Genomic DNA, 40,696 nt, shown 5'->3' with positions numbered 1-40,696 from the left:
GCAGGCCCATGTGCGCGGCCTCCAGCATGTCGGCGCTGCCGCCGCTGTACCAGGGGTCCAGCACGCAGTCATGGCCGAACGCGACGGTGAGGCCCGCAGCCATCAGCTCGGGCACGCGGGTCATGCCCCGGCGCTTGGGGTAGGTGTCGTGGCGGCCTTGCAGCGTGATGTTGATGAGCGGGTTGGCCACCACGCCCAGGTCGGCCTCGGCCATCAGCGCCATCAGCTTGCTCACGTAGTAGTTGTCCATGCTGTGCATGGAGGTGAGGTGCGAGCCCGTCACGCGGCCCTGCAGGCCCAGGCGCTGGGTTTCGTACGCCAAGGTTTCCACGTGGCGCGAGTGCGGGTCGTCGGATTCGTCGCAGTGCATGTCCACGCGTTTGCCCCGTTCGGCCGCCAGTTCGCAAAGGATCTTCACGCTCTCGGCCCCTTGGGCCATGGTGCGCTCGAAGTGCGGAATGCCGCCCACCACGTCCACACCCATGTCCAGCGCGCGTTTCAGGTTGTCGAGCCCACCCGGCGCACGCAGCACGCCGTCTTGGGGGAAGGCCACCAGCTGCAAATCCAGGTAGGGCGCCACGCGCTGTTTCACATCCAGCAGCGCCTGCACCGGCAGCAGGCTGGGGTGGCTGGTGTCCACATGGCTGCGAATGGCCAGCAGCCCGCGCGCCACGGCCATGTCGCAGTACTGCAGCGCGCGCTGCACGATGGCGTCATGGGTCAGCGTGGGCTTGAGCTCGCTCCACAGCGCAATGCCTTCGAGCAGCGTGCCGCTCTCGTTCACGCGCGGCTGGCCGTAGCTCAGGGTCGAGTCCATGTGGAAATGCGCGTCCACAAACGGCGGGCTGACCAGCAGGCCACCGGCATCCACCGTCTCATGCGCGGGGGCTTGCAGGCCCTCGGTCACTTCGGTGATGCGGCCGCCTTGCACGGCGATCGACATGTTCTGGCGCCCGTCGGGCAGGGTGGCGTGGGTGATGAGCAGGTCGAGCATGGTGGGGGAGTGTAGATATTCGTCGGGACGCGCTGGCACACTGCGGGGTTTCAAGAAAAAAGGGTCATCCGATGAACGCACATGAAAAGCTGAACTACGTCGAATTTGCGGCGCGCGATTTGCCCGCCACCAAGTCGTTCTTTGAAAAGGCCTTTGCGTGGGCCTTTGTGGACTACGGCCCGGAGTACACGGCCTTCTCGGGCCAGGGGCTGGACGGCGGCTTTTTCCAAGCCAGCCTGTGTTCCTCCCCAGCCACTGGCGGCGCCTTGCTGGTGTTCTACAGCGCAGACCTCGAAGCCACATTGGCCAAGGTGGAGGCGGCGGGTGGCCATGTGGTCAAGCCGGTATTCGACTTTCCGGGAGGACGGCGCTTTCATTTCACAGAGCCCAGCGGCAACGAGTTTGCGGTGTGGTCCGATCACCGCTCCCCCTTGCGGTAGGGCTTCATCAGCGCCTGCGGATACGCTGCCTTGCGTGCCACCAGCACCAGCGCCAGGATGGACAGCAGGTAGGGCAGCATCAGATACACCTGGTACGGCAGCCACGCATCGCCCGCCTGCTGCAGCCGCAGCTGCAGCGCGTCAAAGAAGGCAAACAGCAGCGCACCCAGCAGCGCCTTGCCGGGCCGCCACGAGGCAAACACCACCAGCGCGACGCAGATCCAGCCGCGCCCGTTGATCATGTTGAAGAAAAAGGCGTTGAACGCCGACAGCGTGAGGAACGACCCCGCCACGCCCATCAGCGCCGACCCCGCCACGATGGCGCCGGTGCGCATGGCCGCCACCGAAATGCCCTGGCCCTCGGCCGCCTGCGGGTTCTCGCCCACCATGCGCACCGCCAGGCCCAGGGGGGTGCGCATCAGCACCCAGGCCAATAGCGGAACCAGCAGCAGGGCCAGCAGCGTGAGTGGGGTTTGTGCCGACAGGATAGGAATGCCCAGCCACTCCATCGGTGCAAAGGGCTCGATGGTGGGTGGCGTGTTGACCTTGGGAAAGCTCACCCGGTAGCCGTAGTAGCTGAGCGCTGTGGCCAGCAGCGTGATGCCCAGGCCCGACACATGCTGAGACAGCGCCAGCCCTACGGTGAGCCAGGCATGCAGCAAGCCAAACACCGCCCCCGTGAGCGCAGCCACCAGCACCCCGGTCCACAGCCCATGGCCCGCGTACACGGCAAGCCAGCCGGTGAAGGCGCCAGCCACCATGATCCCTTCAATGCCCAGGTTGAGCACGCCTGCGCGTTCGCACAGCAAAACCCCCATCGTGCCCAGAATGAGCGGGGTGGCCACGCGCAGGGTGGCGATCCAGAACGCGGGGTTGGCGAGGATATCGAGCAGTTCGGTCATGCGGCTGCTCCAGAGCTGATTGCTTCTATTTTGATAGCTGTCAGCGCAATATTCACTAGCGCTATATGCTTTTTTGGCGTGTATTTTCGGTGCGCACAGGTTGTCATGGCTGCCTCACTTCCAGCGCACGCGGTACTGCGTCAGCAGCCCGGCCACCAGCACCGCAATCAGCGAAGTCGCCACGATCACATCCGCAATGTAGGTGGGCACACCCACCGCGCGGCTCATGCTGTCGGCCCCCACCAGCACGCCCGCCACAAAGGTGCCCGCTGCGATCACGCCCAGCGGGTGCAGCCCAGCCAGCATGGCGATCACGATGCCGCTGTAGCCGTAGCCGGGCGACATGTCGAGCGTCACATAACCAGTGCGACCCGCCACTTCGATGGCGCCGGCCAAGCCTGCAAGCCCGCCGGAGAGCAGGGCGACCAGCACCACCGTGCGGGTGATAGGCACGCCCGCAAAGGCAGCAGCGCGTGCATTGGCCCCCGCAGCACGAATGTCAAACCCTGGCACTGTGCGTTCCAGCAGCGCCCACAGCATCACGGCCAGCGACACGGCCCACAGCAGGCCCGTGTGCAGCCGCGTCTGAGGCACCAGCTTGGAGAGTTCCAGGTCGCCCTGCAGTGCCACGCTCTGCGGCCAGCCCATGGAGAGCGGGTCTTTCATCGGCCCATCGAGCAGGGCCGACACCAGCAGCAGCATGATGAAGTTGAGCAGCAGTGTGGTGACCACCTCGTCCACGCCCAGCCGCGCCTTCATCAGCGCCGGGCCCAGCAGCAGCGCTGCGCCCGCCAGCGCGGCCGCCAGCATCATCAGCGGAAAGAGCACATAGGGCGACCACTCCAGCCCCGTGCCCCCGTGCATGCCGCCCACGGCCACGGCGGCCAGCGCCCCGGCGTAGAGCTGTCCCTCGGCCCCGATGTTGAACAGCCGCGCGCGGAAGGCCACGGCCGCTGCCAGCCCGGTCAGGATCAGTGGCGTGGCGCGGGTGAGGGTTTCGGTCAGCGCAAACACCGAGCCGAACGCGCCTTGCAGCAGCAGCGCATAGGTCTGGCCCACGGGCGCCCCGGCCCACAGCACCAGCAGGGCGCTGACGATCAGTGTGAACACCACGGCGCCCACCGGCGCCAGCACGTAGGCGGCTGGGGAGGTGTGGTTGCGTTTTTCAAGTCTCATGCTGGGTTGTTCTTGTTGTTGTCGCTCAATGGGCAGCGCCCGCCATGGCCAGGCCGATGGCTTCGCGTGTCCAGTCTTCGGCGCGTCGCGCCTCGCTCAGTTGTCCGTCGTGCATGACGGCCACACGGTCACCCAGCGCCAGCACTTCGTCCAGATCGTCCGAGATCAGCAGCACGGCCGCTCCCGCATCGCGCGCGTTGATGAGCTGCTGCTGCACAAACATCACCGCGCCAATGTCCAGCCCCCAAGTAGGCTGGTGCGCCACGATGAGCTGGGGCGCAGGCGCGGTGTAGCCTGCTGCGTCCTTCGGCGGCATCAGCGCCCGGCCCAGGATGAGCTTTTGCATGTTGCCGCCCGACAGCGACCGGGCGGGCGCGTCGGCACCGCCGCCGCGCACGTCAAAGGTCTCGGCCACGCGCTGCGCGTGCTGGCGCGCGGCGCGGCGTTTGACCCAGAAGGCGCGGAACCACGGGTGCGCAAACCAGGGCCCGCGCAGGCGTTCGGCCACCGCGTTCTCCCACATGGGCAGGTCGCCCACCACGCCCACGGCGTGGCGGTCTTCGGGGATGCGGGCCACGCCCTGGCCGACCAGCCACGCGGGCCGTGCTTGCAGCGGTGCGCCACGCAGCGTGACTTGGCCGGAGGAGGCGCTGCGCACGCCGCACAACACATCGGCCAGTGCCACTTGGCCGTTGCCGCTCACGCCCGCAATCGCCACGATCTCGCCAGCGCGCAGGGTGAGGGAGACCTCGTGCAACCGATCGCGCCCGGTGGGGGCGGTGCTGACGTTGCTCAGGGTGCAGATGGGCTCGCCCACGCTCCGCGCGGGGCGGCGCTCGGCCGCCTCAATCGCATGGCCCACCATCCATTGCGCCAGTTGCCCCTGCGTGGTGCCCTGTGCAGGCGCCTCGGCCACCAGCTTGCCTTGGCGCAGCACGGCTACGCGGTGTGAGACGCGCAGCACCTCGCCCAGTTTGTGGCTGATGAAGATGATGGACAGGCCCTGCGCCACCATCTGCGCCAGGGTGTCGAACAGCGCCTCGCTCTCTTGCGGGGTGAGCACGGCGGTGGGTTCGTCCAGGATGAGGATGCGGGCGCCCCGGTAGAGTGCCTTCAGGATTTCGACGCGCTGGCGCTCGCCCACCGAGAGGCTGCCGACCTTCGCATCGGGGCTCACTGGCAGGCCAAACTGCTGCGACACCGCCAGCAGCTTTGCGCGGGCATCGCTGCGGCGCGAGAAGGGCTGCCACAGCGGCTCGCTGCCCAGCAGCACGTTATCCAGCACCGTGAGGTTGTCGGCCAGCGTGAAGTGCTGGTGCACCATGCCAATGCCCGCCGCCAGCGCTGCACGCGGCTGGCCGGGCGGCAGGGGCTGGCCAAAGGCTTCGATACTGCCTTCGTCAGCCACGTAGTGCCCGAACAGGATGGACATCAGCGTGGACTTGCCTGCGCCGTTTTCGCCCAGCAGGGCCAGCACTTCGCCGCGTGCCAGGGTCAGGCTGATGGCGTCGTTGGCGACGAGCTTGCCGAAACGCTTGGTGATGCCGGTCAGGCGCAGGACGGGGGGCATGTCAGCACGCATGGAGTCGTGCTCCGTCAGCGGTACACAAAACTGGCGCGGCCCAGGCCAGTGGGCGCCGCGCAAGGGCCGCCCCGCCGCGCTGGCGTCGTCCCACTGCCCGCTGTGCGCAGCACTGCGAGAGCGGGGGGAAGCGGCGTAGCCGCTCAGGGGGGTGTTTCTGCTTCACTTCCACGCCGCCAGAAACGCGCGCAACACCTTGGCCGAATTGGCGGCCGCCAGGCCCATGAAGGTGCCCATTTCGTTCTCGCCATCACCACCACCGGCGAGATCGCTCAGCGACCGGAAGGCGATGTAGGGCACGCCGTTGCTGTGGGCGACCATGGCGGTGGCGGCGGTTTCCATGTCGAGCACGTTGGCCTCGAAGGTCTTGAAGGCGTATTCGCGGAAGGCCTTGTTGTCCACAAAGGCTTGGCCCGATACGCCGTTGCCGCCTACCACCAGTTGTGGGCGCTGCTTGAGGCAGGTGGCGGCCAGGCAGTGCTCCAGGCCCACGTTCTGCAGGCTGCGGGCGGTGGCCAGCATCTTCGGGTCGGCTTCGAACCAGAACTTCTTGCTGAGCTGGGGGTTGGCAGTCGATCGCACCTCCACCGGGCGCGGGTGCATCATGCCGAAGGCGGGCATCGTCAGCTCGCTTTTCATCCACGCGGGGGCGCTGTACTGGCCGGGTTTGTCTTCACGCGCCATCAGCCATTCCATGTACTGGCCCCACTGTGCGGGCACCGTCACGTCGCCAATGTGCAGGCTAGGGTTCACGCCGCCCGCAATGCCGCTGAAGACCACGTGGCTCACGTGGAAGCGGTCCAGCACCAGCTGGGTGTTCATGGCCGCGTTGGTCATGCTGATGCCCGACAGGAACACCACCACAGGTTTGCCCTCCAGCGTGCCGGTGGTGAACTCCACGCCGTTGATGCTGTGCTTGGCGGGCTGCTGCACCTGGGGCAGCAGCACGGTCAGCTCAGGGGCAAAAGCGGAGATGACGGCGATGCGGGGCGTGTCGTCCAGCCGCACGGCTGTTTTGCCAGGCGAGGTGGCGGCACAGCCCGCGACCACGGCGGCCAGGGCCAGGGCGCCCAGCAGGCGGGTGCACCGGGTTGTCAGAGTCGGCTTGGTGGTGTGGTGCGAAAACATGGTGGGTGAGCCAATAGCGGTGAGCATCAAAACAAACAGGCCACCGCTTTGCTGGGGTGGCCTGTGCACAGAAGTTGAGGACGCGGGCACGGCGCCCGCTGCATCCGGTGCTTACTTGGCCGTGGACTTGGGCTGGCTGTCGTCCACCTTCACGGTGAACTTGCCCGCCAGGATGTCGGCCTCCTTGGCCTTGACCTTGGCGACGATGTCGGCAGGCACCTTCTTCTCGAACGTACCCAGTGGGGCCAGCTCAGAGCCCTTGTGCTTCATCATCGAATACGGGCCGTAGTCCTCGGGTGTGAACTTGCCTTCCTTCACCAGTTTCAGCGCGCGGTCGATGCTGGGCTCCATGTGCCAGATGGCCGACGCGACCACGGTATCGGGGTACTGCTCTTGCGTGTTGATCACGTTGCCGATGGCGAGCTTGCCTTTTTCTTTGGCGGCGTCGCTCACGCCAAAGCGCTCGGCATACAGCACGTCGGCGCCCTTGTCGATCATGGCGAAGGTGGCTTCCTTGGCCTTGGGTGGGTCAAACCAGCTGTTGATGAAGGTGATGGTGAACTCGACCTTGGGATTGGTCTCCTTGGCGCCCGCCATGAAGGCATGCATCAGGCGGTTGACCTCGGGGATGGGGAAGCCGCCCACCATGCCGATCTTGTTGGTCTTGGTCATGCCGCCAGCCACCATGCCGCTGAGGTACGCGGGCTCCTGGATGTAGTTGTCGAACACGCTGAAATTGGGCGCCTGCGGCTTGCCGGAGGAGCCGAGCAGGAACGAAGTCTTGGGGAAGTCCTTGGCCACCTTGCGGGCGGCGGCTTCTACCGCAAAGGCCTCGCCCACGATGAGCTGGTTGCCGCCGGTGGCGTACTCGCGCATCACGCGCTCGTAGTCGGCGTTGCTCACGTTTTCGCTGGCCTTGTATTCGATTTCGCCACGTGCCTCGGCGGCCTTCAGCGCCTTGTGGATGCGGCTGACCCATTGCTGTTCAAAAGGCACCGTGTAGATCGCCGCGACCTTGATCTTGGACTGCGCGAAGGCCAAAGAGGGCGCCATCGCCATGGCGGCCGAGAGGGCCATGGAGGTGCAGAGCAGGCGTCCGGTGAAGATGCGGCGAGTGGTCATGGTGGGGGTCCTTCAGACAAGCGAACAAAGGGTTGGAGGTGCCTTTGTCCTAGCAAGGAGCGCGCCAGTAGGCCCCCCGGACTGCGGCAAACCGCTGGCAAGTCTGCCAGAGGAAAGCCACCAAGTGGTAAAAATTTGCGGACGTGGGTGCGCAGCCATGAAAAAAGCCACCGCCGGGCACAAAGGCCCTCCTGCGGTGGCTGGTGCATGACCAGGCGGCTGTGCGCTTATTTGGTGCCAAAGATACGGTCACCCGCATCGCCCAGGCCCGGCAGGATATAGCCGTGGTCGTTCAGCTCGCGATCGATGGCGGCGGTGAAGATCGGCACATCGGGATGCGCCTTTTGCAGCGTGGCCACACCTTCGGGCGCAGCCAGCAGGCAGACGAACTTGATGGAGCGGGGGTTGAGCTTTTTCAGGCGGTCCACACAAGCGGCCGCGGAGTTGCCGGTGGCCAGCATCGGGTCCACCACGATGATGTCGCGCTCGTCCATTTCGGATGGCATCTTGAAGTAGTACTCCACCGGCTGTAGCGTGGCCGGGTCGCGGTACAGGCCGATGTGGCCCACGCGCGCGCCGGGCACCACGTTGAGCATGCCGTCCAGAAACCCGTTGCCCGCACGCAGGATGGACACCAGCACCAGTTTCTTGCCGTCGATCATCTTGCCGGTCATGGTCTCCAGCGGGGTTTCGATCTGGACATCCTGCAGCGGCATGTCGCGGGTCACTTCGTACGCCATCAGCGTGGAGAGTTCTCCGAGCAGGCGGCGAAAGCTGTTGGTGCTGGCGTCCTTCTTGCGCATCAGCGTGAGCTTGTGCTGGACGAGGGGGTGGGTGATGACGGTGACGTTGCTCATGGGGAACCTGAAAGGAGAAGGGCAGAGGCCTCAGTGCCGGTGCACAGGCACGCTCTGCCACACAGTGGGTAAAAAAGTGGGGGCTAGTCTGCCAGAAACCGTGCCAGGCGCGACAAATCGACGTTGCCGCCACTGATGAGGATGCCGACACGCGCGCCATGGATGTCCACGTTGCCGTGCTGGGCCCCGGCGAACGCGAGGGCGCCCGTGGGTTCGACCACGATCTTCATGCGCTCGGCAAAAAAGCGCAGGGACTCCACCAGTTGCTCGTCGGTGGCAGTGACCATGTCGTCGGCCAGGCGCTGGATGATGGGGAAGGTGAGCTGGCCCAGGGCCTGGGTCTGTGCGCCGTCGGCAATGGTGTGGGGCGTGGGGATCTGCACCACGTGTCCGGCTTTGAACGACTGCTGGCCGTCGTTGCCCGCCGCAGGCTCTACGCCCACCACCCGGCATTGCGGCGCCAGGGCCTCGGCTGCGAGCAGGCTGCCGGCCAGCAGGCCACCGCCGCCCACGCAGACGAAGAGGTAGTCCAGGTCGGGCACTTCTTCAAAAAGCTCTTTGGCGGCCGTGCCCTGGCCAGCGATGACATGGGGGTGGTCGAACGGGGGTACCAGCGTCATGCCGCGCTCCAGCGCCAGGCGGCGGCTGATGGCCTCGCGGTCTTCGGTGTAGCGGTTGTAGGTGACGACCTGGGCGCCGTAGTCGCGCGTGGCGGCCATCTTGGAGGCGGGGGCGTCCTCGGGCATGACGATGGCGGCGGGCATGTCCAGCAGCCGGGCTGACAGCGCAATCGCCTGGGCGTGGTTGCCAGCAGAGAAGGCGAGCACGCCGCGCTCGCGCTGCTCGTCGGTGAACTGGGCCAGGGTGTTGAACGCACCCCGGAACTTGAAGGCGCCGGTGCGCTGCAGGTTCTCGCACTTGAAGAACAGCTGCGCGCCCAGCCGCTCATCGGCGGTGCTGGAGCGCAGCACGGGCGTGCGGTGGGCCATGCCCTTGAGCCGGTGCGCGGCAGCGGCCACATCGTCGTAGGTGGGCGGGGTCAGGCTGGGCAGCGTCATGGTGGCGGCATCCTTGTGGACAGGGCTGGAAGACGGCCAAACCCCGTAAAGCCTGATGATAGCCCTTTACCTCTTTACTTCAAGCAAAAGGGCCTGCGAGCGCTAGTGCTGTATGCCTGGGCAGCTATACATTTTGATGTGGCACATGCCTGTGAGCCCAATACCACGGGCCGCATGGCGCGGCCCGGTGGCGGTCAGCCCAGCTCGCTGAACCGCTGCAACGGCGTGAGTGCCGGGAACTCGCCCACGCGTTTTTGCTTCATGGCTATGACCGATTCGCGCACATGCTGGTTGCTCCAGATGGCGCCTTGCAGCCAGCCCATCTGGCGCAGGCTGTCTTCCACGCTGTGGTCGCGCGCGTAGTTAACGGCCTGCTTGGTGCCCCAAATGGCCACCGGAGGCTTGGACGCGATCTCCTTGGCGCACTGCAGCGCGGCGGCCAGCATGGCTTCCTGGGTGTCGAAGACCTCGTTGACCAGGCCGTAGCCCAGGGCCTTGGCGGCGCTCAAGCGGCGGCCGGTGTAGGCCAGTTCTTTCACCACGCCGAGAGGGATGAGCTTGGGCAGGCGTTGCAGCGTGCCCACGTCGGCCACCATGCCGATGTTGATCTCCTGGATGCAGAAGAACGCGTCGGCCGTGGCATAGCGGATGCAGCCTGCGGTGACCATGTCCACCGCTCCGCCGATGCAGCCGCCGTGGATGGCCATGATGACGGGGATGCGCAGGTTGTCGATGCGGGTGAAGGTGGCCTGCATGTCCGTCAGCAGGTCAAAGATGGCGGCACGGCCCTCGGGGCTCTGGTCGTCCATCGTGATGGCGCCGCCAAAGGTTTCCAGCGCCATGCCCGCGCTGAAATGTTTGCCGGTGCTGCTGATGACCAGCGCCCGCGCCGCGCCCGCCTGGTGCAGCTGGGCCAGCACCGCGTCCAGCTCGCGCCAGAAGGTGGGGTGCATGGTATTCATGGCCTCGGGTTTGTTCAGAACCAGATGGGCCACATGGTCAGTGATGCTGAGGGAAAAGCAGGTGAGGGTGTTCATGGGGTGCCACTGTAGACCGGTGTGCGCAGGCCCGGTCGTCGCCTGGGTGACTGGACTTGATTTCAGGCAATTTGGGCTGCAGGTGCTAGTACATCATGCCCGGGTAGCTATCAAAAAGAGAGTGATTGGGGCTGGCGTTGTGTCGCCAACGGGGTCGGTGGTTCAGGCGCTCAGTCCCCGCCACCACCACAACCGCCGCCGTCTCCCCCGCCATCCCCGCCGCCGTCACTGCCTGCATCCGAACTCTCGGCACCGCCAAAATCGCCCGAGCTGCCGCTGTAGCTGCCGTCCGAAAAACTGGTGCCGCAGTAGCTGTCGCCGCCGCTGCCACCCGCGTCGCTTTTGCGGGCGATGTCGGAGCAGTCGGGCACGTAGCTGAAGCCTCCGGCAATCGCGAACTTGGCGTCCAGCGCAAACAGCAGGGGCAGGCGGCTGGGCGCCTTGGGGTCGATGGATTCTTCCTTGCACACCCAGTACCAGCAGCGGCGCAGGCCGTCGTTGTGGCGCGCCTTGTGGCCCAGCGCCTCGGCGGGTGTGTGGTGCAAGAAGAAGCCCAGTGCGTTCTGGCACCACAGCTTGTACGCCTGCGTGTGCAGGATGAATTCGTGCCACAGCGCATCGACCGCCTTGGAGGGCATGGCCACAAACTGCTGGTTGCTGCGCAGGCAGGCCATGAAGAACTGGCGCAGGCCGCGTTCGACCAGCTCACAGTCGCGGGTGCTCAGATGGGGGTAGGTCTCGCGCAGCTTGCGCTGCAGAAAGCGGGGCAGGGGAGCCTCGCGGATGTAGCGCTGGCGCACCGCGTTGGTCCACTGGATCACCAGCGCCGTGATGATGACGGTGGCAATGAAGTACAGGACCCAGGGCCAGCGCAGGCGCCAGGCGCCTGCAAAGATGCCGAGGATGGCTGCCACCCACACCCCAATGGCCAGCAGCATGACCTTGCCGCCCCAGCGCAGCAGAACGTTTTCAATGCGTGTCATCGTCCCTCCTTCTTTTTGTTTTTGTGTATGGCGATTTCACGGCGGCCATGTGACTGATTTGTGACGAATCGCGGGGTGTCGTCAAAAGGTCACAGGCGCCATGTTGTGCGCTTTCACAGGGAGGCGAGCCAATGGCGGGAGGGGCGCCGCCGGTCTATGACGCCGGGCGCCGTCCCAACGGCGTCAGCGGCGCTTGCTGCCGCCGCCAAAGATACCGCCGAGCACGCCCCGCAAAATCTCCTTGCCGATCGTGGTGCCCATGGTGCGCACGGCGGACTTGGCCATGGTCTGCGCCAGGCCGTCGCGTTTGCCGCCGCGCGGACCGGTGCTGCCAAACAGCACGTCGTTCAGCCCACCCAGCAGGCCGCCGCCTTCTTCGGTGGGCGCACCGGTGGCCACCTTGCCGTTGCCCCCGCCCGCTGCGTTACCCGCCTGCCCGCTGGCTTCGGCGGCGCGACCCTTGAGCTTTTCGTAGGCCGACTCGCGGTCCACCACCTTTTCATACACGCCCGCGACCAGAGAACCGGCCATCAGGGCCTGGCGCTGCTGTGGTGTGATGGGGCCCAACTGGCTGCCCGGAGGCAATACAAAAACGCGTTCGGTCACGCTGGGGCGGCCCTTGGTGTCCAGAAAGCTCACCAGCGCCTCGCCCACGGCCAGCTCGGTGATGGCGGTTTCAATGTCCAGCCCCGGTTTTTGCCGCATGGTGGTGGCCGTCGCTTTGACGGCCTTCTGGTCGCGCGGGGTGAAGGCGCGCAGCGCGTGCTGCACGCGGTTGCCCAGTTGGGCCAGCACGCTATCGGGGATGTCGAGCGGATTCTGGGTGACGAAGTAAACCCCCACGCCCTTGGAGCGCACCAGTCGCACCACCAGCTCGATGCGCTCGATGAGCACCTTGGGCGCCTCGTTGAACAGCAGGTGGGCCTCGTCGAAGAAGAACACCAGCTTCGGAATCTCGGGGTCGCCGATCTCAGGTAGCTGCTCGAACAGCTCAGACAGCATCCACAAGAGGAAGGTGGCATACAGGCGCGGCGAGTTCATGAGCTTGTCGGCCGCCAGGATGTTGACCACGCCATGGCCGTCCACGGTCTGCATGAAGTCCTGGATGTTTAGCATGGGCTCGCCAAAGAACTGCGTGCCGCCCTGCTGCTCGATCTGCAGCAGCCCGCGCTGGATGGCGCCTACGCTGGCGGCGCTGACGTTGCCGTATTCGGTCGTGAACTCCTTGGCGTTGTCTCCCACGTACTGCAGCATGGCGCGCAGGTCCTTCAGGTCCAGCAGCAGCATGCCGTTGTCGTCGGCAATCTTGAACACCAGGTTGAGCACACCCAGCTGGGTCTCGTTCAGGTTGAGCATGCGGCCCAGCAGCAGCGGCCCCATGTCCGATACCGTGGCGCGCACCGGGTGGCCCTGTTCGCCAAACACGTCCCACAGCGTGGTGGGGCAGGCCAGGGGGACGGGTAGCTGAAGGCCCCGCTCCTTGAGCACGCCGGCCAGCTTGTCGCCAATCTTGCCCGGCTGGCTGGCGCCGGTGAGGTCTCCCTTCACGTCGGCCATGAACACCGGAACGCCAATGCGCGAGAAGTTTTCGGCCAGGGTCTGCAGGGTCACCGTCTTGCCGGTGCCGGTGGCACCGGTGATGAGCCCGTGGCGGTTGGCCAGGCCGGGCAGCAGGTGGCATTCAATCGTGTCGTGCTTGGCAATCAGCAGGGGTTCGGCCATTTCGGGTTTCCTCGGGGGTACGGGTTCGGCAAAAAGTAAAATCCACCGACTAGATTAAATCAATACAAAAGGACTTCCCGTGGCAGGACACAGTAAATGGGCGAATATCCAGCACCGCAAAGGGCGCCAGGATGAAAAACGCGGCAAGATCTGGACCCGCATCATTCGTGAAATCACTGTGGCCGCCCGCGCCGGTGGCGGTGACCTGTCAGCCAACCCCCGCCTGCGCCTGGCGGTGGACAAGGCCAAGGCGGCCAACATGCCCGCCGACCGCATCAAGTACAACATCGACAAGGCCACGGGCAACGCCGAAGGCCTGACCTACGAAGAAATCCGCTACGAAGGCTACGGCATTGGTGGCGCCGCCATCATGATCGACACCATGACCGACAACCGCGTGCGCACCGTGGCCGAAGTGCGCCACGCGTTCAGCAAGCATGGAGGCAACATGGGCACCGAAGGCTCGGTGGTGTTCCAGTTCAAGCACTGCGGCCAGCTGATTTTTGCCCCCGGTACCAGCGAAGACAAGGTGATGGAAGTGGCGCTGGAGGCAGGCGCCGAAGACGTGGTGACCGACGAAGACGGCGCGGTGGAGGTGCTGACCGCCCCAGCCGACTTTGAAGCGGTAAAGAACGCGCTGGAGGCCGCAGGCCTGACGGCCGAGGTGGCGGGCGTGACCATGCGGCCCGAAAACACCATCGAGCTGACCGGCGAAGACGCCGCCAAGATGCAAAAACTGCTGGATGTGCTGGAAGACCTGGACGACACCCAAGAGGTCTACCACAACGCGGCGCTGTGACCCTGCAACTGTAGATCGCCGCTTTTTTCTTGCCCTGACTTGTTTTCCGACTGATATTTCCCCGAATCCCGCCCAGCAGTGCAGCGCTGCGGGCCGGGTTCACCAAAGGTTCCTATGAAAGTACTTGTGATTGGTGGCGGCGGCCGTGAACACGCAATGGCGTGGAAACTGAGCCAGTCCCCCAAGGTGACCAAGGTGTTTGTGGCGCCAGGTAACGGTGGCACGGCCTTGAACCCCAAGCTCGAAAACGTGGCCATTTCCGACGTGCGCGAGCTGCGCACCTGGGCCCAGGCCGAGAAGATCGCGCTGACGGTGGTGGGCCCCGAGGCGCCTCTGGCGGCCGGTGTGGTCGATGAGTTCCGCGCCAATGGCCTGCGCATCTTCGGCCCCACCAAGGCCGCCGCCCAGCTCGAAAGCTCCAAGGCGTTTTCCAAGGCCTTCATGCGCCGCCATGGCATCCCCACGGCCGACTACGACACCTTCACCGAACCGGCTGCGGCCCACGCCTTTGTGGACCGGCTGGGTGCCCCCATCGTCATCAAGGCCGACGGTCTGGCGGCTGGCAAGGGCGTGGTGGTGGCCATGACGCTGCAGGAAGCCCACGATGCGGTGGACTTCATGCTGGTGGACAACAAATACGGCGTGACCCACAACGAAGGTGGCGCGCGCGTGGTGATCGAGGAGTTCCTCGAAGGCGAAGAAGCCTCCTTCATCGTGTTGTGCGACGGCAAGAACGTGCTGGCCCTGGCCACCAGCCAGGACCACAAGCGCCTCAAAGACGGCGATGAAGGCCCCAACACCGGCGGCATGGGCGCGTATTCGCCCGCGCCTGTGGTCACGGCCGATGTGCATGCCCGCGCCATGCGCGAGATCATCCTGCCCACCATCCGTGGCATGGAAAAGGACGGCATTCCCTACACCGGCTTCCTCTATGCGGGCCTGATGATCGACGCCAAGGGCCAGCCCAAGACGCTCGAATTCAACTGCCGCATGGGCGACCCCGAGACGCAGCCCATCCTGATGCGCCTGAAAAGCGACTTCAGCGACGTGATGGCCGCTGCCGCCGACGGCAAGCTCGATCAAGTAGAGCTGCAGTGGGACCGCCGCACCGCGCTGGGTGTGGTCATGGCCGCCCATGGCTACCCGGAGAGCCCGCGCAAGGGTGACCCCATCACCGGACTGCCCACGGAGGCAGACGATGCCGTGGTGTTCCACGCGGGCACGCAGCTCAAAGATGGCGTGGTCAGCGTGACCGGTGGCCGCGTGTTGTGCGTGACGGTGCTGGCCGACAGCGTCAAGCAGGCTCAGCAGCGCGCGTATGACGTGGCACGTGGCATCCAGTTTGATGGCGCGCAGTACCGCCGCGACATTGGCTTCCGAGCCCTGAAAAGCTGATGGCAGACGCTCAAACCTTGAACCCGGCCGACACGGTGACCCGTGTGCGTGGCTACCTGGTGGGACTGCAGGCGCGCATCACCGATGCACTGGAAGCCGTGGAAGGCGAGGGCGGTGCACGTTTTCTGGCCGATGCCTGGAGCAAGCCGCCTGGTGAGCCGTTGCAGGGCGATGGCATCACCAAGATCATGGAAGGCGGCCGGGTGTTTGAACGCGCAGGCTGCGGCTTCAGCCATGTGCGTGGCCCGCAACTGCCGCCTTCGGCCACGCAGCACCGGCCCGAGCTGGCGGGTGCGCCGTTCGAGGCCATGGGCGTTTCGCTGGTGTTCCACCCGCGCAACCCGTATGTGCCCACGGTGCACATGAATGTGCGCATGATCGCCGCCGGGCACCCCGGTCAGGCGCCCACCTGCTGGTTTGGCGGTGGCATGGACCTCACGCCATACTACGGCTTCGAAGAGGATGCGGTGCACTTTCACCGCACCTGCCGCGATGCGCTCAGCGCCTTTGGCGACGACAAGTACCCGCGCTTCAAGCAGTGGTGCGACGAGTATTTCTTCCTCAAGCACCGCAACGAGCAGCGCGGCGTGGGCGGCGTGTTCTATGACGACTTCTCGGAGCTGGGCTTTGAGCAGAGCCTGGCGATGACGCAGTCGGTGGGCGACGCCTTTTTGAAGGCCTACCTGCCCATCGTGGAAAAGCGCCAGGGCACGCCCTACGGCGAGCGCGAGCGGGACTTCCAGCTCTACCGCCGCGGCCGTTATGTGGAGTTCAACCTGGTCTGGGACCGGGGTACTCACTTTGGCCTGCAGTCGGGTGGGCGCACCGAGTCCATTTTGCTGTCCATGCCGCCGATGGTGGCCTGGTCTTACCAGCGCTCGGACGCTGCCGATTCGGCCGAGGCAGCGCTGTTGCAGCGCTTTCTGGTGCGACGCGACTGGCTGGCTGGCGAGGCTGCTGCAATGGGTTGAAAGTGTTGAAAAGCGCAAAAGCTATAATTTCAATAGCTGCCCGCGCTTTTCACATGAGCGCAAGAGGCCAAAAACACCTCATATTGCTGCAGCGCCTCAGCACAACACCCGCGCAACACCCAAGGCTCAGCCCGCTGGCTGTGCGCTGCGTTGCACGCTATATTGATTCCATTCCCTTTCAAATCACCGCCTGATGACCACCTCCACCAAATCGGAAACCGCCGCCAAAAAAGACGTCACCAAACTCCAGCGCGCCATCGTCGATGGCCTGGAGGACGTCAAGGCGCAAGACATCCAGGTCTTCAACACCGAGCATCTCTCGCCGCTGTTTGAACGGGTGATCGTGGCATCGGGTACCTCCAACCGCCAGACCAAGGCCCTGGCCGCCAGCGTGCGCGACGCGGTCAAGGAAGCCGGGTTTTCCAAGCCCCGCATCGAAGGCGAAGACAACGGCGAATGGATCATCGTGGACTGCGGCGCGGCTGTGGCGCACATCATGCAACCGGCCATCCGCCAGTACTACCGTCTGGAAGAGCTGTGGGGCGACACCCCAGTGCGCCTGAAGCTCGGCGCGGCCAAGCCGGTTTCCAGCGCTGCCACCGAATTGGCCGAGAAGAAGTCGGCCCAGAAGGCTGCCAAGTCGGACGCCAAGGCCGCAGGCAAGGCGCCCGCCAAAAAGGCTGCGACCTCCACCGTAGCCGCCCGTTCGGGCAAGGCCACCGTCAAGGCGGTCGCCAAGACCGCTGCGAAGACTGCTGCCAAAACAGCCCCCAAGCCCGCTGCAAAAACCGCCGCCAAGGCAGCACCTGCCAAATCGGCTGCCAAGACAAGCACCGCCAAGCCAGCCAGCAAGACCACTGGCGCAGTTGCCACCAAGAAGCCCGCAGCCACCAAGACCCCTGTCAAGACGGTGGTGGTCAAGCCCGGTGGCGCCAAGAAGCCTGCGGCCAAGAAGTCGCCAGCTGCCAAGTCCCCTGCGCGCGCAGCTGCCAAGCCAGCCTCCGCATCGGGCTCCAAGCCCGCGGCCAAGAAGGCACCTGCTCGCAGCAAGGGCTGATCCGTTTCAGCTGCTGCGCGCTCCATCGCTTGCGCGCGGCAGCGGTGACTCCCTCACGCATCCAGGTTGATCCATGAAGCTGCTGATAGTGGCGGTCGGTCAGCGGGTGCCCGACTGGGCGCAGACCGCGTACGACGATTACGCCAAACGTTTTCCACCTGAACTCAAGGTCGAGCTCAAGGCCGTCAAGACCGAGCCGCGCGGCTCCAAGACGCTGGAGACGCTCTACGCCGCCGAGCGCGAGCGCATCGAAGCCGCCATTCCGCGTGGCACGCGCGTGGTGGCACTGGACGAGCGCGGTACCAACCTCACCACCAAGGCCCTGGCCGAACGGCTCAAGGGCTGGCAACTGGGCGGTGACGATGTGGCATTGGTCATCGGTGGCCCCGACGGGCTGGACCCTGCCTTTCGCCAGGCCGCGCACGAACGCATTCGCCTGTCCGACCTGACCCTTCCCCACGCCATGGTGCGGGTGTTGCTCATCGAGCAGCTGTACCGCGCCTGGTCGGTGAACGCCGGGCATCCTTACCATCGTGAATGAAGCAGACCCTTTGCGATGATGGTCTGTGATACTCCTGTTTTCATAGCTGCTAGCGCTTGATGAATAAGCGCTAGAGCCGATTTTTGTTCAAAATCCGTTCATGCCCGACTTCATCTACCTCGCCTCCCAAAGCCCGCGCCGCCGCCAGTTGCTTGAACAGCTGGGCGTGCGCCACGAGCTGCTGCTGCCCAATGTGGAGGGTGACGAGGCAGAGGACGCCGAAGCCATCGAGGTGGTGCTGCCCGGCGAAGTGCCCACAGCGTATGTAGAGCGCGTGACGGCCCTCAAGCTTGACGCGGCCGTGGCCCGGCGTGCGCGGCGCCAGTTACCGGATGCGCCCATCCTGTGTTCCGACACCACCGTGGCCCTGGGCCGCACCATCTATGGCAAGCCCGACGATGCCGCGCATGCGGCACGCATGCTGGCTGAACTGGCAGGGCACGAGCACCGCGTGCTGACCGCTGTGGCTCTGCAGGTAGGCACCAAACGGCTGACGGCCCTGTCGGTATCGCGCGTCACTTTCGCGCCCATGGCACCTGCGCAGATTGAGGCGTATGTGGCTACGGGCGAGCCGCTGGGCAAGGCAGGCGCCTACGGCATCCAGGGCCGGGCGGCGGCGTATGTGGAGCACCTGGCGGGCAGCTATTCGGGCATCATGGGGCTGCCGATGTACGAGACCGCGCAGCTGCTGCGCGCCGCGGAATTTGCGATCTAAGTTGCGATCCGAGCGACGCGAACAATAGACAACCACCACCAAGCCATGCAACAAGACATCCTGATCAATTGGTCCCCCCAGGAAACCCGGGTGGCCGTGGTGGAGCACGGCGCCGTGCAGGAGCTGCACATCGAGCGCACGCTGGAGCGCGGCCTGGTCGGCAATGTCTATCTGGGCAAGGTCTCGCGCGTGCTGCCAGGCATGCAGTCGGCCTTTATCGACATCGGGCTGGAGCGTGCGGCCTTCTTGCACGTGGCCGATGTGTGGCAGCGCCAGCCCGATGGCGAGCCGCCCGCATTTGCCCGCAAGAACGAGCCGCAGGTACCGATTGAAAAACAGGTGTTCGAGGGGCAGGCGCTCATGGTGCAGGTCATCAAGGACCCGATTGGCACCAAGGGTGCGCGGTTGTCCACGCAGATCAGCATTGCCGGTCGCCTGCTGGTGTTTTTGCCGCAGGATGACCATGTGGGCGTGTCGCAGAAGATCCCGCCCGCCGAGCGCGATGCGCTGCGTGCGCGGCTGCAGGCGCTGGTGGGCGACAAATCCACGGGCGGTGGTGGTGGCTTCATCCTGCGCACCAACGGCGAAGATTCCACCGATGCCGAGCTGGCCGAAGACATCGCCTACCTGCGCAAGACCTGGGCGCGCATCAAGGAGGCATCGCTCAAGCTGCCCGCCATGTCGCTCTTGCACCAGGACCTGGACCTGCTGCAGCGCGTGCTGCGCGACCTGGTGGGCGACCACACGCAGACCATCCGCCTGGATTCGATGGAGCAGTTCCAGCGCCTGCGTGCGTTCGGGCAAGAGTTCATGCCCGCAGCCGCTGGCAAGCTGCAGCACTACAAGGGCGAGCGGCCCATTTTTGACCTGTACTCCATTGACGAAGAGGTGGCCAAGGCCCTGGGCCGCCGGGTCGATTTGAAATCGGGCGGCTACCTCATCGTGGACCAGACGGAGGCGCTCACCACCATCGACGTGAACACCGGTGGCTATGTGGGCGCGCGCAATTTCGACGACACCATCTTCAAGACCAACCTGGAGGCCGCCCAGGCCATTGCCCGCCAGCTGCGTCTGCGCAACCTGGGCGGCATCATCATCGTGGACTTCATCGACATGGTGCGGGACGACCACCAGCAGGCCGTGCTGTCGGAGTTCAAGAAGCAGCTCGCGCGCGACCGGGTCAAGACCATGTCGTCCGGCACGTTCTCGCAACTGGGCCTGGTGGAGATGACGCGCAAGCGCACCCGCGAATCACTGGCGCACATGCTGTGCGAGCCCTGCGAGGTGTGCCAGGGCAAGGGCAGCGTGAAGACCGCGCGCAGCGTGTGCTACGACATCCTGCGCGAGATCCTTCGCGAAGCCCGCCAGTTCAACCCGCGCGAGTTCCGCGTAGTGGCGTCCGCGCGGGTAGTCGAGTTGTTCCTGGATGAAGAAAGCCAGCACCTGGCCGGTCTCTCGGACTTCATCAAGAAGCCGATCTCGCTGCAATCGGAAAGCGCGATGGGGCAGGAGCAGTACGACATCGTGCTTCTATAAACAGGTACTTATCCCCGGGACTCAAAGTACAAACCGATAACCTACCCCCGCCTCGGTCCGCAAATGTCGGGGCATCGATGCGTTGTTCTCCACTTTCTTGCGCAGGTTGGCCATGTGCACACGCACGTAGTGCGTGTCTTCGGCGTGGCCTGGGCCCCACACGGCCTTGAGCAGCTGGGCGTGGGTGATGACCCGATCAGGTTGGGATGCAAGATGGGTGAGCAGCTTGTATTCGATGGGCGTGAGATGCAGGGCCTCGCTGCCATCGTCTGCCGTGCGGCGCTCTACCGTGCGGCGGGCCAGGTCCACGGTGATGGGGCCGAACTGGATGACGGGTGTGGCTTCGGCGCCGGATGCGCGCTGGCTGCGGCGCAGCTGGGCACGCACGCGGGCCATCAGCTCGCCCGAGCCAAAGGGCTTGACCAGATAGTCGTCGGCCCCGGCGTCCAGCGCCGCGATCTTGCTCGATTCGGCGCTGCGGGCCGAGAGCACGATGATGGGCATGGCCGACCAGGTGCGCAGGTCGCGTATCAAATCGACGCCGTCGCCATCGGGCAGGCCCAGGTCCAGCACCACCAGGTCGGGGCGGCGGGTGCCGGCCTCGATCAGGCCGCGCTGCAGGGTGGCGGCCTCGTGCACGGTGTGGCCCTCACTCTCCAGCGTCAGGCGCACAAAGCGGCGGATATCGGCTTCGTCTTCAACGATGAGGATGTGGGTGGGCAGATCGGTCATGGCATGAATGCTAGGGTGTCATTCCGTTTCCAAATCATCCGTGTCGTTGTTGCTTCGCCTTGCCGTGCTAAGGCACTGTCTGCGGCTTCACGCCTAGACACGAATGATTTGGAAACGGAATCAGGCGTCGGCATCATCGCCCAGGTCGGTGGGCGGTGTGCCGCGTGGCAGCAGCAGCGTAAAGCGCGCTCCGGCTGGCTGGCCCTGGGCGTTGAGGATGGTATCGCCCCAAATGCTGCCACCATGCGCCTGCACGATGGCGCGGCAGATGGCCAGCCCCAGGCCCACGCCGGGCGTGGCGCTTTCGCGGGCGCCGCGCTCGAACTTTTCAAACAGCAGCTCTTCGCGGCCTTTGGGCAGGCCCGGGCCTTCGTCGGTGATGCTCAAGGCCACCGCATCGCTTTGCGCCTGGGCGCTGATACGGATGGCAGTGCTGGCGGGCGTGTACTTGGCGGCGTTTTCCAGCAGGTTGACCAGCACGCGCTCCATCAGCACGGCGTCGATCTGTAGCAGGGGCAGGTCGCCCGGCAGGTTCACTTCGATGCGGTGCGCTGCGATGGCGGGGGCGCTGGCGGCCAGGGCACTGCCCACCACTTCTTCCAGCAGCTGCCAGGCCTTGTTGAGCTGCACGGCACCGGCCTCCAGGCGGGCCATGTCCAGCAGGTTGTTGACCAGTGCGCTCATGCGCTGGGCCGATTGCTGGATGGCGCCGGTCAGCTCTTGTTGGTGGGCAGGCAGGGGCGGATGCACCATGGCCAGCGATTCGGCCAGGCCGACCAGCGAGGCCAGCGGCGTACGCAAATCGTGCGAGATGGCCGAGAGCAGCGAGTTGCGCAGCCGCTCGGACTCGATCTGCACGGTGCTCTTTTGCGCCACGTCGATGTAGTGGATGCGTTCGAGCGAAATGGCCAGCAGCGATGCGCAGGTCTGCAGCAGGCGGCGCGGTTCCACGCCCGGCACTTGGTCGTGTGGCATGGCCACCACCAGCACACCACGGATGCGCATGGGCGCCTTCAGGGGCAGCACCAGCGTGGGGCTGGAGTGCAAGGTGTCTGTGCCCCGGCCCGCAGGCTCGCCGCGCTCAAACGCCCATTGCGCCACGGCCATGTCCACCGGGGCCGTGCCACCGGGCAGCACCTGCAGGCGGTTGTCATCGTCGGCCACCACTAGGGTGCTGCCCGCGCTGAATTCACCGGTGATGAAGCGCCCTCCAATCTCGGCCACCTGTTCGGGCAGCAGCGCGGCAGACAAATCACGCGCCATGTCGTACAGGCTGCGCACGCGGTGCTCACGGTCGGTGGCGGCCTCGGCCTGCACCTTGAGCCCGGCGGTGAGCTGGCCCACCACCAGGGCCACCACCAGCATCACGGCGAAGGTGACGACGTACTGCGCGTCGCTCACCGCAAAGTTGAAGCGGGGCGGCACAAAGAAGAAGTCAAAGAACCCCACGCCCAGGAACGCCGCCATGATGGCCGGGCCGCGACCAAAGCGCAGCGCCACGCCCACCACCACCAGTAAAAACAGCATGACGATATTGGTCAGCTCCAGCACATTGGCCAGCGGCGTGGCGATGACGGCTGCAATGCAGCAGGCCAGGGCTGCGGCTATATAGCCAGGCCAGAAGGGCGGACGCGTGGTGGCCGGAGGGATGCGGGGGGCGGCTCTGGTGCTGTTGGTGCTGCCTCTGCGGCCCGCCGGCGTGCCGACCTGCAGCAGGTCCAGGTCGCTGGCACTTTGCCCGATCTGCTCTGCCAGCGTGGCCTGCCAGGGCCAGCGGCGGGCGCTGCGGCCCATCACCACGCGCACCAGGTTGTGTTCGCGCGCATAGCGCACCAGGGCCGGGGCGCGCTGGGCGGCGGGCAGCACGGCGCAGGCGGTGGCTCCCAGTTGCTGGGCGATCTTCAGCGTGCGTTCCACCTGCGGGTGCAGGTTGGCCGACTGGCCTTGCTGCTCGGGCGTTTCCACGTGCACGGCGTGCCAAGGCAGGTCGAGCTGGGCGGCCAGGCGGGCGCAGCTGCGCACCACTTTTTCGGTGTTGTCGCCGGTGCCCACGCAGGCCAGCAGGGCCTCGCGGTTGGGCCACACGGCCTCGGCGGTGGTGGTGCTGGCGCGGCGGTAGGCGCGCATTTCGTCGTCCACCCGGTCGGCGGTGCGGCGCAGGGCCAGCTCGCGCAGGGCCAGCAGGTTGCCTTTGCGAAAGAAATTGGCGGCGGCGCGCTCGGCCTGCTGGGGCAAGTAGACCTTGCCGGCTTTCAGGCGCGCCAGCAGCTCGTCGGGCGGCAGGTCGACCACCACCACTTCGTCGGCAGCGTCAAAAAACTGGTCGGGCACCGTCTCCCACACGCGGATGCCGGTGATGCCGCTGACGATGTCGTTCAGGCTCTCCAGGTGCTGCACGTTCATGGTGGACCACACGTCGATGCCTGCGGCCAGCAGTTCCTCGGCGTCTTGCCAGCGTTTGGGGTGGCGCGATCCGGCCACATTGCTGTGGGCCAGCTCGTCCAGCAGCACCAGGCCCTCGGGGTTCGCAGCGCCCCAGGCCAGGGCGGCGTCCAGGTCAAACTCGGGCAGGGTGCGGTCTTTGTAGGGCAGGGCGCGCAGCGGCAGGCGCGGCAGGTGTGCGGTCAGCGCCTCGGTGTCGGTGCGGCCATGCGTTTCGACCACGCCGATGGTGACGGGCAGGCCCTGCGCCTGTGCCGCCCGGGCGGCGGACAGCATGGCAAAGGTCTTGCCCACCCCGGCGCAGGCGCCAAAAAACACCTTGAGCCGCCCGCGCTGCTGCTGGGCCTGCTCTTGCTGGATGCGCTGCAGCAGCGCGTCGGGGTCGGGGCGGTCCTGCATGGGCACAGTGTATCCACCAATTTGATGTCGAATAGGCCTCAAGCGCTAGTATCAATTGCGCTGATAGCTATTTATTTGATAGCGAATCGAGTGCCAGATTCAAGGCCAAAACGTTCACACGCGGCTCACCCAGCAGGCCCAGCCAGGGGGTGTCGGTGTGCTGCTGCACCAAGGCTTGCACTTGTCCCACGGGCAGGCCTCTGGCACGGGCCACGCGTTCGCTCTGGTAGGCGGCGGCTGCCGGGCTGATGTGTGGGTCCAGCCCGCTGGCCGACGCGGTGACCAAGTCCACAGGCACGGGTTGGGTGTTGCCGGGGTCGGCAGCGCGCAGGGCCTCGATGCGGGCCTTGACGGCATCTGTCAGCGCCGGGTTCGTGGGGCCCAGGTTGGAGCCGCCCGAGGCCGATGCGTTGTAGGGCATGGGCGCGGTGGCCGAGGGGCGGCCCCAGAAGTGGCCGGGCTCGGTGAACGACTGGCCGATCAGCTCGGAGCCCACGGCTTTGCCACCCTTGGTGATCAAGCTGCCGTTGGCCTGGTGTGGGAAGGCCGTTTGCGCCACGCCCGTCACGGCCAGCGGGTACAGCAGGCCGGTGACGATGGACAGCACGACAAACAGCGTGAGGGCAGGGCGCAGCAGGCCGCCTGGGCTTGCGGGCACGTCGTCGCGGGGGATACGGATAGGCATACGATTTTCCTTTCAATGAAATTCCGGGAGCTGCGCATCAGACTGGCGCGGCTCAGGCGAGGGGACACCGAGCAAGGGCCGCCCCGCAGCGAGGGTGTCGTCCCCCTCCCCGCGTAGCGCAGCGAAGCGAGAGGAGGGGGAAGGCGCGAAGCGACACAGGGGGAGGTCCTTGTTCAAGTCAGACCGGCTGCCGCCAGCACCATGTCAATCAACTTGATGCCGATGAACGGCACCACCATGCCCCCCAGCCCATAAATGGCCAGGTTGCGGCGCAGCAGCGCGGCGGCACCCACGGCGCGATAGGGCACGCCCTTCAGGGCCAGCGGGATCAAAAAGATGATGATCAGCGCGTTGAACACCACGGCGGACAGGATGGCCGACGAGGGGCTGGCCAGGTGCATGAAGTTCAGCGCCGACAGCTGCGGGTAGGTGGTGACAAACGCCGCCGGGATGATCGCGAAGTACTTGGCAATGTCGTTGGCGATGCTGAAGGTGGTGAGCGAGCCGCGCGTCATCAGCATCTGCTTGCCGGTCTCCACAATCTCGATGAGCTTGGTGGGGTTGCTGTCTAGGTCCACCATGTTGCCCGCCTCCTTGGCGGCCTGGGTGCCGGTGTTCATGGCCACGGCCACGTCGGCCTGTGCGAGGGCGGGCGCGTCGTTGGTGCCGTCGCCGGTCATGGCCACCAACTGGCCTGCGGCTTGATAGCTGCGGATGAGCTGCAGCTTGGCCTCGGGCGTGGCCTCGGCCAGGAAGTCGTCCACACCCGCCTCGGCCGCAATCGCGGCGGCCGTCAGGCGGTTGTCGCCCGTCACCATCACGGTCTTGATGCCCATGCGGCGCAGCTCGGCAAAGCGTTCCTTGATACCTCCCTTCACCACGTCTTTGAGCTCCACCACGCCCAGCACATGGGCACCATCGGCCACCACCAGCGGGGTGCTGCCACGGCGCGACACATCGTCTACTGCGGTCTGCACCGCGGTGGGAAAGCGACCGCCCAGGGCCTCCACATGCTTGCGAATGGCATCTGCCGCGCCCTTGCGCAGCAGGCGTGGGCCGGGCAAGTCCACCCCGCTCATGCGGGTTTGCGCCGTGAACGGCACAAACACCGCGTGCAGGCTGGAAAGGTCACGTTCGCGCAGGTTGAACTTCTGCTTGGCCAGCACCACGATGCTGCGGCCTTCGGGGGTTTCGTCGGCCAGCGATGCAAGCTGGGCGGCGTCTGCCAATGCCGCATCGGTCACGCCGGGCGCAGACACGAACTGGCTGGCCTGGCGGTTGCCCAGGGTGATGGTGCCGGTCTTGTCCAGCAGCAGCACGTCCACATCGCCCGCAGCCTCCACCGCGCGGCCCGAGGTGGCGATCACATTGGCCTGCATCATGCGGCTCATGCCCGCCACGCCAATGGCGCTGAGCAAGCCTGCAATGGTGGTGGGGATCAGGCACACCAGCAGGGCCACCAGCACCACCAGGCTCACAGGCTCGCCCGCGCCGCTGGCCTGCACGCTGAACAGCGAGAACGGCAGCAGCGTAACCACCACGCCCAGGAACACGATGGTCAGCGCCACCAGCAGGATGGTCAGTGCAATCTCGTTGGGGGTCTTGTGGCGCTTGGCGTTCTCCACCATGGCGATCATGCGGTCGACAAAGGTCTCGCCAGGGTTCACGGCCACGCGCACCACGATCCAGTCCGACAGCACGCGGGTGCCGCCCGTCACGGCCGAGAAGTCGCCGCCCGATTCGCGGATCACCGGGGCCGATTCGCCCGTGATGGCGCTTTCGTCCACCGAGGCCACGCCGTCGATCACCTCGCCATCGGCGGGAATGGTGTCACCGGCTTCCACCAGCACCACATCGCCCTTGCGCAGGTGGGCGGCCTCCAGCGGCAGCCAGGTCATGGCCGTGCGCGGGGTGGCTCGGTCAAACTGGCCGTCCAGCTTTTTCGCCCAGGTCTGCTTTTTCAGGCCGCGCAGCGAGGCCGCCTGGGCCTTGCTGCGGCCTTCGGCCATGGCCTCGGCAAAGTTGGCAAACAGCACGGTGAACCACAGCCACAGCGCCACGGCAGCGGTGAAGCCCTCGGGCTTGCTGGCGGCCAGCGCGGTGGTGAAGGCGCTGCCCACGTACACCACAAACATCACCGGGTTGCGCCATTGCACGCGCGGGTCCAGCTTCTTGAAAGCCTCCAGCAGCGCGGGGCGTACCAGGGCGGGGTCAAACAGGGTCAATGTTTTGCGGGTCATCACAATCTCCCAGCCATTTCTTAACGGGGTGTGAGCACGAGATGCTCTACCACCGGGCCCAGCGCGAGGGCGGGCACATAGTTCAGCAACCCCACCAGCAGCACCACGCCCGCCAGCAGCGCCACAAACAGCGGGCCGTGGGTGGGCAAGGTGCCATCGGTGGCGGTGGCGCGCTTCTTGGCGGCCAGCGACCCGGCCATGGCCAGCACCGGCACGATCACGCCAAAGCGGCCCAGCCACATGGCTACGGCCAGCAGCACGTTGTAGAAGGGGGTGTTGGCCGACAGGCCCGCGAAGGCGCTGCCGTTGTTGTTGGCGGCGGAAGACAGCGCATACAGCACCTGGCTGAAGCCGTGCGCGCCGGGGTTCGAAAGGCCCGCGCGGCCAGCCTCGCTCATCACCGCCACGGCGGTGCCCAGCAGCACCAGCAGGGGCGTGACGAGGATGGCGATGGAGACGAGCTTCATCTCATGCGTCTCGATCTTCTTGCCCAGGTACTCTGGCGTGCGGCCAATCATCAGCCCGGCGATGAACACCGCCATGATGGCGAACACCAGCATGCCGTACAGGCCCGAGCCGACACCGCCAAACACCACCTCGCCCATCTGCATCAGCACGAGGGGCACCATGCCGCCGAGGGGGGTGAAGCTGTCGTGCATCGCAATTACCGCGCCGCAGCTGGCCGCCGTGGTGATGACGGCGAACAGGGCCGAGGTGGCGATGCCAAAGCGCGTTTCCTTGCCTTCCATATTGCCGCCTGCCTGCAGGGCGCTGGCGGCCTGGTCCACACCCAGCGATGAAAGCAGCGGGTTGCCCTGCTGCTCGAAGGCGGTGGCTGCTACTACTGCGACCACGAAGAGCAGACTCATCGTTGCCAGAATCGTCCAGCCCTGGCGCTCATCGCGCACCATGCGGCCAAACACCAGGCACAGCGCGGCGGGGATCAGGAAGATCGCCAGCATCTGCAACAGGTTGCTCGCGGCCGAGGGGTTCTCGAACGGGTGGGCCGAGTTGGCGTTGAAGAAGCCGCCACCGTTGGTGCCCAGCATCTTGATGGCCAACTGCGAGGCCACGGGGCCCATGGCCAGCGTCTGGGTGGTTTGTGTGGCGGGCTCGGTGACCTGAGCGCCTTGTGCGTCGAGCACGGGATGGCCTGCGCTATCGAGCTTGGGGGCGTCGTAGTGCACGGGCTCCAGCGTCTGTACCTCGGTATAGGACGACAGGTTCTGAATCACGCCCTGGCCTGCAAACACCACGGCCAGCACCAGCGACAGGGGCAGGAGCACCCACAGTGTGGCACGGGTCAGGTCAGTCCACACATTGCCAATGCTCTGCGCTGAATGCTGCGCGAACCCGCGCACCAGTGCAATGACGACGACCAGGCCCGTGGCGGCAGACAGAAAGTTCTGCACCGTCAGCGCCAGCATCTGCGTGAGGTAGCTCATGGTGCTCTCGCCGCCATAGCCTTGCCAGTTGGTGTTGGTGACAAAGCTGATGGCGGTGTTGAAGGCCGAATCGGGTGCCACCGCAGCCATGCCCTGAGGGTTGAGTGGCAGCACGGCTTGCCAGCGCTGCAGCGCATACACCGCCAGCACGCCCAGGCCATTGAACACCAGCAGGCCCAGCGCGTAGCGCAGCCAGCCGGTTTCTTCATCGGGCCGCACGCCTGCCAGTCGGAACAGCGGGCCTTCCAGCCTCCGTCCCAGCGCAAAGCGGCCCGCCATCACGGTGTCGATATAACGCGCCAGCGGCCAAGCCAGCGCCAGCAGCAGTGCCAAAAACACCGCCAATTGCAGCCAGGCACCGGTGCTCATGAAAAGTCCTCCGGCCGCAGCAGTACGGCGATCAGGTACACCAAAAGCGCAGCGGCGAGCACGGCCGCCAGAATCATCCAGCCGCTGGTCATGACCGCCCCCCTTGTGCTTGGCGTTGCAGCAGCGCGCAACCCTTGGCCAAGCCATAGACGGCCAGCCAGAGCAGGCCTCCCACCGCCATCAATATCCAGTCCATAGCGTCCTCCTTGAGACATGGACCGATGCTAGGAACGGCCGCATCAAGATGGGCGCAAGAGTGCGGTGTGGGGTATCAAGATCGCATCAAGATGCGCGGGCGCCAGGCCTGGCTGGCAGAAAGATGTATGGCAATTTGCTATTGAATTTATAGCTGTATGCGCATGATATTCAAGCGCTACAGACCGTTTCTATTCAAAGTTTTGCCTTGAAGCGCGGGTTTACTGGTTCTCGCACCGGTTTCGGGCGTCAGCACGCCCGGCAGGTGTGGCGCACCTGGAGGTCTGTCCGTTCTCCCAATGGTTCATAAGAGAACGCTAGCATCGGCCTGAAGCAATGGCGTGTGCAAGGTGCGATCATCCCCACCCTGCATCACGCTTCTGTTCTCCATGACCCAGGCCACACCGCTCCGTCCCAGCGCTTCCAGTCCGCTCGATTCCCTCGTCCCTCTGCTGTTTGTGGCGCTCTGGAGCACCGGCTTTATCGGCGCCAAGCTGGGGCTGCCGTATGTGGAGCCGCTGACCTTTCTGGCGCTGCGGTTTGCCATTGTCATCGTGCTCATGCTCGCGGTGGTCGCCGTAGCGCGTGCGCCGTGGCCGCCTTCGGGCAGGGCCTGGCTGCACATTGGGGTGTCGGGCCTGCTGGTGCACGGTGTGTACCTGGGCGGGGTGTTCATGGCCATCGGGCACGGGCTGCCATCGGGCATTACAGCGCTGGTGGTGGGGTTGCAGCCGCTGCTGACAGCCCTGGTGGCCGGGGCTTTGCTGGGCGAGAAGGTGCGGCCTGCCCAATGGGCGGGCCTGGCCCTGGGCTTCACCGGCGTGGCGCTGGTGGTGGCCGGCAAGGTGGCTACCGTGCCGGCCGGTGCTTTGCTGGGCATGCTGCTGCCCGCTGTGGTCGCGCTGCTGGGCATCACGGCCGGCACCCTGTACCAGAAGCGGTTCTGCCCCTCGTTCGACTTGCGCACGGGCTCGGTGATTCAGTACCTACCCTGTGCCGTGGCCATGGCCGCCGTCGCCTACGCCACCGAATCCATGGCCATATCGTGGACCGGCGAATTTGTGTTTGCGCTGGGCTGGCTGGTGCTGGTGCTCTCGCTGGGGGCGGTGAGCCTGCTGAACCTGCTCATTCGCCGGGGCGGCGCAGTGAACGTGGCCAGCCTGTTCTACCTGACCCCGCCCACCACCGCGCTGATCGCCTGGGCGATGTTTGGTGAGACGCTCAGCGGCTGGGCGCTGGCGGGGATGGCGCTGGCGGCTGCGGGCGTGTGGCTGGCGCGGCAGACGAAGTAAGAGCCCTGGAGGGCCCTGCGGATCAGAGCTTGCGCAGCCGCTCCAGCGCGGCGCGCAGTGTCTCGTCCTTCTTGGCAAAGCAGAACCGCACCACACGCTGGTCAAACCCATCGCCATAAAACGCCGACAGCGGAATCGCCGCCACGCCCACTTCGCGGGTGAGCCACTGGCAGAAATCAGCCTCGTTCAAATCACTGATCGCCGAGATGTCCACGCACTGGAAGTAGCTGCCCGTGCTGGGCAGCAGCTTGAAGCGCGAGCCTGCCAAGCCCTCGCGGAACAGGTCGCGCTTGGCCTGGTAGAACGCGGGCAGCTGCAGATAGGGCGTGGGGTCTTGCAGGTAGGCGGCCAGGCCGTGCTGCACCGGTGTGTTGACGGTGAACACATTGAACTGGTGCACCTTGCGAAACTCGGCCGTCAGGGCCGCGGGGGCGGCCACGGTGCCGACCTTCCAGCCGGTGACGTGGAAGGTCTTGCCAAAGCTCGACACGATGAAGGCACGCGCGGCGAGGCCGGGAAAGCGCGCGGCGCTCTGGTGCTCGACACCGTCGAACACCATGTGTTCGTACACCTCGTCGCTGATGAGCAGGATGTCGGTGGGGGCGAGCAGGTCTTCCAGCTGGCGCATTTCCTCGGCCGTCCAGATGGTGGCGCTGGGGTTGTGCGGGCTGTTGATGAGGATGGCGCGGGTGCGGGGCGTGATGGCCGCGCTGATCTTGCCGAAGTCGGGGCGGAAGGTGCCGGGTGTGAGCGGCACGCGCACAGCCTGGCCGCCGGCCAGCTCGATGTTGGGCACGTAGCTGTCGTAGCAGGGGTCGAGCACGATCACCTCGTCACCCGCGTGCACGATGGCCAGGATGGCGGTGATGATGGCCTGAGTGGCACCGGCAGTGATGGTGATTTCGGTGTTGGGGTTGTAGGCGCGGCCATGCAGTGCCTCGATCTTGCGGGCCACGGCTTCGCGCAGGGCGGGCACACCGGTCATGGGTGGGTACTGGTTGTGACCGGCCTGCATGGCGGCGGTGACGGCGTTTACCAGCTCGGGGGCACATTCAAAGTCCGGGAAGCCCTGGCCCAGGTTGACGGCCTTGTGCTCAGTGGCCAGGGCCGACATCACCGTGAAGATGGTGGTGCCGACATTGGGCAGTTTGCTGGGGAAGGCGGGTGTGCGGGCGGTGGTGGAGGTCATGGCGCAGCAGCGTGGAAAACGAGGAAATTCTGGAAGGGTTCAGGGTGCTTCTCGGGCTGAACGGAGGTCACAGCTCGTAGTCGTTGACATGGCCCGTCATCGCGCGGGCAATCAGCTCGCGACTAAGGCGGTCGCTGAGCAGCTCGGCAAACTTGTAGACAAAGTTGCGCAGGTAAGCGCCGCGCTTGAAGGCCACGCGGGCCACGCTCTGGCCGAACAGGTGGCCCACGGGGCGCACGGCCAGGTCGCCCACCGGGTCGTCGCGCATGGCCATCTCGGCCACGATGCCGATGCCCAGGCCCAGGCGCACATAGGTCTTGATCACGTCAGAGTCGATGGCTTCGAGCACGATACGGGGCGTGAGCTTGCGCGCTGCGAAGGCGTGATCGATCTTGCCGCGCCCAGTGAAGGAGGGGTGGTAGGTGATCAGCGCCTCGTGCGCGAGGTCGTCCAGACCGATGCGTTCCTTTTGCGCCAGAGGGTGGTCGTTGGGCACCACCAGCACGTGCTGCCATTCGTAGCAGGGCAGGGTGACAAGTTCGGGGTAGTCGGCCAGGGATTCGGTGGCCATGCCGATCTCGGCCACCTCGTCGATGATCATGCGGGCCACTTCGTGCGGTGTGGCCTGGTGCAGGCTCACGTTGACCTTGGGGTAGGCCTCGCGCAAGCGGGCCACAGGCACCGGCAGCACATAGCGCGCCTGGGTGTGGGTGGTGGCGATGCTGAGGGTGCCGCTGTCTTGCGCACTGAACTGCTCGCCAATGCGCTTGAGGTTGCCCACCTCGCGCATGATGACTTCGATGCTTTTGAGCACATGCTGGCCGGGCTCGGTGATGCGCTTGAGGCGTTTGCCGTGCCGGGCGAAGATGTCCACGCCCAGTTCTTCTTCCAGCTCGATGATGGCTTTGGAGACGCCTGGCTGCGAGGTATGCAGGGCCTTGGCGGCCTCGGTCAGGTTGAGGTTGCGGCGCGCAGCCTCTTGAACGAAGCGGAATTGGTGCAGATTCATATCGAATATCGCCTAAAGGATTGCATCATTATGCTGCAATCATCTAAGCGAATGAACCGCACCCCAGAAATTTCAGAGCGGCGGGCTTTCGCAGGCGATCTCTGCCATCAAGGCCGTCATGCGTGGATCCTCCCCGATGGCGGCCTGGACGTGGAATTGCACGGCGGGGTGGGCGGTGCGCAGCTCCTGCACCAGCAGGGGCAAATCCTCCCGGGCGTGTTTGCCGGTGCCCAGAAACATCGGAACCACTGTGACGGCGGTGGCCCCACCGGCCACCAGTTGCCGGACGGCGTCCGGCAGGGCGGGTTCACACAGTTCCAGGTAGGCACAGATGGCCCGGCGGTCCGGACTTTGGGAGGCAATGCGCGTTGCGACTGCCTCCATGGGGGCGCGCCACAGGGGGTCTCGGGACCCGTGGGCAAACAGGACGATGGCGTGGGTCATGGGGCGGGGCGAGGTCAGAGTGTCAGCGTCTCAGCACCAGCCAGCCAAAGGCCGCTAGCGAGAGCAGGGAGTAGATCAGGCCGGGCGCCGCTGCTGTCAGCCATGGCGACCAGTTTTGCAGATTGCCCGCATAGCCAAAGACGTTGTTGAGCAGGAAGAAGCTGATGCCCGCCATCACGCCGCCGAACACGTAGCCCGCGATGCCGCCCGAGCGGAAATGCAGGTAGGCAAAAGGCAGCGCCAGCACCACCATCACCAGACAGCTCAAGGGGTAGAACACCTTGCGCCAGAACTCGATCTCGTACTTCTGGGCGGACTGGCCGTTGGCGTTCAGGTGCCGAATGAACTGAAAGAGGTCCAGGGTGGCCATGCGGTCGGGCTTGAGCAAAGAGGCCGCCACCATGTCGGCACTGATCTTGGTCGGCCACTGCAGGGAGGGGCTTTCCAGGTGCTCCACGCGGGCCTCGTTCTTGTCGCTTTGCTGTTCAAAGTGGCTTCGCTGCACCTTCTCCAGGGTCCACGATCCATCGGTGCCGAACTGCCCCGACGCTGCCCGGGTCTGCGACGCCAGGCGCCCCTTCTCGTCAAACTCGAAGATGCGCACGTCCAGCATGCCGCCATTGGGGGTGAGTGCGCGCACGTTGACGGCAAACGAATGGTCTTCTTGCCGTTCTTTGAGCCATGCGCCTGTGGCGCCCGCCGTCAGCCGCCCCAGGTAGCGCACTTTGATGAGCTGCGCGGTGCGGTCGGTCAAGGGGGCCAGGTAGTCACCGACAGCGAAGGTCAGCATCACAAAGACGCCGCCGAGCGTGAGCAGGGTACGCAGTGCGCGCCAAGGGCCCATGCCGCTGGTGCGCATGATGGTGAACTCCGAGCTTTGGGCCAGGCGCGCCATTACGAAGATGGTGCCAATCAGTACCGTGATGGGCAGCAGTTCATACAGGTGACTGGGGATGCTGAGCACCACAAACAGCAGCGCGTGCGATAGCTGGTAGCCATCTTCCCCGGCACGGCCCACCCAGCGGAGCTCATCCACCAGGTCAAAGAAGAAGAAGAGGGCCAGAAAACCTACGGTGACGAAGGTGACGGCGCCCAGGGCCTCGCGGTGGATCAGGCGGCGGATGGTTTTCATGCGGACTGCCCTCCGGTGCGCAGGGACTGCCATAGTCGGCCCATCGTCCATTGGTTGTGTCGGACAGCAAGCACCAGCAGTGAGGCCGCCAGCATGCCGCCGTGCAGCAGCACCATGAAACTGGTCAGGCCCAGCCGGTCCGCGCCCACCCAGCTCTGGCCCAGGGTCATGAGGTTGTAGTAAACGATGAAGGCAAACAGCGCAAACACCATGCTCGTGCTGCGCGCGGCGCGTGGGTTGACGCTGGCCACAGCCAGACCCAGCAGCACAAAGTTGAGCGCGGCCAGTGCCAGGCCCAGGCGCCAGCCCAGCTCGGCGCGGTAGGCCGGCAGCGGCCGCATCACGAGGTCGTAGGTCGTGCGTGTCTTCACCGCCAGTTCTTCCGCCGCACTTGGGGCTGCACTACCGATGCGGGTGCCGTACAGGCTGAACTCGCTGATCTTCACGCCGGGCTTGTCCCGCGAGGTCTCCAGGCGCTGACCGTCGCTCAGCAGGGCCATGCGTTCACCGCCCTGGGTCTCCAGCCGGGCGCTGCGGGCGGAGGTGACGGATTCGCGTTTGCCGTCATTGGCGGCAATGAAGACGTTGTTGGCGGCCTGCGTGTCGGGGGTGTCCTTGTCGATGAAGAACACCCGGCTGCCGTTGGACGACTCCTGGAACTCGCCCGGTGCAATGCGGTCGATGTCGCTGCGTTGCTCGTAGCGGGTCTTGAGCTCCTGGATCTGGGAGTTGGCCCAGGGCCACACCAGCAGCGACAGTACGGCAATCACCACCATCACCGGCCAGGCAAAGCGCAGCAGGGGTCGCACCAGACTGATCAGGCCGCGCCCGCTGGCGAACCAGATCACCATTTCGCTGTCACGGTACATGCGCGATAGCGTGCCGACCACCGCAATGAACAGACTGAGGCTGAGAATGGTGGGCAATTGCCCCAAGACAGTGAAGCCCATGACGAGCATCACGTCGGACGGGCTGACACTGCCCTTGGAGGCCTGGCCCAGCGTGCGGATGAGCATCATGGTCATGACCACGGTCACCAGCACCACAAGGGTCGCGCCGAAGCTGCGCGCCAGCTCCTTGCGGATGGATGAATCGAATAACATTGGCTGGAAGGAAAACACCAATTATGAACTTTGATCTCAAGACCCTTGAACTTGCTGCGGCAGCCTCGGAGAAATGCGACCTGCTGATCGTCCTGCTTCCCGAGGGCTTCAAGCCGGGCAAGGACGCGCTGTCTGCCCTGGCGGCCTTGGCACTCAAGAACGGAGATCTGACCACCAAGGCGGGCAAACACCTGCAGCTGTACCAGGTGCCTGCCGTTGCAGCCCGCCGCGTGGTGCTGGTGGGGTTGGGCGATGGGGCGGCGCGCGCAACGCGCCAGGCGCTGCAGGCACTGGGTGGTGCCATCAAGGCGCCCCTGACCAAGCGCGTGGTGCTGTGTTTTGCCGGCGCAGCCCCGGCGGCGTCTGTCAGCGCGGCTGTGCAGGCGGTGGCAGACGTGAGCTATGTCTACACCACCACCAAGACCAAGGTGGAAGCACGCAGCCTGAGCCGCTGTGTGGTGGGTGTGCCGGATGCTGCCAGTGCGCGTGACGGGTTTGACAGCGGGGTCGCCCTGGTCGCTGGTGTGGAGTTTGCCAGGGAGTGGGGCAACCGCCCAGCCAACCACGCCACCCCCAGCCTGCTGGCGGATGCAGCCAAAACCCTGGCCAAGCTGCCACGCATCCAGTGCAAGGTCCATGGCCCGGCAGAGGTGGCGCGTCTGGGTATGGGCGCCTTCATGGCTGTGGCAAAGGGCTCTGAAGAGCCCCTGCGTTTCATCGAGCTGCGCTACAACGGCGCTGCCAAGGACCAGGCACCCATCGTGCTGGTGGGCAAGGGCATCACCTTTGACACCGGCGGCATCTCGATCAAGCCCGCGCCCGAGATGGACGAGATGAAATTCGACATGTGCGGTGCTGCCAGCGTGCTGGGAACGTTCCGCGCGCTGGGCGAACTGCAGCCTGCCGTCAATGTGGTGGGCCTGATCCCCGCATGCGAAAACATGCCGGACGGGCGTTCTGTCAAACCTGGCGATGTGGTCACCAGCATGAGCGGCCAGACCATCGAGATTTTGAACACCGATGCGGAGGGGCGCCTGGTGTTGTGTGATGCGTTGACCTATGCAGCGCGATTCAAGCCTGCCGCCGTGGTGGATATTGCGACGCTGACCGGCGCCTGCGTGATCGCCTTGGGGGGCGTACGCAGTGGTTTGTTTGCCAATAACGACGGTCTGGCGGAGTCCTTGCAGGCAGCTGGTGAGGCCGCGCAAGACCTCTGCTGGCGCATGCCGCTGGACGATGACTATGCAGATGGCTTGAAGAGCAATTTTGCCGATATGGGCAACGTGGCGGGCCGTGCGGGTGGCTCCATCACCGCTGCCAAGTTCTTGCAGAAGTTCGTCGGCGACATGCCCTGGGCTCACCTGGACATTGCGGGTACTGCCTGGAAGGGAGGCGCGGCCAAGGGTTCCACAGGACGCCCGGTTGGCCTGCTGGTGCACTATGTGCTGGAGCAGTCCAGGTCGCAGGTCCGACAAGCCAAGGCACCCAAGTCCGCGTCACGCTCCGTGACCAGGACGGCCGCTGCTGGAGCTGTGGGCAAGCCAGCCGCCAAGCGGTCCTCCAGCACCAAGGCTGCGTGACGCGTCATGACCGAGGTAGCCTTTCACTTCAACGCACCCGACAAGCTGGCCTACGCATGCCGGTTTGCGCGCAAGGTGCAGCGCAGCGGGGCTCGTTTGGTCATTGCCGCGCCTGCGGATGCGCTTCAGGCGCTGGACCGCATGCTCTGGTTGTTGGCCCCGCAGGACTTTGTGGCCCATTGCCACGCCGACTCGGACGAGGAGCTGGTTCAGGCCTCTCCGGTGTTGCTGGCGCAGGATGCACGCCTGGCACCGCATCACGAAGTGCTGTTGAACCTGAATGCGGAAGTCCCGGAAGGTTTTGGTCGGTTTGACCGTCTGGTCGAAGTGGTAAGCGCCCAGGACGACGCCGACCGTGCTCAGGCGCGTGCGCGTTGGCGCCATTACGCGTCCCGGGGTTATGCCATTACCCGCCATGATCTGGTGCTGAAAGCGGGCTGATGGCGCTCCCACCCAAAACCCCTCCGCGGTTTGTACCCACGCTCACCGAAGTGGTGCAGGTGCCTGGCGTGGCGCCCCTCGCGCCGGGGGCTTCAAATCCGGCGGTCCGCACCACCGTCCTGTCACCGTCGCAGTCTGTGGCGTTGGCCAGGCCTGCATTGCCCGCTGCGCGACCGGCTGGTGCGGCGCAAGTCGCTCCCCCCGCCACAGAGCGTCCTGTGGCCTCTCCGGTGGCTGCGCCAATCCCTGTGGCCGCTCCCCTGGCATCACGTTCTACGGTATCCCATGTCCAATCTCGCCCGGCGGTTCATGCTGCCACCCCTGCTGGCCCAAAGCCAGGGGCTGCGCCCGTTGCGGCCCGCGCCTTGCCAGATGGGATGGAGGAGTACATGGTGCACCGCGTCATGCAGCGCGTGGATGTAGTGCTGGACCAGCGCTTGCGGGAAGCAATCGCCACAGTGGTGCAGGAGCAGACGCGGTCAGTGCTTCCGCGTCTGCGCGAAGAGATCGAATCGGTGGTACGGCATGCGGTGTACGAGGCGGTGGCGGACGAGCTGGCCAGTGGTGCGCCCCCTGGGGCCAAGGGATGACAGGGTATTCCCCTGTGGTTTCTCTTGCGTTTAATCGTGTTCCCTAATGATCTGGCCCGTAAATTGCGATATGTTCGCCTGCGTTGAGACACAAGAAGATTCTCAGCGTTTATCTTTACTGGAGATTTGATATGCAATTGAAGTTGAAACTGACCGTGGTTGCTGCTATCGCGGCTGTTGCTGGTGTGGCCTCTGCACAAGAGCAGGTGGTCAAGATCGGCCACGTGGCTCCGGTTTCCGGCGCCCAAGCCCACTACGGCAAGGACAACGAAAATGGCGCCCGCATGGCCATTGAAGAGCTGAACGCTCAAGGCGTCACCATCGGCGGCAAGAAGATCAAGTTCGAGCTGCAGGCTGAAGATGACGCTGCCGATCCAAAGCAGGGCACTGCTGCCGCACAGAAGCTGTGCGACTCCAAGGTCGCTGGCGTGGTCGGCCACCTCAACTCCGGTACGACGATCCCCGCCTCCAAGGTGTACAACGATTGCGGCATCCCCATGGTGACGGGCGCTGCGACCAACCCCAACCTGACCAAGCCTGGCTACAAGACCACGTTCCGTATCATCGCCAACGACAACGCCCTGGGCGCTGGTCTGGCCTTCTACGCTGTGGACACACTGAAGCTCAAGACCGTTGCCATCATCGATGACCGTACTGCTTACGGCCAAGGTGTTGCCGACGTGTTCAAGAAGACCGCTACAGCCAAGGGCATGAAGGTGGTGGACGAGCAGTTCACGACCGACAAGGCCACGGACTTCATGGCCATCCTGACCGCCATCAAGGCCAAGAACCCTGATGCCGTGTTCTACGGTGGTATGGACCCTCAAGCCGGCCCCATGCTGCGCCAGATGGAACAGCTGGGCATGGCGAACGTCAAATACTTCGGTGGTGACGGCGTCTGCACGTCCGAAATCGCCAAGCTGGCTGCCGGTGCCAAGACCCTGGCTAATGTGATCTGCGCGGAAGGCGGCTCCTCGCTGGCCAAGATGCCTGGCGGTACGGCCTGGAAGGCCAAGTACGACGCCAAGTACCCCAACCAGTTCCAGGTGTACAGCCCCTACACCTATGACGCCACGTTCCTGCTGGTGGACGCTATGAAGCGCGCCAACTCCGTGGACCCCAAGGTGTACGTGAACGAACTCGCCAAGTCCAACTTCAAGGGCGTGACCTCCACCATCGCCTTCGAACCCAACGGCGAAATGAAGAACCCAGCGATCACGCTGTACGTCTACAAGGACGGCAAGAAGACACCTCTGTAATTGGAGTGTTGCTTTCTGCTGCGGGGCATTTCGGTGCCTTGCAACAATCGCAAAAAAGGCTTCCCTCGGGAAGCCTTTTTTAATTGCGCGGTGTAGTCAGCGTTGCCAACGCCGCAACGGTTTGATCTGTTAGCGCCTGACTTGTAGCGAGCCAGGATTCACGATGTTGGTAGGCGTGCCCTTGATGAAATTCACCACATTGTCGAAAGCTGCACCAAAGTAGAGCTCGTAGCTGTCCTGCTCCACGTACCCGATGTGTGGCGTGCAGATGCAGTTTTCCAGGCGGAGCAGGGCGTGGCCTTGCAGGATGGGTTCGCTCTCAAACACGTCCACGGCCGCCAGGCCCGGGCGACCCCGGTTGAGTGCTGCGATGAGCGCGTCGGGTTCAATCAATTCTGCACGTGACGTGTTGACCAGCAGCGAGGTGGGCTTCATGCACGAGAGGTCTTCAAGCGAGATGATGCCGCGCGTTTCGTCGTTCAGGCGCAGGTGCAACGAGATCACGTCGCACTGCGAAAAAAACTCTTCGCGCGTGGCGGCGGCCTGGTACCCATCCGTCAGCGCCTGCGCGCGTGAGGCTTCACGCCCCCAGACGCGCACGTTCATGCCAAACGCCCGTCCATAGCCGGCCACCAGTTGTCCGATGCGGCCGTAGCCCCAGATACCCAGTGTTTTACCCCGCAGCACGCTGCCGACTCCGAAGTTGGGGGGCATCGACGCGGTCTTGAGACCGGACTGCTGCCAAGCGCCATGCTTGAGGTTGGAGATGTATTGGGGCAGGCGGCGCATGGAGGCCATCACCAGGGCCCAGGTCAGCTCGGCGGGAGCCACAGGGGAGCCGACCCCTTCTGCCACGGCGATCCCCCGCTCAGTACATGCCGCTACATCAATGTGGCTCCCAATCTTGCCAGTTTGGGCGATGAGCTTGAGCCGCGGGAGCTTTTCAACCAGTTGGCGTGTGATCTGGGTCCGTTCGCGGATCAGCACAATGATGTCGGCGTCTTTGAGTCGCACCGAAAGCTGCCCCAGCCCTTTGACCGTGTTGGTGTACACCTTGGCGGTGTATGCGTCGAGCCGAGAGGCGCAATGCAGCTTGCGCACTGCATCCTGGTAATCGTCAAGGATAACGATATTCATCGTTTGTTCAACTTTCATAACTCATTGATTCACAAGGCAATATCAACCTAACGCCTTGATTTCATTGGCAAAAATCTACGCCACTGTGCCACGTTTGTTTTTCTGTTCTAGTGATAGCGTTCAGTGCGATACGGGCTACACTTGCCGCCTCGGCGTAGGTTTGGCGTAGGTTTTTCCAACCTTGCGCCGCCGATAAATCCAAGGGGTGGCGAATGCAGTTTGATGCACGGGCAGCTAAGGCCCTGCAGCCTGGCGCCTACATTGTCGTTCAAGGTTGCAATGGCCTACGGCTGGTTGCGTCTTCCAGTCGCAAGACATGGATCTACCGTTACAAACACCCGGCCACGGGCCAGATGAAACAGGTGCGCCTGGGGCATTACCCTGAAGTGCCGCCGGTGGATGCGGCTGCCCGTTGGGCTGAGCTGCGGGCAGTGCGTGACGCGGGCGGCGACCCGCAGGCCGTGCGCAAGCTGGCCGCTGCGCCAGCGCTGGCGCAGCAGGGGGCGGTGGTCTACACGCTGGGCGACCTGGTGCGCGACTACGCCACGGGATACCTGCAGGTGCGGCGCGAGGCCAAGGGCGCCCGGGCGGTGCAGCAGCGGCTTGAAAAAGCTACGCTGCAGCACCAGGCCCTGCCGGTGGCCGATGTGACCCGCCGGTTTGCGTTTGACCTCATCACCGGGCTGGCTGACCGGCCTGTGCTGGCCAACTCGGTCAAGACAGAGCTGTCTGCCGCCTGTGTGCACGCTATGGACGCCGGGCGCATACCTGACGACCTGCCAAACTGGTGGGCCCAGGTGCTGGCCCGCAAGCTGCGCAGCAAGGGGGCCAAGCGCGACGGCGTGTACAAAGGCACCGACAAGCGGGTGCTGCAGCCTGCAGAGATACGGGCGCTGATGTTGGACTGCATGCCCATGTTCAGCCAGCAGGTGCAGGACTTTCTGACGCTGCAGCTGTGGACTTGCACACGCGGGGCTGAGCTGGTGCTGATGCGGCCT

General features: G+C 65.0%; 37 protein-coding genes. 14 read left to right on the top strand and 23 right to left on the bottom strand.

Annotated features, from left to right (window positions below; genetic code table 11):
- Positions 1 to 994 (bottom strand): cytosine deaminase (locus tag ISS20_RS08765; RefSeq protein ID WP_291435694.1); only part of this gene is annotated, 994 nt, incomplete at its 3' end.
- 71 nt (positions 995 to 1,065) lie between these two features.
- Here ISS20_RS08765 and ISS20_RS08760 point away from each other — a divergent pair.
- Positions 1,066 to 1,434: a VOC family protein gene (locus ISS20_RS08760; RefSeq protein WP_291435693.1), complete on the top strand. Its 369-nt coding sequence runs from the start codon at positions 1,066 to 1,068 to the stop codon at positions 1,432 to 1,434.
- Here ISS20_RS08760 and ISS20_RS08755 read toward each other — a convergent pair.
- The 10 genes from ISS20_RS08755 to ISS20_RS08710 form a co-directional block, all read right to left on the bottom strand.
- The gene (locus tag ISS20_RS08755) at positions 1,413 to 2,336 is read right to left on the bottom strand and encodes an ABC transporter permease (protein ID WP_291435690.1); all 924 of its coding nucleotides are present in this window, start codon (positions 2,334 to 2,336) and stop codon (positions 1,413 to 1,415) included. The two genes, ISS20_RS08760 and ISS20_RS08755, sit on opposite strands and share 22 nt — an antisense overlap.
- 114 nt (positions 2,337 to 2,450) lie before the next feature.
- A complete protein-coding gene (locus tag ISS20_RS08750) occupies positions 2,451 to 3,512 on the bottom strand; it encodes an ABC transporter permease (protein WP_291435688.1) in 1,062 nt (353 codons plus the stop codon).
- Positions 3,513 to 3,537: 25 nt separating this feature from the next.
- Complete coding sequence (locus ISS20_RS08745; RefSeq protein ID WP_291435686.1) at positions 3,538 to 5,082, bottom strand: ABC transporter ATP-binding protein; 1,545 nt, start codon at positions 5,080 to 5,082, stop codon at positions 3,538 to 3,540.
- A gap of 174 nt (positions 5,083 to 5,256) precedes the next feature.
- On the bottom strand, positions 5,257 to 6,222 hold the full coding sequence (locus tag ISS20_RS08740) for a 5'-methylthioadenosine/S-adenosylhomocysteine nucleosidase (RefSeq protein ID WP_291435684.1): 966 nt from the start codon (positions 6,220 to 6,222) through the stop codon (positions 5,257 to 5,259).
- 111 nt (positions 6,223 to 6,333) lie between these two features.
- Positions 6,334 to 7,344 carry a BMP family protein gene (locus tag ISS20_RS08735; protein WP_291435682.1) on the bottom strand — a complete coding sequence of 337 codons (1,011 nt, stop codon included), beginning with the start codon at positions 7,342 to 7,344 and terminating at the stop codon, positions 6,334 to 6,336.
- A gap of 227 nt (positions 7,345 to 7,571) precedes the next feature.
- Complete coding sequence (upp, locus tag ISS20_RS08730) at positions 7,572 to 8,201, bottom strand: uracil phosphoribosyltransferase (RefSeq protein WP_056062295.1); 630 nt, start codon at positions 8,199 to 8,201, stop codon at positions 7,572 to 7,574.
- A gap of 83 nt (positions 8,202 to 8,284) precedes the next feature.
- Entirely contained in the window at positions 8,285 to 9,259 is a 975-nt protein-coding gene (locus ISS20_RS08725) for a threo-3-hydroxy-L-aspartate ammonia-lyase (RefSeq protein WP_291435679.1), read from the bottom strand.
- A 194-nt stretch (positions 9,260 to 9,453) separates the two neighbouring features.
- Positions 9,454 to 10,296, bottom strand: coding sequence for an enoyl-CoA hydratase-related protein (locus ISS20_RS08720; RefSeq protein ID WP_291435678.1), 843 nt, complete (start codon positions 10,294 to 10,296; stop codon positions 9,454 to 9,456).
- Positions 10,297 to 10,466: 170 nt separating this feature from the next.
- Positions 10,467 to 11,279, bottom strand: coding sequence for a hypothetical protein (locus ISS20_RS08715; protein ID WP_291435677.1), 813 nt, complete (start codon positions 11,277 to 11,279; stop codon positions 10,467 to 10,469).
- A 183-nt stretch (positions 11,280 to 11,462) separates the two neighbouring features.
- Positions 11,463 to 13,001, bottom strand: coding sequence for a helicase HerA-like domain-containing protein (locus tag ISS20_RS08710; RefSeq protein WP_291435675.1), 1,539 nt, complete (start codon positions 12,999 to 13,001; stop codon positions 11,463 to 11,465).
- Between the two features lie 79 nt (positions 13,002 to 13,080).
- Between ISS20_RS08710 and ISS20_RS08705 the strand changes: the two genes are divergently transcribed.
- From ISS20_RS08705 to rng, 7 genes are all read left to right on the top strand, one after another.
- A complete protein-coding gene (locus ISS20_RS08705) occupies positions 13,081 to 13,800 on the top strand; it encodes a YebC/PmpR family DNA-binding transcriptional regulator (RefSeq protein WP_015014275.1) in 720 nt (239 codons plus the stop codon).
- Between the two features lie 114 nt (positions 13,801 to 13,914).
- The gene (gene purD / locus ISS20_RS08700) at positions 13,915 to 15,195 is read left to right on the top strand and encodes a phosphoribosylamine--glycine ligase (RefSeq protein WP_291435670.1); all 1,281 of its coding nucleotides are present in this window, start codon (positions 13,915 to 13,917) and stop codon (positions 15,193 to 15,195) included.
- A complete protein-coding gene (gene hemF / locus ISS20_RS08695; protein WP_291435668.1) occupies positions 15,195 to 16,166 on the top strand; it encodes an oxygen-dependent coproporphyrinogen oxidase in 972 nt (323 codons plus the stop codon). The genes purD and hemF overlap by 1 nt, the downstream gene beginning before the upstream one ends.
- Before the next feature lie 193 nt (positions 16,167 to 16,359).
- A complete protein-coding gene (gene rsfS, locus ISS20_RS08690; protein ID WP_291435666.1) occupies positions 16,360 to 17,223 on the top strand; it encodes a ribosome silencing factor in 864 nt (287 codons plus the stop codon).
- A gap of 73 nt (positions 17,224 to 17,296) precedes the next feature.
- A complete protein-coding gene (gene rlmH / locus ISS20_RS08685) occupies positions 17,297 to 17,764 on the top strand; it encodes a 23S rRNA (pseudouridine(1915)-N(3))-methyltransferase RlmH (protein ID WP_007858784.1) in 468 nt (155 codons plus the stop codon).
- Between the two features lie 100 nt (positions 17,765 to 17,864).
- Positions 17,865 to 18,479 (top strand): Maf family protein, encoded by a 615-nt coding sequence (locus ISS20_RS08680; protein WP_291435654.1) that lies wholly within the window; start codon positions 17,865 to 17,867, stop codon positions 18,477 to 18,479.
- Positions 18,480 to 18,524: 45 nt separating this feature from the next.
- Entirely contained in the window at positions 18,525 to 20,015 is a 1,491-nt protein-coding gene (gene rng, locus ISS20_RS08675) for a ribonuclease G (protein WP_291435652.1), read from the top strand.
- A 21-nt stretch (positions 20,016 to 20,036) separates the two neighbouring features.
- Here rng and ISS20_RS08670 read toward each other — a convergent pair whose 3' ends face one another.
- From ISS20_RS08670 to kdpF, 6 genes are all read right to left on the bottom strand, one after another.
- Positions 20,037 to 20,747, bottom strand: coding sequence for a response regulator (locus tag ISS20_RS08670; RefSeq protein WP_291435650.1), 711 nt, complete (start codon positions 20,745 to 20,747; stop codon positions 20,037 to 20,039).
- Between the two features lie 120 nt (positions 20,748 to 20,867).
- Positions 20,868 to 23,588 carry a sensor histidine kinase KdpD gene (locus ISS20_RS08665; protein WP_291435648.1) on the bottom strand — a complete coding sequence of 907 codons (2,721 nt, stop codon included), beginning with the start codon at positions 23,586 to 23,588 and terminating at the stop codon, positions 20,868 to 20,870.
- 67 nt (positions 23,589 to 23,655) lie between these two features.
- Positions 23,656 to 24,273 carry a potassium-transporting ATPase subunit KdpC gene (gene kdpC / locus ISS20_RS08660; RefSeq protein ID WP_291435646.1) on the bottom strand — a complete coding sequence of 206 codons (618 nt, stop codon included), beginning with the start codon at positions 24,271 to 24,273 and terminating at the stop codon, positions 23,656 to 23,658.
- Positions 24,274 to 24,446: 173 nt separating this feature from the next.
- Entirely contained in the window at positions 24,447 to 26,513 is a 2,067-nt protein-coding gene (gene kdpB / locus ISS20_RS08655; protein ID WP_291435644.1) for a potassium-transporting ATPase subunit KdpB, read from the bottom strand.
- A 20-nt stretch (positions 26,514 to 26,533) separates the two neighbouring features.
- A complete protein-coding gene (kdpA, locus tag ISS20_RS08650; protein ID WP_291435642.1) occupies positions 26,534 to 28,327 on the bottom strand; it encodes a potassium-transporting ATPase subunit KdpA in 1,794 nt (597 codons plus the stop codon).
- Complete coding sequence (gene kdpF / locus ISS20_RS08645) at positions 28,324 to 28,419, bottom strand: K(+)-transporting ATPase subunit F (RefSeq protein WP_056062349.1); 96 nt, start codon at positions 28,417 to 28,419, stop codon at positions 28,324 to 28,326. The genes kdpA and kdpF overlap by 4 nt, the downstream gene beginning before the upstream one ends.
- 492 nt (positions 28,420 to 28,911) lie before the next feature.
- Here kdpF and ISS20_RS08640 point away from each other — a divergent pair, with 492 nt between their 5' ends.
- Positions 28,912 to 29,814 (top strand): DMT family transporter, encoded by a 903-nt coding sequence (locus ISS20_RS08640; RefSeq protein WP_099730126.1) that lies wholly within the window; start codon positions 28,912 to 28,914, stop codon positions 29,812 to 29,814.
- Positions 29,815 to 29,836: 22 nt separating this feature from the next.
- On the opposite strand, the gene ISS20_RS08635 is transcribed toward ISS20_RS08640, so the two are convergent.
- The 5 genes from ISS20_RS08635 to lptF form a co-directional block, all read right to left on the bottom strand.
- On the bottom strand, positions 29,837 to 31,003 hold the full coding sequence (locus ISS20_RS08635; RefSeq protein ID WP_291435635.1) for a pyridoxal phosphate-dependent aminotransferase: 1,167 nt from the start codon (positions 31,001 to 31,003) through the stop codon (positions 29,837 to 29,839).
- Between the two features lie 67 nt (positions 31,004 to 31,070).
- Complete coding sequence (locus ISS20_RS08630; protein WP_056062356.1) at positions 31,071 to 32,012, bottom strand: CysB family HTH-type transcriptional regulator; 942 nt, start codon at positions 32,010 to 32,012, stop codon at positions 31,071 to 31,073.
- Positions 32,013 to 32,084: 72 nt separating this feature from the next.
- The gene (locus tag ISS20_RS08625; RefSeq protein ID WP_291435631.1) at positions 32,085 to 32,456 is read right to left on the bottom strand and encodes a CbiX/SirB N-terminal domain-containing protein; all 372 of its coding nucleotides are present in this window, start codon (positions 32,454 to 32,456) and stop codon (positions 32,085 to 32,087) included.
- A gap of 22 nt (positions 32,457 to 32,478) precedes the next feature.
- Positions 32,479 to 33,588, bottom strand: a complete 1,110-nt coding sequence (lptG, locus tag ISS20_RS08620; RefSeq protein WP_291435629.1) for an LPS export ABC transporter permease LptG — start codon at positions 33,586 to 33,588, stop codon at positions 32,479 to 32,481.
- Positions 33,585 to 34,691 carry an LPS export ABC transporter permease LptF gene (gene lptF / locus ISS20_RS08615; RefSeq protein WP_291435627.1) on the bottom strand — a complete coding sequence of 369 codons (1,107 nt, stop codon included), beginning with the start codon at positions 34,689 to 34,691 and terminating at the stop codon, positions 33,585 to 33,587. Before lptF ends, lptG begins: the two co-directional genes overlap by 4 nt.
- Positions 34,692 to 34,714: 23 nt before the next feature.
- Here lptF and ISS20_RS08610 point away from each other — a divergent pair, with 23 nt between their 5' ends.
- The 4 genes from ISS20_RS08610 to ISS20_RS08595 all read left to right on the top strand — a co-directional run bounded on the left by ISS20_RS08610 (position 34,715) and on the right by ISS20_RS08595 (position 38,561).
- Positions 34,715 to 36,271, top strand: coding sequence for a leucyl aminopeptidase (locus tag ISS20_RS08610; protein ID WP_291435625.1), 1,557 nt, complete (start codon positions 34,715 to 34,717; stop codon positions 36,269 to 36,271).
- Positions 36,272 to 36,277: 6 nt separating this feature from the next.
- A complete protein-coding gene (locus ISS20_RS08605) occupies positions 36,278 to 36,712 on the top strand; it encodes a DNA polymerase III subunit chi (protein ID WP_291435623.1) in 435 nt (144 codons plus the stop codon).
- Between the two features lie 389 nt (positions 36,713 to 37,101).
- The gene (locus tag ISS20_RS08600) at positions 37,102 to 37,302 is read left to right on the top strand and encodes a hypothetical protein (protein WP_291435621.1); all 201 of its coding nucleotides are present in this window, start codon (positions 37,102 to 37,104) and stop codon (positions 37,300 to 37,302) included.
- Positions 37,303 to 37,433: 131 nt separating this feature from the next.
- Complete coding sequence (locus ISS20_RS08595) at positions 37,434 to 38,561, top strand: branched-chain amino acid ABC transporter substrate-binding protein (protein ID WP_056062370.1); 1,128 nt, start codon at positions 37,434 to 37,436, stop codon at positions 38,559 to 38,561.
- Between the two features lie 129 nt (positions 38,562 to 38,690).
- Here ISS20_RS08595 and ISS20_RS08590 read toward each other — a convergent pair whose 3' ends face one another.
- Entirely contained in the window at positions 38,691 to 39,698 is a 1,008-nt protein-coding gene (locus ISS20_RS08590; RefSeq protein ID WP_056746014.1) for a D-2-hydroxyacid dehydrogenase family protein, read from the bottom strand.
- Positions 39,699 to 39,910: 212 nt separating this feature from the next.
- On the opposite strand from ISS20_RS08590, the gene ISS20_RS08585 reads away from it, so the two are divergent.
- The coding region (locus ISS20_RS08585; protein ID WP_291435612.1) for an Arm DNA-binding domain-containing protein at positions 39,911 to 40,696 on the top strand (786 nt) is incomplete at its 3' end.

The sequence above is a fragment of the Acidovorax sp. genome (genome assembly GCF_016783915.1).
GTDB lineage: Bacteria > Pseudomonadota > Gammaproteobacteria > Burkholderiales > Burkholderiaceae_C > Acidovorax.
This window is presented reverse-complemented; position numbering and strand designations above follow the sequence as displayed.

Bases quoted from the DNA above. Each gene is read 5' to 3' on its own strand.
- rng (WP_291435652.1), top strand. From the start codon at position 18,525: ATGCAACAAGACATCCTGATCAATTGGTCCCCCCAGGAAACCCGGGTG.
- ISS20_RS08635 (WP_291435635.1), bottom strand. From the start codon at position 31,003: ATGACCTCCACCACCGCCCGCACACCCGCCTTCCCCAGCAAACTGCCC.
- kdpB (WP_291435644.1), bottom strand. From the start codon at position 26,513: ATGACCCGCAAAACATTGACCCTGTTTGACCCCGCCCTGGTACGCCCC.
- ISS20_RS08595 (WP_056062370.1), top strand. From the start codon at position 37,434: ATGCAATTGAAGTTGAAACTGACCGTGGTTGCTGCTATCGCGGCTGTT.
- ISS20_RS08600 (WP_291435621.1), top strand. From the start codon at position 37,102: ATGGTGCACCGCGTCATGCAGCGCGTGGATGTAGTGCTGGACCAGCGC.
- kdpA (WP_291435642.1), bottom strand. From the start codon at position 28,327: ATGAGCACCGGTGCCTGGCTGCAATTGGCGGTGTTTTTGGCACTGCTG.
- upp (WP_056062295.1), bottom strand. From the start codon at position 8,201: ATGAGCAACGTCACCGTCATCACCCACCCCCTCGTCCAGCACAAGCTC.
- ISS20_RS08605 (WP_291435623.1), top strand. From the start codon at position 36,278: ATGACCGAGGTAGCCTTTCACTTCAACGCACCCGACAAGCTGGCCTAC.
- ISS20_RS08755 (WP_291435690.1), bottom strand. From the start codon at position 2,336: ATGACCGAACTGCTCGATATCCTCGCCAACCCCGCGTTCTGGATCGCC.
- ISS20_RS08625 (WP_291435631.1), bottom strand. From the start codon at position 32,456: ATGACCCACGCCATCGTCCTGTTTGCCCACGGGTCCCGAGACCCCCTG.
- ISS20_RS08665 (WP_291435648.1), bottom strand. From the start codon at position 23,588: ATGCAGGACCGCCCCGACCCCGACGCGCTGCTGCAGCGCATCCAGCAA.
- kdpC (WP_291435646.1), bottom strand. From the start codon at position 24,273: ATGCCTATCCGTATCCCCCGCGACGACGTGCCCGCAAGCCCAGGCGGC.
- rsfS (WP_291435666.1), top strand. From the start codon at position 16,360: ATGACCACCTCCACCAAATCGGAAACCGCCGCCAAAAAAGACGTCACC.
- lptG (WP_291435629.1), bottom strand. From the start codon at position 33,588: ATGAAAACCATCCGCCGCCTGATCCACCGCGAGGCCCTGGGCGCCGTC.
- kdpF (WP_056062349.1), bottom strand. From the start codon at position 28,419: ATGACCAGCGGCTGGATGATTCTGGCGGCCGTGCTCGCCGCTGCGCTT.
- purD (WP_291435670.1), top strand. From the start codon at position 13,915: ATGAAAGTACTTGTGATTGGTGGCGGCGGCCGTGAACACGCAATGGCG.
- rlmH (WP_007858784.1), top strand. From the start codon at position 17,297: ATGAAGCTGCTGATAGTGGCGGTCGGTCAGCGGGTGCCCGACTGGGCG.
- ISS20_RS08715 (WP_291435677.1), bottom strand. From the start codon at position 11,279: ATGACACGCATTGAAAACGTTCTGCTGCGCTGGGGCGGCAAGGTCATG.
- ISS20_RS08750 (WP_291435688.1), bottom strand. From the start codon at position 3,512: ATGAGACTTGAAAAACGCAACCACACCTCCCCAGCCGCCTACGTGCTG.
- ISS20_RS08745 (WP_291435686.1), bottom strand. From the start codon at position 5,082: ATGCCCCCCGTCCTGCGCCTGACCGGCATCACCAAGCGTTTCGGCAAG.
- ISS20_RS08735 (WP_291435682.1), bottom strand. From the start codon at position 7,344: ATGACCACTCGCCGCATCTTCACCGGACGCCTGCTCTGCACCTCCATG.
- hemF (WP_291435668.1), top strand. From the start codon at position 15,195: ATGGCAGACGCTCAAACCTTGAACCCGGCCGACACGGTGACCCGTGTG.
- ISS20_RS08740 (WP_291435684.1), bottom strand. From the start codon at position 6,222: ATGTTTTCGCACCACACCACCAAGCCGACTCTGACAACCCGGTGCACC.
- ISS20_RS08680 (WP_291435654.1), top strand. From the start codon at position 17,865: ATGCCCGACTTCATCTACCTCGCCTCCCAAAGCCCGCGCCGCCGCCAG.
- ISS20_RS08760 (WP_291435693.1), top strand. From the start codon at position 1,066: ATGAACGCACATGAAAAGCTGAACTACGTCGAATTTGCGGCGCGCGAT.
- ISS20_RS08710 (WP_291435675.1), bottom strand. From the start codon at position 13,001: ATGGCCGAACCCCTGCTGATTGCCAAGCACGACACGATTGAATGCCAC.
- ISS20_RS08630 (WP_056062356.1), bottom strand. From the start codon at position 32,012: ATGAATCTGCACCAATTCCGCTTCGTTCAAGAGGCTGCGCGCCGCAAC.
- ISS20_RS08670 (WP_291435650.1), bottom strand. From the start codon at position 20,747: ATGACCGATCTGCCCACCCACATCCTCATCGTTGAAGACGAAGCCGAT.
- ISS20_RS08610 (WP_291435625.1), top strand. From the start codon at position 34,715: ATGAACTTTGATCTCAAGACCCTTGAACTTGCTGCGGCAGCCTCGGAG.
- ISS20_RS08720 (WP_291435678.1), bottom strand. From the start codon at position 10,296: ATGAACACCCTCACCTGCTTTTCCCTCAGCATCACTGACCATGTGGCC.
- lptF (WP_291435627.1), bottom strand. From the start codon at position 34,691: ATGTTATTCGATTCATCCATCCGCAAGGAGCTGGCGCGCAGCTTCGGC.
- ISS20_RS08640 (WP_099730126.1), top strand. From the start codon at position 28,912: ATGACCCAGGCCACACCGCTCCGTCCCAGCGCTTCCAGTCCGCTCGAT.
- ISS20_RS08725 (WP_291435679.1), bottom strand. From the start codon at position 9,259: ATGACGCTGCCCAGCCTGACCCCGCCCACCTACGACGATGTGGCCGCT.
- ISS20_RS08590 (WP_056746014.1), bottom strand. From the start codon at position 39,698: ATGAATATCGTTATCCTTGACGATTACCAGGATGCAGTGCGCAAGCTG.